This window comes from Bradyrhizobium sp., assembly GCF_047605465.1.
Classification (GTDB): domain Bacteria; phylum Pseudomonadota; class Alphaproteobacteria; order Rhizobiales; family Xanthobacteraceae; genus Bradyrhizobium.
This window is the reverse complement of the sequence record NZ_JASGFS010000031.1, coordinates 1-54,242: the sequence shown is the minus strand read 5'-3', so window position 1 is coordinate 54,242 and position 54,242 is coordinate 1. Positions and strand designations below refer to the sequence as shown.

At 65.6% G+C, this 54,242-nt stretch carries 61 protein-coding genes, 1 pseudogene and 1 riboswitch (1 of these 63 running past the window's edge); of the genes and pseudogenes, 26 read left to right on the top strand and 36 right to left on the bottom strand.

Translation table 11 applies throughout. From position 1 onward, the window contains the following. The 7 genes from QM712_RS21880 to uvrC form a co-directional block, all read right to left on the bottom strand. A protein-coding gene (locus QM712_RS21880) for a YihY/virulence factor BrkB family protein (RefSeq protein ID WP_415025216.1) crosses the window boundary here: on the bottom strand, nt 1–567 show its beginning. Its footprint begins 567 nt before the window's first position; 567 of the gene's 1,134 nt are visible here — the first part of the coding sequence; its start codon is at nt 565–567; the stop codon falls past the left edge of the window. Between the two features lies 1 nt (nt 568). Beyond that, on the bottom strand, nt 569–1,156 hold the full coding sequence (locus QM712_RS21875; protein ID WP_415025215.1) for a phage holin family protein: 588 nt from the start codon (nt 1,154–1,156) through the stop codon (nt 569–571). Between the two features lie 89 nt (nt 1,157–1,245). Continuing rightward, nucleotides 1,246–2,205, bottom strand: coding sequence for a 50S ribosomal protein L3 N(5)-glutamine methyltransferase (gene prmB / locus QM712_RS21870; protein WP_415025214.1), 960 nt, complete (start codon nt 2,203–2,205; stop codon nt 1,246–1,248). Then, nucleotides 2,205–2,672, bottom strand: a complete 468-nt coding sequence (locus QM712_RS21865; protein WP_415025213.1) for a molybdenum cofactor biosynthesis protein MoaE — start codon at nt 2,670–2,672, stop codon at nt 2,205–2,207. The genes prmB and QM712_RS21865 overlap by 1 nt, the downstream gene beginning before the upstream one ends. Nucleotides 2,673–2,675: 3 nt before the next feature. Continuing rightward, nucleotides 2,676–2,927: a molybdopterin converting factor subunit 1 gene (gene moaD / locus QM712_RS21860; RefSeq protein WP_415025212.1), complete on the bottom strand. Its 252-nt coding sequence runs from the start codon at nt 2,925–2,927 to the stop codon at nt 2,676–2,678. Beyond that, on the bottom strand, nt 2,924–3,541 hold the full coding sequence (gene pgsA, locus QM712_RS21855) for a CDP-diacylglycerol--glycerol-3-phosphate 3-phosphatidyltransferase (protein WP_415025211.1): 618 nt from the start codon (nt 3,539–3,541) through the stop codon (nt 2,924–2,926). Before pgsA ends, moaD begins: the two co-directional genes overlap by 4 nt. Before the next feature lie 95 nt (nt 3,542–3,636). Then, nucleotides 3,637–5,700: an excinuclease ABC subunit UvrC gene (gene uvrC, locus QM712_RS21850; RefSeq protein WP_415025210.1), complete on the bottom strand. Its 2,064-nt coding sequence runs from the start codon at nt 5,698–5,700 to the stop codon at nt 3,637–3,639. Nucleotides 5,701–5,954: 254 nt separating this feature from the next. On the opposite strand from uvrC, the gene QM712_RS21845 reads away from it, so the two are divergent. Next, on the top strand, nt 5,955–6,578 hold the full coding sequence (locus QM712_RS21845; RefSeq protein WP_415025209.1) for an outer membrane protein: 624 nt from the start codon (nt 5,955–5,957) through the stop codon (nt 6,576–6,578). A gap of 187 nt (nt 6,579–6,765) precedes the next feature. On the opposite strand, the gene QM712_RS21840 is transcribed toward QM712_RS21845, so the two are convergent. From QM712_RS21840 to QM712_RS21825, 4 genes are all read right to left on the bottom strand, one after another. Beyond that, the gene (locus QM712_RS21840) at nt 6,766–6,981 is read right to left on the bottom strand and encodes a cold-shock protein (RefSeq protein WP_008544396.1); all 216 of its coding nucleotides are present in this window, start codon (nt 6,979–6,981) and stop codon (nt 6,766–6,768) included. A gap of 250 nt (nt 6,982–7,231) precedes the next feature. Continuing rightward, on the bottom strand, nt 7,232–8,092 hold the full coding sequence (locus QM712_RS21835) for a 23S rRNA (adenine(2030)-N(6))-methyltransferase RlmJ (protein WP_415025208.1): 861 nt from the start codon (nt 8,090–8,092) through the stop codon (nt 7,232–7,234). A 213-nt stretch (nt 8,093–8,305) separates the two neighbouring features. After that, nucleotides 8,306–9,004, bottom strand: coding sequence for a ribonuclease T2 family protein (locus QM712_RS21830; RefSeq protein ID WP_415025207.1), 699 nt, complete (start codon nt 9,002–9,004; stop codon nt 8,306–8,308). Nucleotides 9,005–9,109: 105 nt separating this feature from the next. Then, on the bottom strand, nt 9,110–9,577 hold the full coding sequence (locus tag QM712_RS21825) for a hypothetical protein (RefSeq protein WP_415025234.1): 468 nt from the start codon (nt 9,575–9,577) through the stop codon (nt 9,110–9,112). A gap of 182 nt (nt 9,578–9,759) precedes the next feature. On the opposite strand from QM712_RS21825, the gene QM712_RS21820 reads away from it, so the two are divergent. Both QM712_RS21820 and QM712_RS21815 read left to right on the top strand, forming a co-directional pair. Beyond that, on the top strand, nt 9,760–10,053 hold the full coding sequence (locus tag QM712_RS21820; RefSeq protein WP_415025206.1) for a hypothetical protein: 294 nt from the start codon (nt 9,760–9,762) through the stop codon (nt 10,051–10,053). A 44-nt stretch (nt 10,054–10,097) separates the two neighbouring features. Next, entirely contained in the window at nt 10,098–10,631 is a 534-nt protein-coding gene (locus tag QM712_RS21815) for a DUF3617 domain-containing protein (RefSeq protein ID WP_415025205.1), read from the top strand. 47 nt (nt 10,632–10,678) lie between these two features. On the opposite strand, the pseudogene QM712_RS21810 reads toward QM712_RS21815, so the two are convergent. From QM712_RS21810 to QM712_RS21795, 4 genes and pseudogenes are all read right to left on the bottom strand, one after another. Further along, a pseudogene (locus tag QM712_RS21810) lies at nt 10,679–10,978 on the bottom strand (sensor histidine kinase); the annotation flags it as partial. A 20-nt stretch (nt 10,979–10,998) separates the two neighbouring features. After that, entirely contained in the window at nt 10,999–12,387 is a 1,389-nt protein-coding gene (locus tag QM712_RS21805) for an ATP-binding protein (protein WP_415025204.1), read from the bottom strand. A 19-nt stretch (nt 12,388–12,406) separates the two neighbouring features. Then, on the bottom strand, nt 12,407–13,138 hold the full coding sequence (locus QM712_RS21800; protein WP_415025203.1) for a response regulator: 732 nt from the start codon (nt 13,136–13,138) through the stop codon (nt 12,407–12,409). Continuing rightward, nucleotides 13,135–13,677, bottom strand: a complete 543-nt coding sequence (locus QM712_RS21795) for a MarR family winged helix-turn-helix transcriptional regulator (protein ID WP_415025202.1) — start codon at nt 13,675–13,677, stop codon at nt 13,135–13,137. The genes QM712_RS21800 and QM712_RS21795 overlap by 4 nt, the downstream gene beginning before the upstream one ends. A gap of 339 nt (nt 13,678–14,016) precedes the next feature. On the opposite strand from QM712_RS21795, the gene QM712_RS21790 reads away from it, so the two are divergent. The 5 genes from QM712_RS21790 (at nt 14,017) to QM712_RS21770 (ending at nt 18,313) form a co-directional block, all read left to right on the top strand. Next, nucleotides 14,017–15,099, top strand: a complete 1,083-nt coding sequence (locus QM712_RS21790) for a branched-chain amino acid aminotransferase (protein WP_415025201.1) — start codon at nt 14,017–14,019, stop codon at nt 15,097–15,099. Between the two features lie 211 nt (nt 15,100–15,310). Continuing rightward, nucleotides 15,311–15,829, top strand: coding sequence for a YegJ family protein (locus QM712_RS21785; RefSeq protein WP_415025200.1), 519 nt, complete (start codon nt 15,311–15,313; stop codon nt 15,827–15,829). Between the two features lie 48 nt (nt 15,830–15,877). Beyond that, nucleotides 15,878–17,392, top strand: a complete 1,515-nt coding sequence (gene hisS / locus QM712_RS21780; protein WP_415025199.1) for a histidine--tRNA ligase — start codon at nt 15,878–15,880, stop codon at nt 17,390–17,392. An 18-nt stretch (nt 17,393–17,410) separates the two neighbouring features. Continuing rightward, nucleotides 17,411–17,743, top strand: a complete 333-nt coding sequence (locus tag QM712_RS21775) for a tautomerase family protein (RefSeq protein ID WP_415025198.1) — start codon at nt 17,411–17,413, stop codon at nt 17,741–17,743. Nucleotides 17,744–17,917: 174 nt separating this feature from the next. Continuing rightward, on the top strand, nt 17,918–18,313 hold the full coding sequence (locus tag QM712_RS21770; RefSeq protein WP_415025197.1) for a thioesterase family protein: 396 nt from the start codon (nt 17,918–17,920) through the stop codon (nt 18,311–18,313). An 11-nt stretch (nt 18,314–18,324) separates the two neighbouring features. Here the strand turns inward: QM712_RS21770 and QM712_RS21765 are convergent, their stop codons facing one another. From QM712_RS21765 to QM712_RS21745, 5 genes are all read right to left on the bottom strand, one after another. After that, the gene (locus tag QM712_RS21765) at nt 18,325–20,421 is read right to left on the bottom strand and encodes an alpha/beta fold hydrolase (protein ID WP_415025196.1); all 2,097 of its coding nucleotides are present in this window, start codon (nt 20,419–20,421) and stop codon (nt 18,325–18,327) included. 2 nt (nt 20,422–20,423) lie between these two features. Further along, nucleotides 20,424–21,035, bottom strand: coding sequence for a TetR/AcrR family transcriptional regulator (locus QM712_RS21760; RefSeq protein WP_415025195.1), 612 nt, complete (start codon nt 21,033–21,035; stop codon nt 20,424–20,426). A 34-nt stretch (nt 21,036–21,069) separates the two neighbouring features. Continuing rightward, nucleotides 21,070–21,822 carry a methanethiol S-methyltransferase gene (gene mddA, locus QM712_RS21755; protein WP_415025194.1) on the bottom strand — a complete coding sequence of 251 codons (753 nt, stop codon included), beginning with the start codon at nt 21,820–21,822 and terminating at the stop codon, nt 21,070–21,072. Between the two features lie 300 nt (nt 21,823–22,122). Then, nucleotides 22,123–22,950, bottom strand: coding sequence for a pyrroline-5-carboxylate reductase (gene proC / locus QM712_RS21750; RefSeq protein WP_415025193.1), 828 nt, complete (start codon nt 22,948–22,950; stop codon nt 22,123–22,125). Between the two features lie 205 nt (nt 22,951–23,155). Then, the gene (locus tag QM712_RS21745; protein WP_415025192.1) at nt 23,156–23,656 is read right to left on the bottom strand and encodes a YbjN domain-containing protein; all 501 of its coding nucleotides are present in this window, start codon (nt 23,654–23,656) and stop codon (nt 23,156–23,158) included. A gap of 442 nt (nt 23,657–24,098) precedes the next feature. Continuing rightward, nucleotides 24,099–24,270, top strand: a riboswitch (FMN riboswitch). A gap of 75 nt (nt 24,271–24,345) precedes the next feature. Here QM712_RS21745 and QM712_RS21740 point away from each other — a divergent pair. From QM712_RS21740 to QM712_RS21700, 9 genes are all read left to right on the top strand, one after another. Next, a complete protein-coding gene (locus QM712_RS21740) occupies nt 24,346–24,939 on the top strand; it encodes a 6,7-dimethyl-8-ribityllumazine synthase (protein ID WP_415025191.1) in 594 nt (197 codons plus the stop codon). 267 nt (nt 24,940–25,206) lie between these two features. Further along, nucleotides 25,207–26,403: an MHYT domain-containing protein gene (locus tag QM712_RS21735; RefSeq protein WP_415025233.1), complete on the top strand. Its 1,197-nt coding sequence runs from the start codon at nt 25,207–25,209 to the stop codon at nt 26,401–26,403. A 387-nt stretch (nt 26,404–26,790) separates the two neighbouring features. Next, entirely contained in the window at nt 26,791–27,654 is an 864-nt protein-coding gene (locus QM712_RS21730) for an FAD binding domain-containing protein (RefSeq protein WP_415025190.1), read from the top strand. Between the two features lie 13 nt (nt 27,655–27,667). Beyond that, on the top strand, nt 27,668–28,168 hold the full coding sequence (locus QM712_RS21725) for a (2Fe-2S)-binding protein (protein ID WP_415025189.1): 501 nt from the start codon (nt 27,668–27,670) through the stop codon (nt 28,166–28,168). Then, a complete protein-coding gene (locus tag QM712_RS21720) occupies nt 28,165–30,585 on the top strand; it encodes an aerobic carbon-monoxide dehydrogenase large subunit (RefSeq protein WP_415025188.1) in 2,421 nt (806 codons plus the stop codon). Before QM712_RS21725 ends, QM712_RS21720 begins: the two co-directional genes overlap by 4 nt. A gap of 151 nt (nt 30,586–30,736) precedes the next feature. Next, nucleotides 30,737–31,603 carry an AAA family ATPase gene (locus tag QM712_RS21715; protein WP_415025187.1) on the top strand — a complete coding sequence of 289 codons (867 nt, stop codon included), beginning with the start codon at nt 30,737–30,739 and terminating at the stop codon, nt 31,601–31,603. Continuing rightward, entirely contained in the window at nt 31,600–32,808 is a 1,209-nt protein-coding gene (locus QM712_RS21710; protein WP_415025186.1) for a vWA domain-containing protein, read from the top strand. The genes QM712_RS21715 and QM712_RS21710 overlap by 4 nt, the downstream gene beginning before the upstream one ends. Before the next feature lie 11 nt (nt 32,809–32,819). Further along, nucleotides 32,820–33,656, top strand: a complete 837-nt coding sequence (locus QM712_RS21705; RefSeq protein WP_415025185.1) for an XdhC family protein — start codon at nt 32,820–32,822, stop codon at nt 33,654–33,656. Between the two features lie 10 nt (nt 33,657–33,666). After that, nucleotides 33,667–34,125, top strand: coding sequence for an SRPBCC family protein (locus QM712_RS21700; protein WP_415025184.1), 459 nt, complete (start codon nt 33,667–33,669; stop codon nt 34,123–34,125). Nucleotides 34,126–34,228: 103 nt separating this feature from the next. Here the strand turns inward: QM712_RS21700 and QM712_RS21695 are convergent, their stop codons facing one another. From QM712_RS21695 to QM712_RS21660, 8 genes are all read right to left on the bottom strand, one after another. Next, nucleotides 34,229–35,263, bottom strand: coding sequence for a D-alanine--D-alanine ligase family protein (locus tag QM712_RS21695; RefSeq protein WP_415025183.1), 1,035 nt, complete (start codon nt 35,261–35,263; stop codon nt 34,229–34,231). Then, nucleotides 35,260–36,288 (bottom strand): putative zinc-binding metallopeptidase, encoded by a 1,029-nt coding sequence (locus QM712_RS21690; RefSeq protein ID WP_415025182.1) that lies wholly within the window; start codon nt 36,286–36,288, stop codon nt 35,260–35,262. The genes QM712_RS21695 and QM712_RS21690 overlap by 4 nt, the downstream gene beginning before the upstream one ends. A 325-nt stretch (nt 36,289–36,613) precedes the next feature. After that, nucleotides 36,614–37,567 (bottom strand): ribose-phosphate pyrophosphokinase, encoded by a 954-nt coding sequence (locus tag QM712_RS21685; protein ID WP_211381483.1) that lies wholly within the window; start codon nt 37,565–37,567, stop codon nt 36,614–36,616. Between the two features lie 203 nt (nt 37,568–37,770). Beyond that, nucleotides 37,771–38,388 carry a hypothetical protein gene (locus QM712_RS21680; RefSeq protein ID WP_415025181.1) on the bottom strand — a complete coding sequence of 206 codons (618 nt, stop codon included), beginning with the start codon at nt 38,386–38,388 and terminating at the stop codon, nt 37,771–37,773. Nucleotides 38,389–38,509: 121 nt separating this feature from the next. Further along, on the bottom strand, nt 38,510–39,277 hold the full coding sequence (gene pgeF / locus QM712_RS21675; protein ID WP_415025180.1) for a peptidoglycan editing factor PgeF: 768 nt from the start codon (nt 39,275–39,277) through the stop codon (nt 38,510–38,512). Further along, entirely contained in the window at nt 39,274–40,392 is a 1,119-nt protein-coding gene (locus QM712_RS21670; RefSeq protein WP_415025179.1) for a class I SAM-dependent methyltransferase, read from the bottom strand. Before QM712_RS21670 ends, pgeF begins: the two co-directional genes overlap by 4 nt. A 21-nt stretch (nt 40,393–40,413) precedes the next feature. Then, nucleotides 40,414–41,259 (bottom strand): prolipoprotein diacylglyceryl transferase, encoded by an 846-nt coding sequence (gene lgt / locus QM712_RS21665; protein ID WP_415025178.1) that lies wholly within the window; start codon nt 41,257–41,259, stop codon nt 40,414–40,416. Nucleotides 41,260–41,267: 8 nt separating this feature from the next. Then, a complete protein-coding gene (locus tag QM712_RS21660; RefSeq protein WP_415025177.1) occupies nt 41,268–42,005 on the bottom strand; it encodes a dienelactone hydrolase family protein in 738 nt (245 codons plus the stop codon). A 166-nt stretch (nt 42,006–42,171) separates the two neighbouring features. Here QM712_RS21660 and QM712_RS21655 point away from each other — a divergent pair, with 166 nt between their 5' ends. From QM712_RS21655 to ychF, 4 genes are all read left to right on the top strand, one after another. Next, nucleotides 42,172–42,423, top strand: coding sequence for an accessory factor UbiK family protein (locus QM712_RS21655; RefSeq protein ID WP_129267743.1), 252 nt, complete (start codon nt 42,172–42,174; stop codon nt 42,421–42,423). A 275-nt stretch (nt 42,424–42,698) separates the two neighbouring features. Further along, the gene (locus tag QM712_RS21650; protein ID WP_415025176.1) at nt 42,699–43,421 is read left to right on the top strand and encodes a 50S ribosomal protein L25/general stress protein Ctc; all 723 of its coding nucleotides are present in this window, start codon (nt 42,699–42,701) and stop codon (nt 43,419–43,421) included. Between the two features lie 59 nt (nt 43,422–43,480). Next, complete coding sequence (gene pth / locus QM712_RS21645; protein WP_415025175.1) at nt 43,481–44,086, top strand: aminoacyl-tRNA hydrolase; 606 nt, start codon at nt 43,481–43,483, stop codon at nt 44,084–44,086. 123 nt (nt 44,087–44,209) lie between these two features. Continuing rightward, complete coding sequence (gene ychF, locus QM712_RS21640) at nt 44,210–45,307, top strand: redox-regulated ATPase YchF (RefSeq protein WP_415025174.1); 1,098 nt, start codon at nt 44,210–44,212, stop codon at nt 45,305–45,307. A gap of 137 nt (nt 45,308–45,444) precedes the next feature. Here ychF and QM712_RS21635 read toward each other — a convergent pair whose 3' ends face one another. Next, nucleotides 45,445–45,741 (bottom strand): DUF4282 domain-containing protein, encoded by a 297-nt coding sequence (locus QM712_RS21635; RefSeq protein ID WP_415025173.1) that lies wholly within the window; start codon nt 45,739–45,741, stop codon nt 45,445–45,447. Nucleotides 45,742–45,921: 180 nt separating this feature from the next. Here QM712_RS21635 and QM712_RS21630 point away from each other — a divergent pair, with 180 nt between their 5' ends. The 3 genes from QM712_RS21630 to QM712_RS21620 all read left to right on the top strand — a co-directional run bounded on the left by QM712_RS21630 (nt 45,922) and on the right by QM712_RS21620 (nt 47,197). Beyond that, the gene (locus QM712_RS21630) at nt 45,922–46,374 is read left to right on the top strand and encodes a MaoC family dehydratase (protein ID WP_415025172.1); all 453 of its coding nucleotides are present in this window, start codon (nt 45,922–45,924) and stop codon (nt 46,372–46,374) included. Continuing rightward, nucleotides 46,374–46,853, top strand: coding sequence for a MaoC family dehydratase (locus QM712_RS21625; RefSeq protein ID WP_415025171.1), 480 nt, complete (start codon nt 46,374–46,376; stop codon nt 46,851–46,853). Before QM712_RS21630 ends, QM712_RS21625 begins: the two co-directional genes overlap by 1 nt. A 197-nt stretch (nt 46,854–47,050) precedes the next feature. After that, nucleotides 47,051–47,197: a hypothetical protein gene (locus tag QM712_RS21620; protein ID WP_415025170.1), complete on the top strand. Its 147-nt coding sequence runs from the start codon at nt 47,051–47,053 to the stop codon at nt 47,195–47,197. A gap of 39 nt (nt 47,198–47,236) precedes the next feature. Here QM712_RS21620 and QM712_RS21615 read toward each other — a convergent pair whose 3' ends face one another. The 6 genes from QM712_RS21615 to QM712_RS21590 form a co-directional block, all read right to left on the bottom strand. After that, a complete protein-coding gene (locus QM712_RS21615) occupies nt 47,237–47,374 on the bottom strand; it encodes a hypothetical protein (protein ID WP_415025169.1) in 138 nt (45 codons plus the stop codon). 338 nt (nt 47,375–47,712) lie between these two features. Further along, nucleotides 47,713–48,135, bottom strand: a complete 423-nt coding sequence (locus tag QM712_RS21610; protein WP_415025168.1) for a hypothetical protein — start codon at nt 48,133–48,135, stop codon at nt 47,713–47,715. A 301-nt stretch (nt 48,136–48,436) separates the two neighbouring features. Then, a complete protein-coding gene (locus QM712_RS21605) occupies nt 48,437–49,342 on the bottom strand; it encodes a hypothetical protein (protein ID WP_415025232.1) in 906 nt (301 codons plus the stop codon). A gap of 236 nt (nt 49,343–49,578) precedes the next feature. Next, nucleotides 49,579–50,019, bottom strand: a complete 441-nt coding sequence (locus QM712_RS21600; protein WP_415025167.1) for a nuclear transport factor 2 family protein — start codon at nt 50,017–50,019, stop codon at nt 49,579–49,581. 185 nt (nt 50,020–50,204) lie between these two features. Then, the gene (locus tag QM712_RS21595) at nt 50,205–50,459 is read right to left on the bottom strand and encodes a hypothetical protein (protein ID WP_415025166.1); all 255 of its coding nucleotides are present in this window, start codon (nt 50,457–50,459) and stop codon (nt 50,205–50,207) included. A 175-nt stretch (nt 50,460–50,634) separates the two neighbouring features. After that, nucleotides 50,635–51,087, bottom strand: a complete 453-nt coding sequence (locus QM712_RS21590; RefSeq protein ID WP_415025165.1) for a nuclear transport factor 2 family protein — start codon at nt 51,085–51,087, stop codon at nt 50,635–50,637. 195 nt (nt 51,088–51,282) lie between these two features. Here QM712_RS21590 and QM712_RS21585 point away from each other — a divergent pair, with 195 nt between their 5' ends. Then, nucleotides 51,283–51,528, top strand: coding sequence for a hypothetical protein (locus QM712_RS21585; RefSeq protein ID WP_415025164.1), 246 nt, complete (start codon nt 51,283–51,285; stop codon nt 51,526–51,528). A 176-nt stretch (nt 51,529–51,704) separates the two neighbouring features. After that, nucleotides 51,705–52,091, top strand: coding sequence for a hypothetical protein (locus QM712_RS21580; RefSeq protein WP_415025163.1), 387 nt, complete (start codon nt 51,705–51,707; stop codon nt 52,089–52,091). 97 nt (nt 52,092–52,188) lie between these two features. On the opposite strand, the gene uvrB is transcribed toward QM712_RS21580, so the two are convergent. Further along, on the bottom strand, nt 52,189–54,242 hold a 2,054-nt coding region (uvrB, locus tag QM712_RS21575; protein WP_415025162.1), incomplete at its 5' end, for an excinuclease ABC subunit UvrB.

Genomic DNA, 54,242 nt, shown 5'->3' with positions numbered 1-54,242 from the left:
GGATTTGACGCCGGCGTTGGCGCTCCAGATGGCGAGCACGAGGCCGAACAGGAAGGTCGCGCCCAGCGCCGTATTGCCTTTCGAGACCACGCGCACGACCTGATCCTGCACGATCTGGAAGGTGCCCGCCGGCAGCATCATCGCAAGCGTCTGCAGGTTGTCGCTGATGGTCGAGGGATCGGCGAACAGACCGTAGGACGAGACGAGCGCGGTGACGGCGGGAAAGATCGCCAGCAGCCCGAAGAACACGACGCCGCCCGCCGTCGCGAGCAGGCGATCGTCGTCGATGCGGCGGTAGGTGCGCGCGAAGATCTCCTTCCAGCCCGCCCAGGGAATCGCGAAGGGGCTTTTCGCGTGATGACCATGGCCCGGCTGCATTGCCGCGAGCGCAGCGCTGGTCTCGGGTGGTGTGTCTTGGCTGTTGTCGTTCCTCCGCAGGGAGCCGGCTCCCATGAAGCCGGTCTCCCGGAACCGCTGCTGGAAGTAACGCTGCGCGGTCAGGACGAAGATCGCCGTGGCGGCAACCAGCAGCCAATTATTGAGCTGCTCCGGTCGCCGCGCCGCCATTTCAAGCGTCCAATTGGCGGCCGTTGCGTCTGCGGCGCGCAGCCGTGAAGCCGAGCACCCCCAGCGCTGCGAGCATCAACCCAAGCTGCACCGGTCGGCCGGCGCGGCCCGGTGGCGTCCTGCCGGCGTGGCTGCGTTCGCCCGGCGCGAGCGGCACCAGTGGAATCGTCGTCGCGACCTCCCTCACGGCCTGCTTGACCGTTCCGCGCGGGATCCGCGGCGTGGCGATCGCAACGCGCATGCGGCTTGCAAGCGGCACGACGGGCCGCGTCCGGCGCTTCATCTGGGCGGAGGCCATTCCGGCACAGGCAGCCGCCAGCACGAGAAGCACGGCCGCCACGGCGCCAAAGCCCCAGAACTGTCCGTAGGTGATCGCAACCCAGCGGTACAGGGCGACCAGACCGACGAAGAACGCCGCGATCAGGAACAGTCCCGCCGCCGCGAACAGTCCGGCCGCGACCGCGTAAGAGGTTGCGCGCCCCGTGGCCTGGCTGGTGCGGTCGCGCAGATACGACTGGGCGGCGCGCTTCAGATGGTTGAGTTTCAGCGCCATGCCGGCGCGCAGCAACTCGCCCGATGGCGCGAGCATGCGGACATCCTCCGAAAGCGAGACAGTCTTCGGGGATGAACGTGGCGGAAATTGACTTGTTCCGCCGAAGTGTGGTCGCGGATGACGGATCAGCCGAGATCGGCGGCCGCGACCCAGAATACCTCGCCTTCGGACTCCTCGGTGTCGAGCCAGAGCAGCGGCAGCTCCGGGAAGGCCTCGTCGATCAACTCGCGGCCGCGTCCGATCTCGCACAGCAGCCCGCCGCCCGGGGTGAGATGGCGCGGGGCGTCGAGCAGGATGCGACGCACCACGTCCAGGCCGTCGGGGCCGCCGTCGAAGGCGAGTTTCGGCTCGGCGCGGCATTCCGGCGGCAGGGCGGCCATGCCCTCGGCATCGACGTAGGGCGGGTTGGTGATGATGAGGTCGTAGCGCGCATTGCCGAGCGGCGCGAACAGATCGCCGCGGTGGAGCGTGACGCGGTCGTCTAGCCCGTGCTCGCCGACATTGCGCGCGGCAACCTCCAGCGCCCCCTTCGAGATGTCGACGGCATCGACCTCCGCGTTCGGGAAATGATAGGCGGCGAGGATCGCCAGGCATCCCGAGCCGGTGCAGAGATCGAGCACCCGCTCGACGGCCATGGGCTCGTCGATGAGCGAGCCGGCCTCGCCGTCGCCGCCGAAATGCGAATCCAGGAGCTCGCCGATGAAGGAGCGCGGAACGATGACGCGCTCGTCGACATAGAAGGGCAGCCCGCGCATGTAGATCTTGTTGACGAGATAGGCGGCCGGTTTGCGCGTCGTGACCCGCTGGTGGATCAGGTCGAGGATGGTCTTGCCTTCCGCGGCGGTGACGCGCGCGGTGGCGAAGGTCTCGAACTGCTCGGGATGCAGATGCAGGGCCTCGCAGACCAGGAACGCCGCTTCCGCGACCGGGTCGGTCGTGCCGTGGGCGAAGGCGAGCCTGGCCTCGACGAACCGGCTCACGGCATAGCGGACGAAATCCATGAGGGTGAGGAGCTCACCGGGGCCGACCTTGGCGAGTTTGGGGGCGGCGCGGCGGGGCGCGGTCTTCTTGGATGCTCTTGCCATCAGGATTTGGTCCAGCGTGCGGCGGCCTCGTCGTCGCGGGCATGGGCTTCGACCCAACCCGTGCCGGTGGCGCTCTCTTCCTTCTTCCAGAACGGTGCGCTGGTCTTGAGATAGTCCATCAGGAATTCCGCCGCCTCGAACGCCGCCTGGCGATGCTGCGAAGCGGTCAGGACCAGCACGATGTTCTGGCCGGGCGTGAACCGGCCGACGCGGTGGATGACCGTGACGCCGTTCAGCGGCCAGCGCGACACGGCTTCATCGACATGACGCCGGATCTCCTCTTCCGCCATGCCGGGATAGTGTTCGAGGGTGAGCGCCGCGATCTTCGCGCTGTCCTCGTCGCCGCGGCAGATGCCGGAAAAGCTCACGACCGCGCCGATGTCGGTGCGGTCCCTGGTCAGGTTCGCGATCTCGCGCGCGATGTCGAAATCGTCCGGCTGGATGCGGATGGTGACGGGGCCGGTCATGGCCTAGCCGCCGGTCATCGGCGGAAAGAACGCGATCTCGCGCGCGCCCGCGATCGCGGCATCGGGGCGGACATGGGCGTGGTCGATCGCGGCGCGGATGACCTTCGGCTTCTCGAACGCATAGGCATAGGCCTCTCCGCGGCCGGACAGCCAGGCGATCAGCTCCTCCACCGTACGCACGGCGGGCGGCGGTTCGACGGTTTCCTCCGCCTTGCCGACGCGCTCGCGCACCCAGGCGAAGTACTTCACCTTCATCCCTCATCCTCCCGGATGAGGTGATGGATGCCGGCGCGGAAATAATCGTAGCCGGTATACATGGTCAGCAGCGCCGAGGCCCACAGCAGCAGCAGGCCGATCTGCGTCACGACCGGCACCACCTGGTCGCCGGCCTCGCCCGCCAGCAGGAAGCCGATGGCCACGAGCTGAACCGTGGTCTTCCACTTGGCGAGCTTGGTGACGGGCACGCTGACGCGCAGCGCGGCGAGATATTCACGCAGGCCCGAGACCAGGATTTCGCGGCACAGGATCACGATGGCGGCCCACAGCGACCAGCCGTGGATGATGCCGTCGGCGGCCAGCATCAGCAGGCACGAGGCGACCAGCAGCTTGTCGGCGATCGGGTCGAGCATCCGGCCGAACGCCGATTGCTGATTCCAGATCCGCGCGTAATAGCCGTCGAGATAGTCCGTCACCGCGGCGGCGATGAAGATGGCGACCGCGACCCAGCGCAGCCACAACGGGCCGTCCATGATGGACTGGGCATAGATGCAGCCGACCACGACCGGGATCGCGGCGATCCGACCATAGGTCAGGATGTTCGGGAGGGACATCGCGCGGCTGGTCGTCCCTCGTGTCGTGGCGATGTTCATTCGTCCTACCAATACCGCTGCAGCCTGAAGGTCAACCGTCCCACCCCAATTGGGGTGCGGGATACGACGACCATATGACCACCGTCCCCTTTAATTCATCCCGGCTGGGGATGGAAATATTCGAAAATCCTGCGGGCGCTCTCGGCGCTCACCCCCGGAACCTTGCCGAGATCGGCGATCGAGGCCCGTTCGATCTCCTTCAGGGTTCCGAAATGATGCAGCAAGGCACGTTTGCGTGACGGGCCGATGCCCGGGATTTCCTGCAAACCGGCCTCGCGAATGTCCTTCTTCCGCAGTTTGCGGTGCGATCCGATCACGAAACGATGGGCCTCGTCCCGCAATCGCTGGATGAAATAGAGCACGGGGTCGCGCGGCTCCAGCTTGATCGCCTCCCGGCCCGGCATGAACAGGGTCTCACGGCCGGCATCCCGGTCGGGTCCCTTGGCGACCGACATCAGCGACACCTGGGTCAGGCCGAGGCCCTCGAAGATCTCGCCGACCGCGTTGAGCTGGCCACGGCCGCCGTCGATGACCACGAGGTCCGGCCATTGCGGGAAGTCGTCGTCCTTGGCCTTGGCGGCACCGTCCTCGGGCGGATTGATCAGGCGCTTGAAGCGGCGTTCGAGCACCTCGCGCATCATGGCGTAGTCGTCGCCGGGCGTGAGCCCTTCGGACTTGATGTTGAACTTGCGGTACTGGTTCTTCACGAAGCCGTCCGGGCCGGCGACGATCATGGCGCCGACCGCATTGGTGCCCTGGATGTGGCTGTTGTCGTAGACCTCGATGCGCTTGGGCGCATGCGGCAGGTTGAGCGTCGCGGCCATCGCCTCGAGCAGCCGGCCTTGCGTCGCGGTGTCCGCGAGCTTGCGGCCCAGCGCTTCGCGCGCGTTGGTCAGCGCATGGGCGACGAGCTCCTTCTTCTCGCCGCGCTTGGGAGCAGTGACCTCGACCTTGTGGCCGGCCTTGATCGCCAGCGCGTTGGCGAGCAGCTCGCTCTCCTCGACCTCGTGCGAGAGCAGGACGAGTTTCGGCGGCGGCTTGTCGTCGTAGAACTGCGCGAGGAACGAGCCCAGCACCTCTTCCGGGGTGAAGCTCTTCTCCGCCCGCGGAAAATAGGCGCGGTTGCCCCAGTTCTGCCCGGTGCGGAAGAAGAACACCTCGACGCAGGAGAAGCCGCCCTCCTGGTGGATGGCGAAGACGTCGGCCTCCTCCACCGTGCGCGGGTTGATGCCTTGCTGCGACTGGATCGCCGACAGCGCGGCGAGGCGGTCGCGGTAGAGCGCGGCGCGCTCGAATTCGAGCTCGCCGGAGGCCTTCTCCATCTCGCCCGCGAGCTCCTGCTTCACCGCATGGCTCTTGCCGGACAGGAAGTCGGTCGCCTCGCGCACCAGCGTCGCATAGCCTGGGAAATCGATCTCGCGGGTGCAGGGACCGGCGCAGCGTCGGATCTGGTAGAGCAGGCAGGGCCTGCTGCGGCTCTCGAAGAAGGAATCGGTGCAGGAGCGGATCAGGAACGCGCGCTGCAGGGCGGTGATGGTGCGGTTGACCGCGCCTGCGGAGGCGAACGGCCCGAAATAGCGTCCAGGCCGGGTCTGCGCACCGCGATGCTTCAGGATCTGCGGCGCCCAATGGTCGCCGGTGATCAGGATGTAGGGAAACGACTTGTCGTCGCGAAGCTGCACGTTGAAGCGCGGCCGCAGCTGCTTGATCAGGTTGGCTTCGAGCAGCAGTGCTTCGGTCTCGGTCGTAGTCGAGACGATCTCCACGGTGACCGTGGCCGCGATCATGCGCAGGATGCGCGCCGGTTGCGGTGCACTCTGGCGCGCGTAGTTCGACAGGCGCTTTTTGACGTTCTTGGCCTTGCCGACATAGAGCACGTCGGCATTCGCGTTGAGCATCCGGTAGACGCCGGGCGAGGTGGGGGCGAGCCGAACCGCGCGCTCGATCGCCTCGTGGCCGGTCGCCAGCGGCTCTTCGCCGACCGCGCCGCTCTCCTCCAGGATATCCGGCAGCCGCGCATCGTCCTCGTCGTCGCCGCCTGCGGTGGCGGGATCGAGATCGGGCGCCGCCAGTCCCCCGGGCGGGACGTCCTGGGCCGCGCCGCGCCGGGGTTTGCGCGCGCCTGCGTCGTCCGGGTTGTCGGGAGAATCGTGAACCATGGGGCGAATTTAGGCGCTGGGGATGCCGATTTGAAGTTCCGGCCGGCAGGGCCGCACCGGAGGGCGCGCGGGGTTCCCGGTAACGCTTCCTTAAGTCTGTTAACAGCGCGGTAACCCGACTTAACAGCCCTTTAACTTAAAACTCTCGATAAATCCTACGCGAAAAGTTCTTGGTTCCGTAACCATGCGACATCGCCCGGCGCGGCGGCGCGGGCATCGCTTTCGGTTGCGGCAGTTGCGTTGGGGAGTGTGTGATGAAGAGGTTCGTTGTGGGGGCAGCCGCGCTGGTTGCAGCCGGCTGGACAGCTTCGGCAGAGGCCGCCGATCTCGGTTACGGGCAGCGCGCGCCCTACACCGTCAACCAGCCGCTCAATGCGTATAGCTGGGCCGGTCCCTATCTCGGCGGCAACATCGGTTACGAATGGGGCTCGGTCGACAACAACCCGTCAAAGCCGTCCGGCTTCGTCGGCGGCGTTCAGGCCGGCTACAATTTCCAGAACGGTCCGTGGGTGTTCGGCGTCGAGGGCGACATCCAGGCAGCGGGTGCAGACGACACCTTCGCGCCGTGGAAGTTCTCCAATCCGTGGTTCGGCACCCTGCGCGGCCGCGCCGGCTACGCGTTCAGCAACGTGCTGTTCTACGGCACTGCCGGTCTCGCCTTCGGCGAACTGCGCGGGCAGACCTTCGGCTGGACCGAGTCGCACACCACCGCCGGCTGGACCATCGGTGCCGGCGTTGAAGTCGGCCTCGCGCCGAACTGGAGCGCCAAGCTCGAGTATCTCTACATCGACCTGTCGACGAGCCAGTTCGCCATTACGGGCGTGTCGAACGGCTACAGCGCCAGCGTTGTGCGCGCAGGCGTGAACTATCACTTCTGATAGCTGAAGAAGAAAATACCGGACCACTGCCTCCCGGCCGCTCGCGGCCGGGAATTTTTTTGCGCCAGGTGTTTTGCGTCGGGCCCGTCAGAGCCGCTTCCGCTCCGATGCGATCGGAACGGAGCTCCATTCAAGTCTTGACGCGTTTTCTTGACGCGAACCGGTATCGACTTCGCGCGAAAGCGCCCTAGGAGAGAATGACGAGATTGACCGCCTTCGGCCCCTTCCCCTTCTTGTCCGGTTCGACTTCGAATGTGATACGCTGTCCCTCGGCAAGGTCTTTCAATCCCGCCCGCTCGACTGCGGTGATGTGAACGAAGACATCGCGACCGCCGTCGTCCGGCTTGATGAAGCCGTAGCCGCGCTCGCCGTTAAAGAACTTGACCGTTCCCGTCATGGCCATCGGGAAACTCCCCCTCATTGCTCCTCCGTCGCGACGCAGACACACGTCACGACATGACCGGGCCTTACGAAGCCCGGGAGCTGGCCATCCTTGGGCGGACCTAACGGTCCGATCGGATCTTTCTTAGGGCCTTCACTCCGCCGCAACCATTCGCGGAAGCGGAACGCAAAGCCAGTCACGGAAACAGCATAATACGGTTCTTTGCAGATTGACTACCGCTCCTGCATATTTTTCCCAAGATGAGGGCGCGTTACGGCTTCGGCACTTCCAATCGGAATCTGGCAGCTCCGCCCTGGCCGAGCGGCATCTCCAGTTCGGGCAGGATCGTCTTGAGTTCACCGTGCAGCGTATAGGGCGGATTGACGATCAGGAGCCCTGCGGAGGTGAGGGCCCCGCCGTCGAGTTGCGGTGCGACGCTGAATTCCACGCGCAGGCATTTTCCGGGCGGCTTTGCTGCAGCCGCGAGCCGCGCCACGCGCTGTGCCAGCGCGTCGGTGGCGCGCCGGCTCTTGGCCGGATACCAGATTACATAGATACCGGTCGGCCATTTCGCGAAGGCGGCCGCGAAGGCTTCGCCCAGCGTCTCGAATTCGTCCTTTGCTTCGAACGGCGGGTCGATCAGCACGAGCCCGCGCCGTTCGTTCGGCGGCACGAACGCCGGCAGCGCGACCCAGCCGTCGAGATCGACCACGCGGGCCTGTTCGTCGCGGCGCAGCACGTCGATCAGCGCTTTGCGTGCCTTCGGCTCCAGCTCGCAGGCGACGAGGCGGTCCTGCGGCCGGAGCAGGCCGCGCGCGATCAGCGGTGAGCCGGGATAGGCCTTGAGCTCGCCCTTCGGATTGAAGGCGCGGACGATGTCGAGATAGGGCTTCGTCAGCGCCACGGCTTCGTTGGACAAGCGCGCCTGCAGCAGCCGTGCGATCCCCGTCAGCCACTCGCCGCCGCGGTGGGCCTCGTCGCTTTCGAGGTCATAGAGGCCGGCGCCTGCATGGGTGTCGATGACGCGGAATGCCCCCGGCTTCTCCTGCAGATAGGTCAGGATGCGCGCGAGCACGATGTGCTTGATGACATCGGCGAAGTTGCCGGCGTGAAAGGCGTGGCGGTAATTCATGGCGAAGAGTTACGACATCGCGCGATGAAAGTAACTGCCGTCATTCCGCGCGATGCGGCGCACCGAAGCCGTGATCCATTCGCCGTGGCGAGTAGGGGGCCCTGTGGATTTTCCGATCCGCAACGGCGCATCGGAGTTCGCGCGTCCGCATTCGCGCCCTGAGCTTCGGCGGACGGGTTGCGCGTCGCGGAACGATGAGGTGATGGTCTCGGGCTAACCGCCCCTGATCGGCGGCATCGTCACCTGGTCGCGGCGGCATGCACGGCGGTCGATCTCCTCGCAGGCCCGGAACTGCAGGTCCTTGCTGAGGCAGATGCGGACCTCGGACAGCCGCGTGCGGTTGCAGGTGACCGAGACGGCGGTGCTGCTGAGGCCCGGATTGGCCTTGATGAAGGCTTCTTCCACCTCGGCCGGCGCCACCGACTTGGCTTGCGACAGGTCGAGATATTCGGCCGGAATCTTGATCGCGGCCCGGGCCTTGCGGATCGTCTCGAAATAATTGCGATCGGTCAGGCCCGAGCAGGTGCCGTGCTTGTCCCATTCATTGAAGATCAGGCCCGGCGCCGGCATCAGGTCGAGCATCGAGGAGACGATGTTGCGGTTCAGCCGCGGGGCCGGCCGCTGGCAATATTCCGGAAAGCCCCGCTCATATTGCGGCCAAAGCCCGTGCACCACGAAGGCATAGGGGCGTCCGCCGCACTGCATCTGCGAGCGTCCGCCGCCGCGGCTGCGCTCCGCCGCCTCCTCGCAGAACGAGGGCGACCATGACAGCGACAGCACATAGAAATCGAACTCGCCGGGGGCATTCTGCCGGCTGTCCTGCGCCCGGGCACCGCCGAAGGAGAGCAGTCCCGCCGCGAGCGTCAGCGAGATCATCAGGCGGGAGAACGAACGCAATCCGGAATGAAACATGGCGACGCCCCTCAACTAGACCATGCATATGAGCCTAGCAGTCGACGAGAACATTTCAAGAACAAATTTTCGGCTATCGCGCGCGAGCCGCGCGATCGCTCCGAATCAGGGCTTGGCGGCCCGGCAGCGGGGATTGTAGGCCCAGTTGCGGTCGAGCCCGACCACGCACCATTCCACGCCCTGACCGACGCCGGCGAAGCCGCCGTCCTCGGTGATCGAGAAGTGCACCGTCCGCATCTTGCCGTCGCTCAGCATAGCCTCGCCGGTGCAATAGCGGCGCGGCATGTTGTCGGACTGCCAGGGCCGGAACGCGGTCTCGTGGACGGCGGCGAACCCCGTGATCTTCAACGAGGAATTCCAGAACGAGCTCTCCGTCTCCCAGAACTGGGTGGCGATCGTCGGAAGGGCCTTGTCGCAGTCGGCGACGCGGCCGTCATAGCGCGGGCCGCTCAGCCAGAAGTTCAGCTCGAGCGGATTGGCGGCCTTGGCCTCGCCGAGCGAGAGCGCTCCGAACAGGAGGCCGAGCACGGCGGCAAAGCGAAGCGGCTTCAGGGAGGTCGAGAGGGCGCGCATGGGCAATCCGGACAGCATGATCTGCGAAGCATGGACGGTGCCGTGAAGGCCGAAGCAGGTCAAGTGCAGCGCGGCAACACTCTCCGACGAGTTGACCTTCATACCGTGCCGGATGTGCCTTCCGTTCTTTTCAGGGACATCCGGGCACCGTAAACTGCGCCCAACCAATCGGAGTGACGCGAATGCGAATCATTGCGGCCGCAGGCCTTCTTGCCCTGGGAATGATGGCGAGCCAGTCGGCGCGCGCCGACATCCTCCCGGTGCCGCCGTTCAAGGGCAACGACACCGGCGGCATCATCGCCTATTCGATGGCGACCCAGGTCGATGCGCGCCAGGTCGCGGTCGACCACTGCGCGCAGTACGGCAAGGTGGCCAAGTTCCTCGCCGTGCAGCCCTATGAAGGCGGCTACATCTCGTTCTCCTGCCGCTGGGTGCCCTACGGCGCCGCCGATCGGCCGATCCGCACGCTCTACTGAGCGTCGCCCGTCACGCCTCGACAGTTCAGCCGGGAGTTTCTTGCATGACGCGCAAACTCGCTTTGCTCGGTTCGGCCGCGTGCCTTGTTTTGTCGGCCGGAGTGGCCTGCGCCGACGATCTGCCGGTGCGCAAGGCCGGTCTGTGGGAAATGAAGATGGTCAGGAGCGGCGGCTCGGCGATGCCCGAGATGACGATGCAGCACTGCACCGACGAGACCGTCGACAAGGAGATGAACAACAACGTCTCCCCGATGGCCAAGCAGATCTGCTCCAAGCAGGACATCAAGAAGACGGCTACCGGATATGTCAGCGATTCCGAGTGCACCGTCGCCGGCATGGCCACGACGTCGCACGCCGAGATCACCGGCGATTTCAACTCGGCCTATACGGTGAAGACCTCGTCGCATGTGCAGGGCGGTCCGGCCGGCGCGACCGGCCACGATTCCAGCATGACCCTCGAAGCCAAATGGCTCGGAGCCTGCAAGCCCGAGCAGAAGCCCGGCGACATCGTGATGCCCGGCGGCTTCAAGATGAACGTGCGCGACGTCGAGAAGCTGAAGAACCTGCTGCCGAAATAGACGGGACGGTCGTCCGGACGGCGCGAGGCGACATCCGGGGGCGATCGCTACACCGGTATGCGCACGCTCGCCCGCAATCCGCCCATCGGGCTGTCGCCGAGCGTGATGTCGCCGCCATGGGAGCGGGCGATGTCGCGGGCGATTGCGAGGCCGAGGCCGGTGCCGCCTTCATCCTGGTTGCGGGCGTTGTCGAGCCGCAGGAACGGCTTGAACACTTCTTCCCGCAGATGAGCCGGGATGCCGGGCCCGTCGTCGTCGATCGTGACGGTCAAATAACGGTGATCGCGCTGGCCGGTGATGGCGATGCTCTTGCCGTAGCGCGCGGCGTTGGTGACGAGGTTGGCGAGGCGACATCCGGGGGCGATCGCTACACCGGTATGCGCACGCTCGCCCGCAATCCGCCCATCGGGCTGTCGCCGAGCGTGATGTCGCCGCCATGGGAGCGGGCGATGTCGCGGGCGATTGCGAGGCCGAGGCCGGTGCCGCCTTCATCCTGGTTGCGGGCGTTGTCGAGCCGCAGGAACGGCTTGAACACTTCTTCCCGCAGATGAGCCGGGATGCCGGGCCCGTCGTCGTCGATCGTGACGGTCAAATAACGGTGATCGCGCTGGCCGGTGATGGCGATGCTCTTGCCGTAGCGCGCGGCGTTGGTGACGAGGTTGGCGAGGCAGCGCTTGAACGACGCGGGCTTCACCGTCACCACGGGCAGGCCGTTGAAGGTCACGGTGGCGGTGTGGCCGTGACGTTCGGCATCGCTCCTCAGTTCCTCGAGCGCCTGGGCCATGTCGGTCGGTTGCGACTGCTCGCCGGAATCGCCGCGGGCGAAGGCGAGATAGTCCTCCAGCATCATCGACATCTCGTCGACGTCCTTGCGCATGCCCTCGAGCTCGGGGTTGTCGCCGATCAGCGCGAGTTCGAGCTTGAAGCGGGTCAGGATGGTGCGCAGGTCGTGGCTGACGCCGGCGAGCATCGCGGTGCGCTGCTCCATCGCGCGTTCGATGCGCGATTTCATCTCGAGGAAGGCACCGGCCGCGCGCCGCACTTCGCGCGCGCCGCGCGGCCTGAAGTTCGGCGCCTCGCGGCCCTTGCCGAAGCTTTCGGCTGCGTCCGCCAGCCGCAGGATCGGCTTGATCTGGTTGCGCAGGAACAGCACCGCGACGATCAGCAGGATCGATGACGTTCCGACCATCCAGAACAGGAATATCTCCGAGTTCGAGGCGTAGGCGGCGCTGCGCTGTGCGAACACACGCATCACGGCGTCGTCGAGCTGGATGCGGATCTCCACGAGATTGGAGCGACCGACCGTGTCGATCCAGAAGGAGCGGCCGATCTGGCGGCCGAGTTGCACCGACAGCGTCTGGTCGAGCAGCGAGAAGAACGGCTTCGGCCCCGGCGGCGGCATGTCGCCTGCGGGCAGGAAATCCACCACCAGTCCCAGGCGCTGCTGCGCGATGCGGCGGATCTGGTCGCGGTCCTTGTCCTGCGGATAGCCCTTGTAGACGTCGATCAAGGCGGCGATGTCCTGCACCACCGCGGCGGACAACCGGCGCGTGACCGTGTTCCAGTGCCGCTCCATGAACACGAAGGCGACGACCGACTGCAGCACCACCATCGGCACGATCATGATGAGCAGCGCGCGCGCGTAGAGGCCGGTCGGCATCCAGCCCTTGAACGCGTTGCCCATCCAGCCATTGGCGGCGGAGACGCGCCCGGCGGCGCTTCGCAGCAGCGTCAGGCCGGTATCGATCGTGCTCATCGGTCGCGCTTCACTTGATCTATGGCGAGGCTACCAGCCGGTAGCCGATGCCGCGCACCGCCTGCAGGAACAGCGGATTGGCGGGATCGTTCTCGATCTTGCGCCGGAGGCGGTTGATCTGCACGTCGACGGCGCGCTCGTTGACGCTGCCATTGCCGGTGAGCGCGCTGCGCGGCACGGTCTCACCCGGCGTTTCCGAGAGGACGCGCAGCATCTCGCGCTCGCGATCGGTGAGGTGAATGACCTCGTCGCCCTGCCGCAACTCGCCGCGATCGAGATGGAAGAGGTAGGGGCCGAACGCGATCTTCTCCACTGCCGCGGCCTGCGGCGGCGGGGCGGCGCGCCTGAGGATGTTGTTGATGCGCAGCGCGAGCTCGCGCGGTTCGAACGGCTTTGCGACGTAGTCGTCGGCGCCGATCTGCAGCCCTTCGATGCGGGCTTCGGCCTCGTGCCGTGCCGTCAGCATCACGATCGGCACGGACGACGACGTCCGGATGAAACGGGCGAGGTCGAACCCGGTCTCGCCGGGCATCATGACGTCGAGGATCAGCAGGTCGAAATGCAGGCCCAGCAGCTTCGAACGCGCATCGCTCGCGCTCGCGGCGGTGGTGACGCGATAGCCTTCGCTGGCGAGGAAGCGCGAGAGCAGGTCGCGGATACGGCGGTCGTCGTCGACCAGCAGGAGATGCGGGGCGTCGTCGGCCGGGCGCGCCGGCGGGCGGGAGAGAGTGGCAGCGAGCGGCACGTTCACTCCTTGGCGTCGTGGTTGACGGAGGCGAAGATCGTCTCGAGCACCTTGTCCGGATCGTCGCGGTCGATCATCGCGCGCAGGAAGCGCTTGACGGTCTCGGCATCCTGCGGCGCCATCTCGGCGAGCGCCTTGGTGATCCGCGTGGTCTGGAGGCCGGCGAGCTTCTGCACCAGCGCCTCTCCCTTCGGCGTCGCGTAGAGCAGACGCTGGCGCCGATCGTTGTCACCGGTCTTCTGCACGATATAGCCCTCGTCCAGGAGCTGCTTGAGCACGCGGCCGAGCGATTGCTTGGTGATGCGAAGCACGTCGAGCAGGTCGGCGACCTTGAGGCCGGGGTAGCGGTAGACGAAGTGCATGACGCGGTGGTGGGCCCGGCCGAAGCCGAATGCCTCCAGCTCCTGGTCGGGATCGCCGACGAAGTCGCGGTAGGCGAAGAACAGCAGCTCGATGATATCCCAGCGCAAATTGCCTCCATCGCTCGCGGCCGGCCGAGGCTCGGCGGCATCATGAGAGGGAGTCACGAAATTTATGTCAGGCATATTGACGTATCTTGGGTTCAATGTTACAAAACGATTGTCCCGCACGAAATTTTAGATCGTTTCGCGGTCGGGTGGCTTCGTCGACGGCGGCCGGAAAGGGCCGGACAGACGGCGACGGCCGGAGCAGATCTACCGTGCGATTGTCGAGCGGCATTTCGGCAAAACATACTGGACTTCCGCCTTCCGCAAAAGCATGTCCTCGGAGGACATGCTGGCCACGGAAACCGGCCGTAACAAGGCTGGCGGTGGTCCGGCCAGAAACCCAATCAAGCCAGCCGGGCCCGGACCAGGGCAGGCGGCGCCAGAACAGCGCCGCTACCGGCAGCGGGAGGCAAGGAAATGAGCATGAAATTCGAGATCCAGCCCGCATCCCATCCGACCTCCGAGAAGGACCGCGTCGCCAAGCTGGTCGACCCCGGTTTCGGGCGGGTGTTCACCGATCACATGGCGGTCGTCCGCTACAACCAGGCCAAGGGCGGCTGGTACGAGGCGCGCATCGAGGCGCGCGCGAACTTCCAGCTCGATCCGGCCGGAGCCGTCCTGCACTACGCCCAGGAAATCTTCGAAGGCCTCAAGGCCTACAAGCGCGACGATGGCGGCGTGAACCTGTTCCGTCCCGACGCCAATGCGCGGCGCTTCAAGGACTCCGCCGACCGCATGGCGATGGCGCAGATTCCCGAAGACGTCTTCATCGAAGCGGTCGAGCAGGTCGTGCGCATCGACCGTGCCTGGATGCCCGGCGGCGAGGGCAGCCTCTATCTGCGGCCCTTCATGATCGCGAGCGAGACCTTCCTCGGCGTGAAGCCGTCCTCCGAATACATCTTCGCGGTGATTGCCTCGCCGGTCGGCTCCTATTTCAAGGGCGGCCCCGCGCCTGTCTCGATCTGGGTCTCCGAGAACTACACGCGCGCCGCGATCGGCGGCACCGGCGCGGTCAAATGCGGCGGCAATTATGCGGCGAGCCTGCGCGCGCAGGCGGAAGCCATCCAGCACGGCTGCGACCAGGTCGTCTTCCTCGACGCGGTCGAGCGCCGCTACATCGAGGAGCTCGGCGGCATGAACGTGTTCTTCGTGTTCGACGACGGCTCGCTCCTGACGCCGCCGCTCGGCACGATCCTGCCCGGCATCACCCGCGACTCCATCATCGCGCTCGCCCGCGATGCCGGCAAGACCGTGCGCGAGGAGCCGTACTCGCTCGACCAGTGGCGCAAGGATGCGGCCAGCGGCAAGCTCAAGGAGGCCTTCGCCTGCGGCACCGCCGCCGTCATCTCGCCGATCGGCAAGGTGCGCTCGGTGAACGGAGATTTCGAGATCAGCGGCGGCGCGGCAGGCCCGGTCGCCATGGGCCTGCGCAAGCAGCTCGTCGATATCCAGTACGGCCGCACCAACGATCCGCACAACTGGATCCGCAAGGTGCTTTGAGGTCTGGCGTCCCGGACGCGCTGCAGCCTGAACCGCTGCTGCGCGGCGCCGGGCCCGGTCGCGCAGCGAATGCATCGAGGGTCAGCAGCGCGCCTCACGCTTGTTATAGGGAGCCGCGCGGCAGCCGGGGAATCCCAACTATTGGTTGTTGAATTCCTCGCTGCAACTGTGCGACAAGTCCGCAGACGCTGAGGTCTCGGACATCCCGATCGTGACTCCCCCTCTTTCCCAGCCCTTGAAATGGGCCGTGCTCGCCGTTGTGTCCGGCGTCACGGTGATCGGTATTCTCACCATCGGCCCGCCGCCCCGGAGCCTGTCGGGATATCCCGTCATTGACGTCGATTCCGAGGACGCCGAGATGAATGCCGCGATCGCTCGCGCGCGTGGCACGCTCTCGACATTCTGGACCTCCTTCGGCGCGCCGACCCAGGCTGAGACCGGCCACTCCCTGAAGGTCAGCTTCCCCGCCGGCGATCGCGTCGAGCTCATCTGGGTCGCCGATATCAAGAAGCTCCCGAACGGGAGCTATCTCGGCCGCCTCGCCAACGATCCGCGCGATGTGAGGGGCAAACGCGCAGGCGACCCGGTCGAATTCACGCAAGCGGACATCTCGGACTGGATGTTCATGCGCAGAGGCAAGATCGTCGGCGGCGAAACCATCAAGCCGCTCCTCAAGTCCATCCCCAAGGCGGATGCGGACGCGCTCAGGGCGCGGATGGAGCAGCCTTAGAGCGAGCCGACGGTTGCCGCCTTGCGCCCCGGCTGGTAAACGCCGCGCATGGCCGAGAAATCCAAAAAACCCCAGAAACTGAAGGCGCGTCTGCCGCGCGGGCTCGAGGATCGCGATCCCGCCGCGATCCGGGCGACGCGCGAGATGGTCGAGAAGATCCGCGCCGTCTACGAGCTCTACGGGTTCGAACCCGTCGAAACGCCGGCGATGGAGTACACCGACGCGCTCGGCAAGTTCCTGCCCGACCAGGATCGTCCGAACGAGGGCGTGTTCTCGTTCCAGGACGACGACGAGCAGTGGATCAGCCTGCGCTACGACCTGACCGCGCCGCTCGCCCGCTACGTCGCCGAGAATTTCGACGCGCTGCCGAAGCCGTATCGCAGCTACCGGTTCGGCTGGGTGTTCCGCAACGAGAAGCCCGGCCCCGGCCGCTTCCGCCAGTTCATGCAGTTCGACGCCGATACGGTCGGCTCGGCGACGCCGGCTGCCGATGCGGAGATCTGCATGATGGCGGCCGACACGATGGAGGCGCTCGGCGTCCAGCGCGGCCAGTACGTCGTGAAGGTGAACAACCGCAAGGTGCTCGACGGCGTTCTGGAAGCGATCGGGCTCGGCGGCGAGGAGAACGCGGCGCGCCGGCTGACCGTGCTGCGCGCGATCGACAAGCTCGACAAGTTTCCCGCGGAGGAAGTGCGCAAGCTGCTCGGTCCCGGACGATGGGACGGCGGCGAAGAGGGCAAGGGCGACTTCACCAAGGGCGCCAATCTCAGCGCGGCGGATGCCGACGTCGTTCTCGCCATCACCAGGCCGCGTGACGATTGGAAAGAGGCCATCGCCGCGGCGGAAGCCTATCTGGCCAAGAGCGAGATCGGCCGGGCCGGCGTCAGCGAGCTGGAAGAGATCGCCAAGCTCGTGACCGCATCGGGCTACGGTGCGGATCGCATCCGCATCGACCCCTCCGTCGTCCGCGGACTAGAATATTACACCGGCCCCGTCTACGAGGTCGAACTGCTGCTCGACACCAAGGACGAGAAGGGCCGTCCCGTGCGCTTCGGTTCGGTCGGCGGCGGCGGACGTTATGACGGTCTCGTCTCGCGCTTCCGCGGCGAGCCGGTGCCGGCGACCGGTTTCTCGATCGGCGTGTCGCGGCTCCAGGCGGCGCTGACGCTGCTCGGCAAGCTCGATACGCGGCCTGAATTCGGACCCGTCGTCGTCACGGTGTTCGACCGCGACCGCGTCGCCGACTACCAGAAGATGGTGGCGAGCCTTCGCACCGCAGGCATTCGCGCCGAACTCTATCTCGGCAATCCCAAGAACATGGGCAACCAGCTCAAATATGCCGACCGCCGCAACAGCCCCTGCGTCATCATCCAAGGCTCGGATGAGAAGGCACGCGGCGAACTACAGATCAAGGATCTGGTCGAGGGCGCCAAGGCGGCCGCCGCGATCGCCTCCAATCAGGAATGGCGCGAGAGCCGCCCGGCGCAGTTCTCGTGCAGTGAAGCCGATCTCGTCGCGAAGGTGCGCGAGGTCCTCGGCCGCCATGACGTAAAGTGGGGATAGCCATTCCGGCAAGCCGTCATGGCCGGGCTTGTCCCGGGCATCCACGTCTTGTTTGATGGAGACGAATTCGGAGGGCCGGGGATCCGGCTGACCAAGGTTTCGCCGGACAGGCAAGTTCGGCCGTTGCAGAAGAAGAGGGAGACGACGATGCCTGAGATCACCATCAGCATGGCCGAAGGCCGCACCGACGAACAGAAGGCCGGCATGATGCGCGACATCACCCAGGCGCTGGTGAAGAATCTCGGCGTCGATGCCGACGCCGTCGTCATCCAGATCAACGAGGCTCCGCTCCGTCACAAGATGAAGGGCGGCAAGACCTTCGTGGAGCGCGCGGCGGCCGCGAAGAAGTAGTTTCTGCCGGCTCGGTATCCACCGCCGTCGTCCCGGCGAAAGCCGGGACCCATCGCCTCAGGGCGTGGTTGTTTTGGCGAGGGCAATCTCTCCGGGTCGTTGCCGAATTCGATCCTGTCGTCATGAGTCCCGGATCTGCGCTTCGCGGGTCCGGGACGACATCGGGCAAGAGTCATGGACGCACGCGATTTCATCACGATCGGCATGAGCGCCGAGCGCACGCTGGTGGTGCCGGCGGAGCGTACGGTCGGGCATTTCGTGCCGGGCATGCCGATGGTCTACGCGACGCCGATGATGATCCTGGAAATGGAAATGACATCGGGCGATGCGATCCGCTCCGCGCTGCAGGCGGGCTGGGTCACCGTGGGCACCGAGGTCGACATCCGCCACCTCGCCGCTGCTCTCGTCGGCGCGACGGTGCGGACCACGGCGAAGGTCGTGGCGGTCGAACGCCGCGTCATCCGCTTCGAGGTCGAGGCCTTCGAGGGCACGCGCAAGCTCGGCGAGGGTCGCCACGCGCGCGGGCTCATCAATGTCGAGCAATTCAACAAGCGGCTCGGTGCGGCCTAGCCGCGATCAACTCAAAGCAGCTCGGCCAGCATTTTGGCGGCGCGCGCGGCGCCGTTGGCCTCGACGAGACCGGATTGCCGCGGTGTCGTGAGCTCCTCGACCATAGCCCCGGCGATCGTCTCCGGCGTGCTCGACGCGAACTCCATGCGTCGGCCCGCGCGATAGCGGTCCAGCCGGTGCGCGACGTGAAAGTTCTGCTCGAAATGGTTCCTGAGCGGAAAATAGAGGAAGGGTGTGCTCGCCGCCGCGAGCTCCATGCAGGTGGTCAGGCCGCCCTGCACGAGGGCGAGATCGCAGGCCGCGAGATGGCGGTCGAGATCCGGCACGAACGACCGAAGCTCGACCCCTGCCGGCGCGGCAAATGCGCTTTGGGCGATGCGCGGTCCCGCAACCACGATCATCCGCAACCCCGGCATTTTTTCCGCGGCGAGCGGATAGCTCTGCAGGATGCGTTCGATCAGGTGAGCACCGACGCCTGATCCGCCCACGGTGACGATGCAGACGCGTTCGCCATCGCGGTAGCCGAGGCGACGACGAAGCGCTGCGCGATCGCCGAAGCTGTCCGGGTGTTCGCCGATGATGTAGCCGGAGAAGTCGAAATGCCGGGGAACCCAGTCCCGCATGTCCGGCAGTCCGTCTCCGAAAGAACGCGGGATAACGTCCTCCGGCGATCCCACGAAGATCGCGCGGTCGCGCAGCCCGGGATGCCGCTCGACATGTTCGATCATCTCCGCGTTGTAGTCCGATGTCAGATGAGCCTCACGCTCGCCGCCCGCGGGCATCGGCAGGTAGCCGACGAAATCGGTGAACCAGGCGAGTTTCGCCCGCTTCAGCTCGGGATGCTCGTGCCAGTAATGATCGATGTCCCAGGCTTCGTCGGCGATGACGAGATCGTATCGGGTCTCTTCCACGGCCTGCTGAAAATGCATGAAGTTCTTGATCAGGACTTCGTCCATCCGGCGGAGCGCTTCGAAGCAATTCAGTTCGTGATGCCCGGCCTCCTGCTCGATGTGCCGCGTTTCGCTCGCCAGGTAGCGGCTCATTGGATGGATCGTCTCGCGATGGCTTTCGAGCAGACGCGTCACCGGATCCTGCGCCAGCCAGTGGATCTCGATATCGGGATGCAACTGGCGCAGTTCGCGCGCGATCGCGAGATCGCGTCGCGCATGGCCAAGGCCGATCGGCGACGACAGATAGAGCGCGGTCTTGGGCCTGCGAGCCTTCGGCTTTGTCCGCGGCATCAGGCCCTGCTTTTGCAGGAATTCGATGATCAGAGCGTTGCATTTCGCCGGAAACCGACCCGAAGGGTTATGGCCGCCGCCGGGAATGGTCTTTAGCTCGACACCGAGAATTTCGGCCACCTTCTGTCCGCGTCCATGCGGCTGGATGCGATCGTCGTCGCCGTGGATGACGAGAGTGGGGCAGGTGATCGCCCGATACATGGCTTCGCCGACATCGACGGACGGAGGAATCGTGCGCGCTTCGACGGTCTTGCCGAGCACGCGGCCGTCGGTCTCGCTCGCCCAGCCAATGGAATCTTCGATCTGCTTGGTGGAATGAGGTTCGGAAAACATGGTACCGATGAAGAAGTCGGCGAAATCGGGATAGTCGGTCAGCCAATAGTCGCGATTGTACTTGTTCCAGCCGGTGAATTGCTGCTGCGGCGTCTGGAAGTGCTGGGGCATCATGTAGGGATTGCCGGGCCCGACAGCCGCTGCGGTCCCGATCAGGATGGCGGCCTTCACGCGTGCGGGGTGGTAGGCGGCCATCAGGCTCGCGAGCATGCCTCCGAAGGAGAGGCCGATCAGGATCGCCCGGCCGGCGCCGACGGCGTCGAGCACCGCGACACCATCCGCCAGATATTGGTCCAGCGCATAGGCCGCGACATCATCCGGCCGATCGGACTTCCCGTTCCCGCGCGGATCGAAGGTCACGCAACGAAAATGCTCGGCGAAGAACGGCACCTGGGCCTTGTAGACCCGGGCGTGCACGATGCTCCAGGGCGGCATGAAAAGCAGTGTCTCCGGCCCGCTGCCATAGACCTCGAAATGAATCTTCACGCCGTCGCGGTCGACGAAGCCTTCGTGGTCGGGAAGCCTGGCGCGCATCTTCACCCCCTTGCTTTGGATTCCGCCATCCGAATGAGATCGCCCACGCGCCGCAGGGCGCGGCGCACGGGCGCTCCCTTTTTCTCGAAACCGATCAGGAAGAGACTCTCGGCGCCCATGAAGGCGTTCGAGACCAGGGCCGCGACGTCTTCCGGCGTGAACGGGCCGAGCCCGCCGATGTCGTCAGCGGCTTCCTGCACCACGTCGCGAATGAGCGCGTACCAGGACAGCACGCCGGCACGAACGACCTTGGCGACCTCGGGATCGGACCAGCCTGCCGCCAACAATTCCTGCAGCACGTGGACGTAGCCGGAGGCGATGTCGTCGTCGAGATAATCGCAGGCGCGGTCCCAGCGTGCCGAAAGTTTCAGCGTCGAGTCCGCGAACATGGTGCTCTGCCGGTCGAGCAGTTGTGCGTTGAGATACTCGAACAGCGCCAACATCATGCCCTGCTTGGATCCGAAGTGATAATGAATCTGGCTCAAGGGCACGCCGGCCTCCGCCGCGACGTCCCGTGTCGAAAGACCGGCATAGCCGTTTCTTCGCAGGATCGTCTTGGCGGCCTCGAGCAGCGTCACGCTGGTGTCGGCCTTCTTCGCAGCAGTCCGTCTCATCCGATCTCCCAGCCTGTGGTCCGGCGGCGTCCCGTCAGGAGGTGCGCGCCGGCACCTTTGTTTCTTTTCTGGGAAGGGGAATCAGCATCGAGACCCGCTCCCGGTAGCGGCGATACCGGTCACCGAAGACAGCGACGAGGTCGCGTTCCTCGAACCAGATGCCGATCAGGATGTAGCCCGTCGTGGCGAGCGCGAACAGCAGATGACCGAACGTCATCGCTGGTGTCGCCCAGAACGCCAGAAGGAAGCCGAGATAGATGGGATGGCGAACCCATTTGTACATCAGCGGCGTCTTGAACGTCGGCGGCGGGAGCGGTTCGCCGCGCAGGCGCGCATACACCTGCTGCAATCCGAACAGCTCGAAATGATTGATCAGGAAGGTGCTGATCAACACGATGCCCCATCCGATCCAGAAAACGGCATGCAGGGCCAGCCTCGCGGCCGGGCCGTCGACCGTCCAGACGAGCGCGGGCAGGGGGCGCCACTGCCAGTACAAGAGGATAAGCGCCGCGCTGGAGAGCAGGACGTAGGTTGAGCGCTCGATCGCCTTGGGGATGAGTCTCGTCCATGCGCGCTTGAATGCAGGACGTGCCATGACGCTGTGCTGGACGGCGAACAGGCCCAGCAACAGCACGTCGATCATGATCGATGCGGCCAGCGATCCCGGCTCTCCGCTGTCGATGGTCTTCGGAGCAGGAAGGTTTCCGACGAAGGCGATCGCGTAGAGGAAGGTGACAAGAAAAACGAGGTAAGCGGCAATTCCATAGAGCAGCGAAGCGACGGCCATAGTGAGTCTCCGTTGCAATTCGTTTCCGGCACTTCAATATATAATTCGGTCGACCGACCGAAGTCAAACGATTATGTCCGCCTCGGCTCGTGGAAGGGGAAATGGCGGGCGCGGGCGCGCGCACCGGCACGCGTCAGCTCACGGCTTTCGGATTTCAGATTTCGTATGGCAAAAAGAGCAGGAGGGGGCGTGTTCGATTGGCGAAGAACAGAGACGGTGGCAAAGGCGCTCTGTGCGCCCGAGCGGTCATCTCTCCCCAAGGCGGCGGGTACGCGAGGCTTGCCCGCCTGTTGGATATGGCTACTTCGCCAATTCCCTCGATCGCTTCGTCGCGGCCGCGATCGCGCGGATCATCAGGTCGCGCAGGCCGGGCTCGCCCATCAGCACGCCGAGCGCCGCGGCAGTGGTGCCGCCGGGCGAGGTGACGTTCTGGCGCAGCGTGCCGGAGGGCAGCTCCGACTGGTGCAGCAGCTCGCCGGAGCCGGCGACCGTCTCGCGCGCGAGCCTGGTGGCGAGCGCCTCGGGCAATCCCGCTTCGACGCCGGCGCGGGCGAGCTCTTCGGCGAGCAGGAAGACATAGGCCGGGCCCGAACCGGAGACGGCGGTCACCGCATCCATCAGGTCCTCATCCTCGACCCATTCGACCGAACCGGTCGCGCGCAGCAGCGCATCGGCTACCGCACGCTGTGCGGCGCTGACGTTCGTCGCGGCCACCGCCACCGTGATGCCGCGGCCGATTGCGGCCGGCGTGTTCGGCATCGCGCGCACCACCGCGCCGCCGCAGACCTCTGCCAGCGAGGCGATCGTGGTCCCCGCCATGATCGAGACCACCGACGTCGTCTCCGAGACGAATGCCTTCAAGGCGGCACCGGCCTCGCGGAACATCTGCGGCTTCACCGCGACCACCATGGTCTCGACCGTGCCGGCGGTCTTCACGTCGGGATTGAGCACGATGCCCTTGGCCGCAAGCGCGGTGATCTCCGGCGAAATGTGCGGATCGACCACCGCGACGCGGCGCGGATCGAGCCCGCCCGCGAGCCACCCGGTCAGCATCGCGCCGCCCATCTTGCCGGCGCCGGCGAGAATGATGGTGCCGGTGATGTTTTGAAGAGTGCTGTTGTTACCCACTGTGACCACCACAAATCCGTCGTCCCGGCGAAGGCCGGGACCCCCGCGCGAGCGCGTGCGCCCGTCGCGTGTTCACATGGGGTTCTAGTGGATGGTGGGCTGAGCAACAAGCGGCGCGCGATACGGCGAAATCACGCGGTCCGGGTCCCGGCCTTCGCCGGGGCGACTGGGGAGAGGAAGCCGGCTCCCCGCTTCGAGAGCGGCCTTACGCCTCTCCGACCGTATCGAACATCGCGGCGTCCATGGCCTGCGTGGTCGTCTTGCCGGCCCACACCACGAACTGGAATGCGGGGAAGTAGCGCTCGCAGGCATGGATCGCACCGGCGAGCATCGCTTCGCATTGCGCGGCCGAAGCGGTGAGCCCGCCCGGTAGCACCAGGGCCTGCCGGTGCATGATCATGCCGGTGTTGGTCCACAGATCGAAATGCCCGATCCACAATTGCTCGTTGACCGCGGCGACGAGCCGCTGGACCTCGGGCCGTCGCGCGACCGGAATCTTCATGTCGAATGCGCAAGCCAGATGCAGCGCCTCGATCTCGCCCATCCAGGTGAAGGAGAGCTGATAGTCGGTCCATCGTCCCTTGGAGGCGATGGTGAGTTCGTCTTCGCCGGAGCGTTCGAACGGCCAGTTGTTGCTGGCAGCGATATCCTCGACCACCGCGAGCGGATGGTTTCGGGAATCGATTGTGCCTTCGAGCAGGGACATGCCGTCTCGACCTCTTGCCTTCCTTGTTGTCTTGATACGCACGCAGTGGCCCGGCGCGCGCTCCCTAACGTCGCTGTGGCGATCCCCTCGGAGTCGGTTCTGCGATCCCTCGGAGTCGCTCTTGCGATCCTTCGGATCAGCACGGGCCTGTTGCGGATCAACTGATGTGATTTGCGGAATCTGCGCAACTGGCTGCCGAGTCCGTCCACAAGCCATGACTCGTTCGTCCACAGCTCATCTCTCGGCCACAATCGTTAACGAATGAGAACAAACCGGAATCGGATTCGCGCATGCGCGCCCCGTGAATTCCGCCACGCGAGCGCCGGACCGCGGTGAGGACCTTCACCTCGGCATGGGACCATGCGGTTTTTCATGCCGAACGCGCTTGCTGCGGCCGCGAACCGGCGTCATATTTCGTTCCAGGCCGTTCATTCCGGACGGCCGATGTTCTCAGGGCGGGGTGAAAGTCCCCACCGGCGGTAAGGGCCGAAAGGCCTAAGCCCGCGAGCGCCTTCTCCAAGGAGTTCCCCAAGCGGGACGTCCCGAAGGAAGGGTCAGCAGATTCGGTGCAACTCCGAAGCCGACGGTTAAAGTCCGGATGAAAGAGAACGGTCGGTGGCAGACGCATCGGAAGATGCGGCTGTTTGTCGTTCCGTGTGCCCTGATTCTGGTCCTCGAGAAGGAAAGCCATGAATCAGATGTTGCAAGATCCCCAAGTCCAAAACTCCCAAACCTCCGAAATCCAGACTTCCCCAGCCGAAACCCAGGCTCCGCCGGTTCCCGTGGATCCGCCGCCGGGGATCGAGCATCCGCGCTTCGCCAAGCCGCAGCGGGTGGCCTTCGTGCAGGCCTGCTGGCATCGCGACGTGGTCGAGGAGGCCCGCATCGCCTTCGTCAGGGAAGCCGAAGCGCGCCATCTCACCCATGTCGACGTGTTCGAAGTGCCGGGCTCGTTCGAGATCCCGTTGCACGCGCAGATCCTCGCCAAGACGCGGCGCTACACTGCGATCGTCGCGGCGGGCCTCGTCGTCGATGGCGGCATCTACCGGCACGAGTTCGTCGCCGACACCGTGATCAAGGCGCTGATGGATGTGCAGCTCCGCACCGAGGTGCCGGTGTTCTCAGCCGTGCTGACGCCGCAGCAATTCCACGAGACCGAAGTGCATTACGATTTCTTCCGCAGGCATTTCGCGATCAAGGGCGTCGAGGTCGCAGCCGCCTGCGCGGAGACGTTGCTCGGCCTGGAGCGTCTGCGCGGGCAGGTCGCGGCGGGAATTGTGTAGGAAGCAGCATCCACAGTTGCCCCTCATCCCGAGGAGCGCGCCTGCGCGTCTCGAAGGATGAAGCCACGGCAAGATCCGTGTCGTTCTCCCGGCGATGCGAAACATCGTCCGGGAGACGGCGCCTGCCTGTCTCCTCGCCGAGAGGGGGCGGCGGCGTCGAACCTGCCGTCCCCCTTCACACGCCGCTGATTGTCATTTCCGCCGCCGTCCCTATAAAGTCGGCGGCGGGAGGAGGCCGTGCCGTGGAGACGGGCGGCCGACAAGATCATGTTCGAAGGACACGATCCCTATCTCGTCGCGCTCTCTGTGGCGATCGCGAGCCTGGGTGGCTATACCGGCTTTGCGCTTGCGGCTCGCATCCGCAACACGCCTGGCGTCAGCAACCGCTTGCTGCTCGCGGGTGCTGCGGCGTTTCTCGCCGTCGGCATCTGGACCATGCATTTCGTCGGCATGCTGGCTGCGCCGCTGCCGCCCGACACCGTCTATCTCGTCCTGCCCACCATCATCTCGTTCCTGATCTGCGCGCTGGTTGTCGGCATTTCCCTCTTCTTCGTTTCGATCGGCGAGCCCAGCCTGAAGCGGGTGGCCTCGTCGGCCGTCCTGCTGGGCGTCGGCATCGCCAGCATGCATTATGTCGGAATCCACGGGCTGGCCGGCCCCTTTGGCATCGTGCATGACCGCTCGATGGTGCTGCTGTCGTTCGTTGTCGCGGTCGTCACCGCCTATGGCGGCCTGCGCGCCTTCCTCGCGCAGCAGGAAGGTGTTCGCCTGATCGTCAGCTCGATCGCTTTCGGTGTCGCGGTCTCCGGGATGCATTACACCGCGATGCTCGGCATGCATTTCGAGCCGTTGACCGGCGAGGTGCATCATCATCTCGGTGGTGGCCTTGCCGCATCGCAGCAGATCCTGTCGATCATCGTGGCGGTGCTGTGCTTCGTGATCGCGGCCGGCTTCCTGCTCTCGCTGGTGCCGGATCCGCGGCGGCAGGCCGCGGCCGTTCCGGCGAGCGATCCCGCTTCGCAGCCCGACGCGCCCGAGCCGGCCGTTCAGGCTGCTGCGGTGCCGCGGCCGATGGCCGCGCCGCTCGGAGGTCTCGGCCAACCGCCCCGCGCACCCGCTCCCCGGCTTCCCGTCGAAGGCGCCGACGGCACGCATTTCATCGAAACGGCCAATGTGCGCAGCGTTCGGGCGGACGCGCACTACACCCGCGTCCATGACGGCACGCGCGAGCGGATGTGCCCCTGGTCGATTTCGGAGGCCGAGGCGCAGCTCGATCCCTCGCTGTTCCTGCGCGTGCACCGCAGCCACATCGTTGCGATCCCGCATGTCGCCCTGGTCCGGAAAGAGGGCGACGGCGCGGTCCTCGAGCTCGACGGCCCGTCGCCGCACATGGTGCCGGTCAGCCGGGCCAAGATCGCCGAGGTGAAGGCGAGGCTGGGGCTGGCGAACCGCCGGCAGGCGTAAATCTCCACGCGCTCCTTTCTCCGCTCGCGGGATGATGGGCGGGAAGTTCGCTTGCCGCCATCCTTCGAGACGCCCGCCTGTGGCGGGCCCTCAGGATGAGGTCTCGTTTCGCGGCGCGACATCAAACCCTCATGGTGAGGAGCCCGCCGCAGGTGGGCGTCTCGAACCATGCAGGCCCGGCACGTCTGGCAAACCACCCTGTGCGGTTAACATTCCGGAGTTCGCCGACATACGTCGCCAAACCTGACGCAATTCGTGCGTCTGCATCCGCAATTCGTGCAAAAACCCCGCCTTTGTGCTCGAACGATTGCGGGCCGCCCCGCCGGGAGAGACCGTCCGACCCAACGTCCGCGCCGTCAGCGCCAAGGACGATTGTGGGAGGAGATGATGATCCCGGGCTCATTCAGCTATTACCGGCCGGCGAGCGTCGCCGACGCCGTCAAACTCTTGTCCGATCTTGGCGAGGATGCGCGGCCATTGGCCGGCGGGCACAGTCTGGTGCCCATGATGAAGCTCCGCCTCGCAACCCCTTCCCATCTGATCGACCTGCACGGCATCGCAGACCTGAAGGGCATCCGCCGCGACGGCGGCAATCTGATCATCGGTGCGATGACCACCCAGCACGATCTGCTGGCGTCGGACGATGTCGCCGACGCGATGCCGATCCTGCACGAGGCGGCGCTTCTGATCGCTGATCCGCAGGTGCGCTATCGCGGCACGATCGGCGGCAATGTCGCCAATGGCGATCCCGGCAACGACATGCCGGCGCTGATGATGACGCTGGGTGCGACCTATCGCCTCGAAGGCGCGGGCGGCGCTCGCGATGTGGCGGCGGTCGACTTCTACCAGGGCGCCTATTTCACCTCGCTCGAGCCCGGCGAGATCCTCACCTCCGTCTCGGTCCCCGTCCCCGCGACCGGCCACGGCTACGCCTATGAGAAGCTCAAGCGCAAGGTCGGCGATTACGCCACCGCCGCTGCCGCCGTCGTGCTGACCATGGCCGGCGGCAAGGTCGCCACCTGTTCGATCGGGCTCACCAACGTCCACGAGACGCCGCTGCTCGCCATCGACGCGGCCAAGGCCGTGATCGGGACGAGCCTCGATGCCGCGGCCTTGAAGACGGCGGCGGCCGCCGCCGAGGCGATCATGGCGCCGGCCGCGGATGCCCGCGGTCCGGTCGAATACCGCAAGCATGTTGGCGGCATCATGGTGACGCGGGCGCTGCAGCGCGCCGCCGCCAAGGCGAAATAGAGGGAGGGGATCGATGGCAAAGACACACGTCACCATGAAGGTGAACGGCGCCGAGGTCGAAGGCCTCGTCGAGCCGCGCACGCTGCTGGTGCATTTCATCCGCGAGAATCTGCAGATGACCGGCACCCATATCGGCTGCGAGACCACGCATTGCGGCGCCTGCACCGTCGACATCGACGGCATGTCGGTGAAGTCCTGCACGATGTTCGCTGTGCAGGCGCAGGGCAGCGACATCACGACGGTCGAGGGCATGGCCAATGCCGACGGCACGCTGTCCGCGCTGCAGGAAGGCTTCCGCATGATGCACGGACTGCAATGCGGCTTCTGCACGCCCGGCATGATCATGCGCGCGCATCGTCTTCTGAAGGAGAATCCCTCGCCGAGCGAGCAGGAAATCCGGATGGGCATCTCCGGCAACATCTGCCGCTGCACCGGCTACCAGAACATCGTCAAAGCCATTCAATACGCGAGCGCCAAGATCAACGGCGTGGAATTCCGGGAGGCCGCAGAATGAACGACATGACTCCCACGCGGGAACAACGCGAAGCCGCGCTCGAAGGCATGGGCTGCAAGCGCAAGCGCGTCGAGGACATCCGCTTCACGCAAGGCAAGGGCAATTACGTCGACGACGTCAAGCTGCCGGGCATGCTGCATGGCGATTTCGTACGCTCGCCCCATCCGCATGCCCGCGTCACGAAGATCGACGACAGCGAGGCGCTGAAGGTGCCCGGCGTGCTCGCGGTCATCACGGCGGAAACGCTCAAGACCGTCAATCTCGCCTGGATGCCGACGCTCGCCGGCGACGTGCAGATGGTCCTGGCTGACGGCAAGGTGCTGTTCCAGAACCAGGAGGTCGCCTTCGTGGTCGCGACCGACCGCTACGCGGCCGATGACGGCATCAACAAGGTGATCGTCGAATACGAGCCGCTGCCGCCGCTGGTCGATCCCTTCAAGGCGATGGATCAGGACGCGCCGGTGTTGCGCGAGGATCTCGCCGGCAAGACGTCCGGCGCGCACGGCCCGCGCAAGCACCACAACCACATCTTCGAGTGGACGGTGGGCGACAAGGAGCTGACCGACGCGGCCTTCAACAAGGCCGAGGTCAAGATCAAGGAGATGATCTCCTATCACCGCACCCATCCGTCGCCGCTCGAGACCTGCCAGTGCGTCTGCTCCTTCGACAAGATCAAGGGTGAGCTGACGATCTACGGCACGTTCCAGGCCCCGCATGTCATCCGCACCGTGGTGGCGCTGATCGCGAAGCTGCCCGAGCAGAAGATCCACGTCATCGCCCCCGACATCGGCGGCGGGTTCGGCAACAAGGTCGGCGCCTATCCCGGCTATATCTGCGCGGCGGTCGCCTCCATCGTCACCGGCAAGCCGGTCAAATGGGTCGAGGATCGCATCGAGAACCTCACCGCGACCTCGTTCGCGCGCGATTATCACATGACGACGGAGATCGCGGCGACAAAGGACGGCAAGGTCACGGGCCTGCGCGTGCATGTGCTCGCCGACCACGGTGCGTTCGACGCCTGCGCCGATCCGTCGAAATGGCCGGCCGGCTTCTTCAACATCGTCACCGGGTCCTACGACTTCCCGACCGCCCATCTGGCGGTGGACGGCGTCTACACCAATAAGGCACCCGGCGGCGTCGCCTACCGTTGCTCGTTCCGCGTCACGGAGGCGGCCTATTGCATCGAGCGCGCCATGGATATCCTGGCGCAGAAGCTCAACATGGATCCGGCCGAGCTGCGCTTGAAGAACTTCATCAAGCCGGAACAGTTTCCCTATCACTCGGCGCTGGGCTGGGAATACGATTCCGGCGATTACCACACCGCCATGCGCAAGATGATGGAGACCACCGGCTACGCCGCGCTCCGGAAAGAGCAGGCGGAGAAGCGCGCCGCGTTCGCGCGGGGCGAGACCCGCGAGATCATGGGCCTCGGCATCTCCTTCTTCACCGAGATCGTCGGCGCCGGCCCGTCGAAGAATTGCGACATCCTGGGCATCGCGATGTTCGACTCCTGCGAAATCCGCATGCATCCGACCGGTGCGGGCATCGCGCGCATGGGCACCAAGAGCCAGGGTCAGGGCCACGAGACCACCTGGGCCCAGATCATCGCGACCGAGATCGGCATTCCCGCCGACAACATCATGGTGGAGGAGGGCAACACCGACACCGCGCCATACGGGCTCGGCACCTACGGTTCGCGTTCCACGCCCGTCGCAGGCGCCGCGATTGCGATGGCCGCGCGAAAGATCAAGGCCAAGGCGCAGATGATCGCGGCCTACAAGCTCGAGGTCCACGAGGATGATCTCGAATTCGACATCGACGGCTTCCGGGTGAAGGGCCTGCCGGAGAAGTTCATGTCGATGAAGGACATCTGCTGGGCGGCCTACAATTCGGTGCCGCCGGGCATGGAGCCCGGGCTCGAAGCGGTCAGCTATTACGATCCGCCCAACATGACCTATCCGTTCGGCGCCTATCTCTGCGTGATGGACATCGACGTCGACACCGGGGTGTACAAGGTCCGGCGCTTCTATGCGCTCGACGATTGCGGCACCCGCATCAACCCGATGATCATCGAGGGACAGGTGCATGGCGGCCTCACCGAGGCCTTCGCCATCGCGATGGGCCAGGAGATCCGTTACGACGAGGTCGGCAACGTCGTCACCGGCTCGTTCATGGATTTCTTCATGCCGACCGCAGTGGAGACGCCGCATTGGGAAACCGACTTCACCGTCACCCCGTCGCCGCATCATCCGATCGGCGCCAAGGGCGTCGGCGAAAGCCCGAATGTCGGCGGCGTGCCGGCCTTCTCCAACGCCGTCAACGACGCGTTCGCGTTCCTGGGCGCGACGCACATCCAGATGCCGCACGATTTCTGGCGCAACTGGAAGGCGGCCAAGGAGCTGGGCGCGGTGGCGTAGTGCAATAGGCGAGAGCCGGGCCTTCATCCTTCGAGACGCGGCGCACGCGCCGCTCCTCAGGATGAGGTCTATCTCCTCATGGTGAGGAGCGCGTCTTCGCGCCTCTCGAACCATAGAGGCCATGGAACTTGCGGCATTCAGTTGAGGGACGATGAAGAACCGCGAAGAGATCGCGAAAGCTCTGGCCGCATCGGGCTATATCGCCGATGTGGACCTGGCGACCGCGATCTCGCTGATGCAATTGCTGCGGCGGCCGCTGCTGCTGGAAGGCGAGGCCGGCGTCGGCAAGACGGAGGTGGCCAAGGCGCTCGCCAAGGTGCACGCCACCGAGTTGATCCGGCTGCAATGCTACGAGGGCCTCGACCAGTCGGCCGCGCTCTACGAGTGGAACTATCAACGACAGCTGCTCGCGATCCAGGCGCATCGCGGCACTGACAGTATCGAGGACCAGGTATTCTCCGAAAAATACCTGTTGGAGCGCCCCCTGCTGGCGGCGATCCGCCGCCCGCAGGCGCCGGTGCTGCTGATCGACGAGATCGACCGGGCCGACGACGAGTTCGAGGCGTTCCTGCTCGAACTGCTGTCCGACTTCCAGGTCTCGATTCCCGAGCTCGGCACCATTCCCGCCGTCACCATCCCGCATGTGGTGCTGACCTCGAACGGCACGCGCGAGCTGTCCGACGCGCTGCGCCGGCGCTGCCTCTATCACTATGTCGACTATCCCGATGTCGATCGCGAGGCCCGCATCATCCTGGCGCGCGTCACGGGCGCGAGCCCGTCATTGTCGCTTCAGATCGCGCGCATGGTCGAGGGCGTGCGCAAGGAGGAGCTGCGCAAGGTGCCGGGCGTCGCCGAGACGCTGGACTGGGCGGCGGCGCTGGTCGGCCTGGACATCGGCGATCTCCACGATGCGCCCGAGACGGTGCACGACACGCTGATCTGCCTTTTGAAGACCCACGAGGACCGTGCCCGCGTCACGCCCGAGGTGACGCAGCGCCTGCTGGGGAAGGTCGCATGAGCTGCTGCGGCTCCAGTCCCGGCTATGACGATCTCGACGAGGTGTCCCGTCTCGTCTCCGCAAGGCTTGCGGCCTTCCTGCGCACGCTGCGCGATGCCGGCTTCCGTGTCGGATTGGCCGAGGGGCAGGATGCGGCGACGCTGATGTCGGCCGGTTACGCGGCGCGGCCGGGCCTGCTGCGTGCGGCGTTCAGGCACCTGTTCTCGGCGCGCAAATCCGACTGGGACAAGTTCGACGGCCTGTTCGATGCGTTCTGGCTGGGAAAGCGCGTGCGCTCGCGCTCCCGCACGGTCGGCTCGAGTCCGGGCGCAAGCAACCCGTCGCTCAAGGGGCTGCGGGACATGACTGCGGAGCAGGGCGCCGGTGCGCCCGTCACCGATCAGTTGCCGTCGTCCGAGGATGCTCCGGAAGGCTGCTCCGGCGAGGGCCGCATGGAGGGGGCCTCGCGCGCTGACAATCTCGCCGAGGTGGATTTCAGGAAACTCAGCGATCCCGATCAGGTCGCGCAGGCGCATGACGCGGCGGCGCGGCTCGCGCGTGCGATGCGCACGCGGCTGACCCGGCGCGATCTCGCGCGGCGGCGCGGCTACCGGCTGGATCTCCGGCGCACCATCCATCGCAACATCAGCCATGGCGGCGTGCCGATCGCCCTGGTGAAGCGGCAGCGCAAGGACAAGCCGCTGCGGCTGATCGTGCTGCTCGATGCCTCCGGATCGATGAGCATGTACACCTCCGTGTTCCTGCGCTTCATCCATGGCGTGCTCGACCAGTTTCGCGAGGCCGAGGCATTCCTGTTCCACACCCGGCTTGCCTATGTCTCCGACGCGATGAAGGAGCGGGATGCCGGACGCGCGCTCGACCGTCTCTCGATCATGGCGCAGGGCGCGGGCGGCGGCACGAAGATCGGCGAGAGCCTGCAGACCTTCAACCGCTGGCACGCCGCGCGCGTGATCCATTCGCGCAGTTGCGTGATGATCGTGTCCGACGGCTACGAGACCGGCGATGCCGCCCTGCTCGGGCGCGAGATGGCGGCGCTGCACCGGCGCTGCCGGCGCATCGTCTGGCTCAATCCGATGATGGCCTGGGAAGGTTACACGCCGGAGGCGCAGGGCATCAGGGCGGCGCTGCCGCACGTCGATCTCTATGCGCCCGCCAACACGCTGCAAAGCCTGCGCGCGCTCGAACCCTATCTGGCGAAGCTCTGAGGAACGTTCCGATGACCGCTCATGTCGAGGTGCTGGATCTGGTGGCGCAGATGAAGGCGGCCGATCGCGCCTTCGTGCTCGCCACCGTGGTCCGGACCGTGTCGGTGACGGCCGCGAAGGCGGGCGCCAAGGCGATCATCGCCGCCGACGGCACCATCGTCGCGGGGTGGATCGGCGGCGGCTGTGCGAAGGGGGCGGTGCTGAAAGCGGCGCGCGAGGCGCTGGCCGACGGCGAGCCGCGCATGGTCTCGGTGCAGCCGGAGAATTTGCTCGCCGAGCTCGGCGTCAGCGCGGGCGAGAGCCGCGACGGCATCCGGTTTGCCAGCAACATGTGCCCGAGCAAGGGCACCATGGACATCTTCGTCGAACCCGTGCTGCCGCATCCCGCGCTGGTCATTCTCGGCGCGAGCCCGGTGGCGCTGTCGCTCGCGGCACAGGCGCGCACGCTCGGCTACCACGTCACGCTCGCCGCTCCCGCCGCCGATCTCACGGCACGGCCGGATGCCGACGCGATCATCGACGGCTACCAGCTCGGCGAACTCAACGAGGCGAGGCGCTTCGTCGTGGTTTCGACGCAAGGCAAGGGCGACGAAGCGGCCCTGCGGGCGGCGGTCGCGACCACAGCAGATTATCACGCCTTCGTCGGCAGCCGCCGCAAGATGGCCTCGCTCCGCGCCAAGCTGATCGCGGAGGGCGCGAGCAGCGCCGCGATCGACGATTTCAAGGCGCCGGCCGGGCTCGATCTCGGCGCCATCACGCCGGAAGAGATCGCGATGTCGATCCTCGCCGAGATCACCCGCGAGCGGCGGCGCGGCCAGCGCGCCGGTCAGACAACCAGCAGAGAGTGAGAGACCGATCATGCAGATGAACGACAGCCAGTCCATCCCCGCCTCGCGCGAGCAGGTCTGGGCGGCGCTGAACGATCCCGCCGTGCTGAAGCAGTGCATCCCCGGCTGCCAGTCGCTCGAGGTGACGGCGCCGAACGAGATGACCGCGACGGTGGTCTTCAGGGTCGGACCGGTGAAGGCGACCTTCAGCGGCAAGGTGACGCTGTCCGACCTCGATCCGCCCAACAGCTATCGCATCTCCGGCGAAGGTTCGGGCGGCGTCGCGGGCTTTGCCAAGGGCGGCGCGCTGGTGCGGCTGGAATCCGGGAGCGCCGACGTCACAGTGCTGCATTACGAGGTCGACGCGCAGATCGGCGGCAAGCTCGCCCAGCTCGGCGCCCGCCTGATCAACTCGACCGCGACGAAGCTCGCGGGAGAATTCTTCAAGTCGTTTGCCGATGTGGTCAGCGCGAAGGCCGAGGCGAGCTGATCGTCGCAGGGTGGTCAAAGCGAGGCGTACCCGCCATCTTCATCGCAAAATGCCGCGGGCACCGTGCTTCGCGCCTTTGTCCACCCTACGATCGCCGCCCATCTCACCCCAGCGATACGCCCGCCTTGGCGCGGCTGATCCCGAGGGTCAGGATGCGATGCAGGAGATCTGGATATTTGATCCCGTCATGCTGGGCCGCCGTGGCGAACTCCTGGCTCTTGGCGATTTCGGGATTGGGGTTGGCTTCGATGAAATAGGGCGTGCCGTCGGCGGCAAGGCGAAAGTCGATGCGCGCATAACCGTCGAGGCCCAGCGCGCGGTAGATGCGTTTCGCGGCGCGCTGGATGCGCGCGGTGACTTCGGGCGCCAGATCCTTCGCCGGCCCGTCGACGATTCCGACGCGCTCCTGGTAGTCGGTGTCGTGCTTGGCCTTCTCGGTGGCGATATGCCGTGACCTGCGCCCGCCCATGCTGCCGAACTTCAGTTCCCAGATCGGCAGGACGCGCAGGCGGTTGTTGCCGAGCACGCCGACATAGAGCTCGCGCCCCTCGATGAACTGCTCGGCGATCGCCGCGGTCTCGACCCGTTCGTGGATGAATGCGACCCGTTCGGCGAGCTTCTCGTCGGTGTCGACGATCGAGGCCTGCGAGATGCCGAAGGACCCATCCATGTTGAGCGCCTTGACGATCAGCGGCAGCGCGAGATGCTTGGGCCGCTTGACCTTGCGGCGCATCGGGAACACGGCGAAGGCCGGCGCGGCGATGCGGCGGTGATGCACCAGCGTCTTCGACAGGTCCTTGCCGCGCGCCAGGATCAGGCCGCGCGGATTGCAGCCGGTATAAGGCACCTTCATCAGTTCGAGATAGCTGGCGATGTGCTGGTCGTAGGCGACGTTGTAGTGGAATTCCTCCAGCAGCGTGAACACCACGTGCGGCTTGAACTCCTCGATCGCCTCGCGGACCGGCCTGATCTCCTCCTGCGCGCCGAGGGCGCGGACCTCGTGGCCCGCTGCGCGCAGCGTGCTCACGACGTCGTATTCCGTCTTCCAGTTGTTGATCTCCTGCGGCGTGTATCCGTCGGAGGAATCCGGGGGCAGGAAATCGGGATGCATCAGCACGAGAATCCGCAGGCGTCTCATAGCGCGATCCATTTTCGCCGAGACGGGCCGAACAGCGCGTGCATCGTCTTGGCGGTCACGAGGACGGTGAAATCGAGAACGAGCTTCTGTTCGGGCCCGACGGCGCGCAGGTCGAGTTCGCGGCAGCGGGAGATCATGTCGTCGAGCACGGCGTCGAGCGTGAGCTGGTTCTCGCCCGTCCACCGCGCCACCAATTGCCTGATCTGGGCGCGGTGCCGGCGGATCAGGCTCGAAGCGGGTTTGGACCGGTAATGCCGTGGATCGGCGGAAAACAGCCGGGAGAGGTCGCGGTCGTAGGTCTTCGGCGGCGTGAAGGCGTAGAACGCCTGCTTCTTCTTGTAGTGGTCTTCGAGCGTCTGGCTGAGCCTGCTCAGCGGATCGATGCGCTCCCGCGTCGTGATCACCGGCTTCTTCCCCGCGATCTCGGCCATCAGCTCGTCGACATATTCGAGCTTCTTCAGCGCCGGCCAGCCCGCATAGCGCGTCCGCCAGTTCGAGCGCGGCCGCAGCCACACCGCAAAGGTCTCGGCGAAATCCTCGTCGGGATGGCTCTGCGCATACCAGAGCCGGAGATGCTGGACGTAACGCCTGCTGGCCGGATTGGGCCGGTAGTAGCGCGGATAGTGTTTCGACGACGGGCCGAACAATTGCTGCCAGCGCCGGCGGCGCTGGAGCTGGTAGCCGTGCTGCAAGGCATGGCCCGCCTCGTGACGGAGGATGGCCATGCATTCGCGCCAGGTTCCGCCCTCGACGTCGAACATCATCTTCTTCTCGAGCTTCATCAGGCGGGGATGCGCCAGATAGAAGGGGATGGCGATGCCGGGCACGTCGCCCGGGCTGAACCATTCGCTCGAGATCCAGGTGTGCGGCCGCAGCCGGATGCCGCGCTCCTCGAGCTCCTCGTGCAGCGTGCCGACGCAATCCTCGAGCCAGGTGCCTTCGACGGTGACCCTCAGGCTGGAGAGGCGCTGCTTGAGCAACTGCTCGTCCGTCAGCTTTTCCCAAGCAAATTTCCGGCGTGGCATCAGGTATCCAGAGGGCAGGGATGGCAAGGTATCCGGATGATGTCATGGGCGGCCGCCGGCAACAACCCGTGGGGGCTGCGGGCCGGGGTGCGGCGCATCAGGGCGAGGGGCGGAAAAGGCTCACCCCGCCTGCGGGCAGCGCCATCGCAGGGAGGCGAGCGTCGGGCACATTGAAGCTTCGGTCCGCGTCTTGGCCGCGCTCGTCCCGGCGGTCGACGCCCTGATCGCGGCACGAGAACGTGGATGCCCGGGACGAGCCCGGGCATGACGATCTGATCTTCGAATGCGATTGCCTGCCCGCACGCGGGCAGATGCGAAGAGGAAACTAGTCGAACAGGCTCGACACCGACTCTTCGGCGGCGGTGCGCGCGATTGCGTCGGAGATCAGGCTGGCGATCGGCAGGGTGCGGATGTTCGGCGCCTTGGTCACCGCATCGGTCGGCAGGATCGAGTCGGTGATGACGAGCTCTTTCAGCTTCGAGCCGGCGATGCGGGCGGCCGCGCCGCCGGAGAGAACGCCGTGGGTGATGTAGGCGTAGACGTCCTTGGCACCCTTGGCGATCAGCGCGTCGGCCGCGTTCACCAGCGTGCCGCCGGAGTCCACGATATCGTCGATCAGGATGCAGGTGTATCCGGCGACGTCGCCGATCACGTTCATGACCTCGGATTCGCCGGCACGCTCGCGGCGCTTGTCGACGATCGCGAGCGGGGTGTTGATGCGCTTGGCAAGGCCACGCGCGCGCGCCACGCCGCCGACGTCGGGCGAGATCACCATCGTCTTGGAGAGGTCGAACTTGTCCTTGATGTCGCGCACCATCAGCGGCGCCGCGTAGAGATTGTCGGTCGGAATGTCGAAGAAGCCCTGGATCTGGCCGGCGTGCAGGTCGAGCGTCATGACGCGGTCGACACCGGCCTGCGTGATCAGGTTGGCAACGAGCTTGGCCGAGATCGGCGTCCGCGAACCCGACTTACGATCCTGCCGGGCGTAGCCGAAATAGGGCAGCACCGCCGTGATGCGGCGCGCCGAGGAGCGGCGCAGCGCGTCGGTGATGATCAGGAGTTCCATCAGATGGTCGTTCGCTGGGAACGAGGTCGACTGGATGATGAAGGCATCCGAGCCGCGGACGTTCTCCTGGATTTCGACGAAGATCTCCATGTCGGCGAAGCGCCGTACCACCGCCTTGGTCAGCGGCAGGTCGAGGCCTTGCGCGATGGCCTGCGCCAAAGCCGGATTGGAGTTGCCGGCGACGAGCTTGATGGAGCCGTTCTTGGCCGACATGGATGCTTCCTCCCGCGCTTTGCTGGATACGACGTTCAACATCTCTGATACCCACCGGGAGCACGGTTACGACGGGCGAGGAAATATCAGGCCGAAGGCCGCGATGGCAACCCGGGATGCTACGTTTTCCCTGCGAAAATCCCGAGTCTCACCAAAGGTTTGGCAGTCCCCCGGGCATTCCTGCGACGGTGGTTTCGCGGTGGTTATCGCTCGGCATAGCCGAGCGCCGCGGCCGGCATGTCGGATGCGGGAGCCGCCGGCATCACGCTCGCGACCGCGGGGCCCCGCAAGCCCGGAACGGGACCCGGCGCATCCGGCGTTCCGTTGATCATGTTGGAAAGTCCGCTGAATCCGGCCTGGGCGATCCTGCGCAGCACGAGGTCGTCGGCGGCGGCCCAGGCATCGCCGCGGCCGCCCTTGGCCGTGGTCGGTTCCTCGCCGGACAGGCGTATCGCCCGTTGCTGGTTGGCGTCGTAGACATCCCAGACCCAGGCGATCACGGTCTTGCCGCGCACGATCTGGGCGGAGAGGTAGCTGCGCACGCGATAGGCAGCCGTTCCCTCGCGGGAGACGATGGACAGGCTGCGCAGCTTGGATTCGCTGTCGAGCACGCCGACCATGCGGTCGAACACCTGGGGCGGCGGTCCGTCGATCGATTCAAAGGCCACCGTCGCGCCCGAGCCGGCGCTCGGCGCCATCGCATAGGAATTGCTCGGCGCATTGCCGCCAGCGCAGCCGGCCAGCGCGGTCGCCGCCGCCAAGAGCATGGCCGCCAGCAGGCGCGAGCCCGTGCGGCGCAAGATGGATGACGCTTCCCTCATTATGGAGGGCAGCGATATCGTTAAAACGCATTAACGTCTAGGGCGGAGGCGCCACAGCCGGCCTTCATTCCGGGCCGCCGGGCGTGTTCGGGAACGACGATGGTTAATGTTGCCCGTGTGTTCACGCTTCCAATGCGATCGCGTGGATGTGCCGGCCGTAATCCGGCTCCTTGCGATGCACCGAGCGGCGATAGCTGAAGAAGCGTTCGTCGGCATAGGTGTCCAGGCCGAGATCGTCGATCATCAGGATGCCGGCGGCCTCCAGCCGCTTGCGGATGAAGCCGGCGAGGTCGAACATCGCATGGCCTTCGCGCACCGACGGGATGAAGAACATGGCGTTCTCCGCATCCGCTTCGATGAAGCGCGCGACGAACTCGTTGCCGACCTCGTAGCTGTCCTGGCGGATCAGGGGACCGATGGCGGCGATGATGCCGCTGCGCGATGCGCCGAGTTTCTCCATCGCCGATATCGTGGACTCCAGCACGCCGGTCAGTGCGCCTTTCCAGCCGGCATGCGCGCCGCCGATCACGCGCGCGTTGGGATCGACGAACAGCACCGGTCCGCAATCGGCGGTGGAGACGCCGAGCGCGATGCCGGGCGTCCGCGTCACCAGCGCATCGCCCTTCGGCCGTGGTCCGCTCGGCCATGGCGTTTCGGCGACGAGCACGTCGGGCGAATGGATCTGGTGCAGGCTGAGGAAACGCTCGGGCGCGACGCCGACATGCTCGGCCATGCGGCGACGGTTCTCCGCGACATGATCGGGATCGTCGTTCGAGCCGAGCCCGCCGTTCAGCGCCGCATAGATCCCGCTGGAGACGCCGCCCTCGCGGGTGAAGAAGGAATGGCGCAGGCCGGGCACGGCCGACAGCAGCGACGATGCGAGCGTCATGATGCGTCTCCGGCGTGTTCGAGGTCGCTGAGGCCCGCAAGGCCGGTCAATCGCGGCTCGGAGATGCCGAGCACCTTGAACATCGAGCCCATGCCGCTGCGTCCCGTATCGGTCAGGCGCTTGAGCGCCACCGAGATGTCGGTCGCGACCTCCGGCGTCGCCTTCTGCATCAGTGCGGCCGCGCGGGTGTCGATGCCGACGCGCTTGAGGAAATCGCCCTGCGTCACCGGGCCGTGCACGCGCGCGCCGACATCCTCCGCCGCGCGCGCCAGCGCCTGGAAATCGACATGGGCGGTGACGTCGGCCTGGCCCGGCGCCTTCAGGGGATCGGCGAAGGAGTGACGCGCGATCGCCTGGAACGTGTCGCCGGCATCGCTGCGCAAGTGGCCGTAGTCGATGATCAGCGCCGCGCCATCCTGGTCGCGCACGCGCGTGGCGAGCTTCATGATCTCGCCGTCGGGGCGCCATTCGAACACGGCGCCGACGGGCGCGGCGCGAACCAGCGACGGCAGCAGCACGTCGAAGCGCGGCGTCGGTTCGGCCGCCGAGCCGAATTGCAGCTGCCCGTTGGCGTCGAGCTCGATCACGCGTTCGTGCCAGCCGTTCTCGTGCTTCACCATCTGATGGATCGGCAGCACGTCGAAATATTCGTTGGCGAGGATGATGCTCGGACCTTCCGGCACGTCGTCGATGCCGTCGTGCCAGCTGACGTTGCGCACGTTGGCCAGCGTGGCATTCTGCCGGTCGCGCAGGACGGGATTGACCTCGACCAGATGGATGTGGAGCGCCTGGTAGAGCGGCGGCAGCACGCGCAAGGCGCGCAGCGCGTCGGCCATCATGGTGCCGCGGCCGGGGCCGAGTTCGATCAGCCGCAGGAATTGCGGCGAGCCCATCTGCTTCCACACCGATGCGGTCCACAAGCCGAGCAGTTCGCCGAACATCTGGCTGACTTCGGGCGCGGTGGTGAAATCGCCTTCGCGCCCGAGCGGATCGCGCGAGACGTAGTAGCCGTAGCGCGGATGCATCAGGCACAATTCCATGTACCGCCAGACCGGCATGGGACCGGAGGATTTGATCAGGGCCTTGATCTCGTTGAACAGCGGCGAGTCGGTCACGGTCTGTCTTCTCGAAAGAAACTAACGGATGGTCGCGGCGGATTTCGGCTCACCGCGCCTGATAGCCCATACAATAAGTATGCCGCCGACGATAAGCATCGGGATCGACAACAGCATGCCCATGGTTAATCCGCCCCAGAGGAAGCCGAGCTGCACGTCGGGTTCGCGGAAATGCTCGCCGGCGATCCGGGTCAGGCCGTAGATCAGGATGAAGGCGCCGAGGATCATGCCCGGCCGTTTCAGGGCGCCGAGGCGGATCATCACCGCGAGCACGGTGAAGAGCAGGATGCCTTCCATGCCGGCTTCATAGAGCTGGCTCGGATGACGGGACAGGTGGGTGGGATCGTTGGGGAAGATCATCGCCCAGGGCAGGCTCGCGTCGGTGGCACGGCCCCACAATTCGCCGTTGATGAAGTTGGCGATGCGCCCGAGCAGCAGCCCGACCGGGGCGACCGCGGTGGTGATGTCCCCGAGCGACAGGATCGAGATGCGGTTGCGGTGGGCAAACCACATCACCGCGACGACGCAGCCGAGGAAGCCGCCATGGAACGACATGCCGCCTTCCCAAAGCCGGAAGATCGCGGTGGGATGCTCGATGAAGAACGGCAGGTTGTAGAACAGCACATAGCCGGTGCGGCCGCCCAGGATGATGCCGAGCGTCACCCAGAGGATGAAGTCGTCGATCTGCACCAGCGACATCGGCGCGGGGCCAGCCCACAGGCGCTCGTTCTTCAGCAGCGAGCGCGCATAGAGCCAGCCGAACACGATGCCGCAGATATAGGCCAGCGCATACCAGCGGATCGCGAACGGACCGATCGCGATGGCGATCGGGTCGAAGGACGGAAAGTCGATGAGCAGAAAGGGCATCGCGCCTTCTATTGCTGGACGAGGTTGCGGCGATAGAGCGCCAGCAGGCGCTCCCAGTGCCGCTCGGCGGAGTCGCGGTGATAGACCGGACGCTTGGGGAAGGCGAAACCGTGATGGGTGCCGGGATAGATCTCGACTTCCGCCTTGGCGCCGCTCATGGCCTGCTTCACCTTCTCGATGATCTCGGTCGGCGCGTAGATGTCGGTCTCGGCGCAGGCGAAATAGAGTTCGGCCTTGGTCTTGCCGGCGGCGAGATGCGGGCTGTCGTCCTGGTCGGTCGCAAGCTGCGTCCCGTAGATCGAGGCGGCGGCCTTGACGCGATCTGGAAAATGCGTGGCGGCATTGACGGCGTAACGCCCGCTCATGCAGTAGCCGACGGTGCCGACGACCTTCGTGTTCGCGGCGGCCTGGCCCTCGGCATAGGCGAGCAGCGCCTTGGTGTCCTCCATGATCATGGGAATGCTGAGCGATCCCATCAGCTCGAACATGCGCTTGCGCTCAGGCGCGTTCGGATCGGCCGGCAGCACGCCGAGCTCCATCACGCCGGAGCGGTAGTAGAGGTTCGGCAGCATCACGTAATAGCCCGATGTCGCGAGCCGGCGCGCCATGTCGCGCAGCTCTTCGCGGATCGCCGGCGCATCCATGTAGAACAGGACGACCGGGAACGGTCCGCCGCGCTCGGGATGGGTGATGAAGGTTGCGGTGTGGCCGTCCTTGGTGGGGATCGCGATCTGCTGGTCGATCATGTCTTGCGCCTTGTGATTCTTGTTATGCAGGGACGTTGAGTACGATTGCAAGGAAACCAGAGCATGACAAGGATTGCGCCGATCGGCCCTTGAACCGGTTCGCGTGGATTGCCATTGTCATTCGAGCAGTTCGCGCAAAGTTTATCGGAGCCGCCAGGAGACCGACATGACCCAGACCAACAACCGGTTTTTCGACGAGATCGGCCGCCTGATGAACGATGCTGCCGGCGCCGCCCAGGGCGTCAAGCGCGAGGTCGACACCGTGCTGCGCACCCAGGCTGAGAAATTCCTGCGCGACATGGATTTGGTCAAGCGCGAGGAGTTCGAGGCGGTCAAGGACATGGCGCGCCTCGCCCGCGAGGAGAACGAGGCCCTCAAGGCGCGGATCGCGGCGCTGGAGGCCAAGCTCGGCGGGTAGGCGGATCGAGGCCGTCATGTCCGGGCTCGCCCCGGGCAGCGACGCCCATCCCACAGGGCGATAATACATGGATGGCCGGGACAAGCCCGGCCATGACTGTGTTCCGGGCAGCGTCGCCCGTCCGTAAATAATCCCCGCATTTCCTTGTCATTTCCGCGTCTTCCGGGTAAAAGCCCGCCAGTTCGTGGCCCCCGCACCCCTGGAGGCTTGCTGCGAACTGCACCATGGGCCGCGCTGCGGCCCATTAACTTTTGCAAAAACAAGGACTTAACGTTATGGCGACGACCGTCAAGGAATTGAAGGCGACCGCACGTCCGAGCAGCGGCAAGGGGGCCGCCCGGGCTGAGCGTCGCGCCGGGCGCGTGCCCGGAGTGATCTATGGCAACAACCAGCCCCCGGTAACGATCTCGATCGAAGATCGCGAACTGCGCCAGCGCATCCTCGCCGGCCGGTTCCTGACCACGCTGGTCGACATCTCCCTCGACGGCAAGAAGCACCGCGTGATTCCGCGCGACTACCACCTCGATCCGGTCAAGGATTTCCCGATCCACGTCGACTTCATGCGGCTCGGCGAAGGCGCCACCATCCGCATCAGCGTTCCGCTGCATGTCGTGAAGGCGGAAGCGTCCCCGGGCGTGAAGCGCGGCGGCACCGTCAACATCGTCGCCCATGCGATCGAACTCGAGTGCGGTGTCGAGAGCATCCCGCAGTACATCGAGGCCGATGTCGGCTCGCTGGAAATCGGTCACTCGCTGCATCTGTCCGACGTCAAGCTGCCGTCCGGCGTGAAGGCGCTGACGCGTGAGGACGCCACCCTCGTCACCATCGTGCCGCCGTCCGGCTACGCCGAAGAGCAGAAGGCCGCGGCTGCGGCTGCTGCCGGTGGCGCGGCTCCGGGTGCTGCGGCTGCTCCGGCGGCTGGTGCGGCTGCTCCGGCGGCGGGCGCTGCTGCTCCGGCGGCGGCCAAGGCTCCGGCCGGCGGCGACAAGAAGAAGTAAATCTCTCAAGGCCGGCGCGCGGTCCCTGATCGCGCGCCGAGCGAGGGGCGCGCCGCGTCATGCGACTCTTTGTTGGGCTCGGCAATCCCGGCGCGAAATACGCACGTAACCGGCACAATATCGGCTTCATGGCCGTGGACGAGATCGCGCGGCGTCATGGTTTCTCGCCATGGCGCCGTCGCTTTCAGGGCGAGACCTCGGAGGGCACGCTCGGACCGGAGCGTGTCATCCTGCTCAAGCCCACGACCTACATGAACGATTCCGGCCGGAGCGTTCAGGAGGCGGCGAGCTTCTTCAAGATCGCCCCGGGCGATGTCACCGTGTTCCATGACGAACTCGAACTGCCGCCGGGCAAGGTGCGGGTGAAGGTCGGCGGCGGCATCGCCGGACACAACGGCCTGCGCTCGATCTCGGCCCATATCGGCAACGACTACCGCCGTGTGCGGCTCGGCATCGGTCATCCCGGCGTCAAGGAGCTGGTGCATGGCCACGTGCTGTCGGACTTCGCCAAGGCCGACGGCGAGTGGGTGGCGACGCTGTGCGAGGCGGTTGCCGAGCACGCCGCGCTGATCGCCAAGGGCACGGACGCGACCTTCGCCAACAGGGTGCATCTCGCCATGCAGGCGAAGGGATTTCTGACGAAGGACGAGAACGGCAAGGATTAACGTCGTCATCGCCGGACTTGGTCCGGCGATCCATCTCTCGAAGACGACGGATGCGCGGGCCAAGGCCGCGCATGACGAGATCGGAAGACATTTACGCGCGCGGCGCGAAGACTGGAAAAGACCATGGGATTCAAATGCGGGATCGTCGGGTTGCCCAATGTCGGCAAATCGACCTTGTTCAATGCGCTGACCGAGACGGCCGCGGCGCAGGCCGCGAACTACCCGTTCTGCACCATCGAGCCGAATGTCGGCGAGGTCGCGGTGCCCGATCCGCGGCTGGACAAGCTCTCGGCCATCGCCAAGTCGGCGCAGATCATCCCGACCCGGCTGACCTTCGTCGACATCGCCGGCCTCGTGCGCGGCGCCTCCAAGGGTGAAGGCCTCGGCAACCAGTTCCTGGCCAACATCCGCGAGGTCGACGCGATCGCGCATGTCGTGCGCTGCTTCGAGGATTCCGACATCACCCATGTCGAGGGCAAGATCGCGCCGCTCGCGGACATCGAGACCATCGAGACCGAGCTGATGCTCGCGGACCTCGACAGCCTCGAGAAGCGCGTCGACAACCTCACCAAGAAGGCCAAGGGCAACGACAAGGAGGCCAAGGAGCAGCTCGACCTCGTCAACCGCACTTTGGTGCTGCTGCGCGACGGCAAGCCGGCGCGGCTGGTCGAGCGCAAGGCCGAGGAGGAGCGCGCCTTCTCGATGCTCGGCCTGCTGTCGTCGAAGCCGGTGCTCTATGTCTGCAACGTCGAGGAAGGCTCGGCCGCGGCGGGCAATTCGTTCTCCAAGGCGGTGCAGGACCAGGCGGCCAGGGAAGGCGCCGTCGCCGTCGTCATCTCCGCCAAGATCGAATCCGAGATCGCGACACTGTCGCGCGAGGAGCGCACCGACTTCCTGGAGACGCTGGGTCTCGAAGAGGCGGGCCTGGATCGCCTGATCCGTGCCGGCTACACGCTGCTCGACCTCATCACCTATTTCACCGTGGGACCGAAGGAAGCGCGCGCCTGGACCATCCATCGCGGCACCAAGGCCCCGGCGGCGGCCGGCGTGATCCACACGGATTTCGAGAAGGGCTTCATTCGCGCCGAGACCATCGCCTATGACGATTATGTCGCACTGGGCGGTGAAGCCGGTGCCCGCGATGCCGGCAAGCTTCGCCTCGAAGGCAAGGAATATGTCGTCGCGGACGGCGACGTCATGCATTTCCGGTTCAATACGTAAGGCGCTCTGGCGCCCCGGACACGGTGCCGCGCTTCTTCAGCGTTGCGGGGCCGGGGCCCGGAATTTCGACTGCGGACGCAGGGGTCCCGGCTCTGCGCCGCGGCATTTCATGCCGCGCCGCGTCCGGGACGAGAGTCTCACTTCATTCCGCCGCCCTGGTCCCGGATCGCGCCGAGATGCTCGTTGATGCGGAAGACGATCAGGATCAATTCCGCGGCGATGCGCGAGAATATGACGCCGACCACGACGCTGGCGATCGACGACAGCAGCACCAGGAAGCCGCCGAACGGGCTGATCGCCATCGTGGAGAGACCGGTGAAGATGCCTGAGAGGCCGAACAAGCAGATCAGCGCGATCACCAGCCAGTAGAATGTCTTGATGATCGTCGGCGTGATGAAGCGGTCCCACTGAAACAGATCGCTGAATGACAACATTGCTCTCCCCAGGGCAAATCGAGCCTTCAAATGAACCTTGGTCGTTGGTGAATCCGGCTGAGGCTGAACGACTCAGGCCAAGGCCGCCGCATCGAATGTAGCACGAGCCATGCGGGCTGGCGGGTTGAGATTGCCGCAAAGTGCGGCCACAATCTGTCCTTCCCGCAAAGCTTTGCCAAGATGACCCTGACCTTTGAAGATTTCCCGCCCGGCCGTTACGGCAGTTTCGGCCCGCGCCATGTCACCCGCGACGAGATCCTGGCCTTTGCCGCCGAGTTCGATCCGCAACCGATGCACCTCGAGGAGGAAGCGGCCAGCAAGAACATGCTGCGCGGCCTGTCCGGCTCCGGCTGGCACCTCTGCTCGCTGATGATGCGGATGATGGCCGACGGCTTCATCACCCGTGCCGCCTCGCTCGGCTCGCCCGGCGTCGACGAGGTGCGCTGGCTGTCGCCGCTCAGACCCGGCGACGATCTCACGCTCGATGTCGACGTCGTGGAGGCGCGGACCTCGAAGAGCCGGCCGGGGCTCGGCATCGTCAAATTCAAATGCACCGTGCGCAACGCGTCGGGGCAGACGCTGTGCGAGATGACCTCGCCGATCTTGATCGAGCGGCGCGAGGGAGCGGTCTGATGCGGTTCTTCGAAGAGATCGAGATCGGTCTTCGCCGCGAGATCGGCGCCTATACGTTCACGGCCGAGTCCATCAAGACGTTCGCCGCGAAGTTCGACCCGCAGCGGTTCCACCTCGACGAGGAGGAAGGCAAGAACTCGCTGTTCGGCGGGCTCGCCGCCTCGGGTTGGCATGTCGGCTCGGCCTGCATGAGCCTGCTTGTCGCGGATGGCCAGCGCCTGGCACGGGAGGCCACCGCGCGCGGCGAGGAGGTCGCGATATGGGGCCCGTCGCCTGGCTTCCGCGATCTGCGCTGGATCAAGCCGGTGCTCGCCGGCGACATCGTCACTTATGTCAATGTTGTGATCGACAAGCGCGCCTCCGGCTCGCGTCCGGGCTGGGGCATCCTGACGGCCCGCACCACCGGCACCAACCAGCGCGGCGAGGACGTTTATTCCATCACCGCGAGCGCTTTCGTGCCGATGCGGGCGAAGGGTTAGATCAGTTCCAGTATGAACGGCCAAATGAGTGCGCGAGTGTTGCCCGCGCGCTATGGACGCGATTCAGGGCGACTGCCATAAGCCTCACCAAGATGGCTGGCCGCGAAGCAGTCGCCGGAACCATCGAGTTGCTAACCAATTATGAACCTGTCGCTGTCTATTTGAACGAAGTGGGCAGACTACAGGGGACGAGAACCATGGCAGACCGCGGCGCGCTCAAGCTGGTCGGATTCATCTTCGCTACCGCGACACTGGCTGTGATGCTGGTCGCCGGCATGGTGGTGAAGGGCTATGCCGATGGCGGCTACACCCTCGAAGCCTCGACCTTCGACGTCGCTCGGTAACACTTCGTTAAGGCTTCGGGGCCGCGCTGCGGCCTCGGCTCAGCGGCTGTAGACGAACGCCAGCACCGCGATCGCGACCACCAGCAATCCGACGAAACGCAGCATGATCGTGCCGAACTGGTTCGGCGCGGGCCGCAGCGGTATCGGGTCCGAATTGTCGGGCCGGATGCTTTCCATGACATGTCCCCCGAGCCCGGCCGTCGACGGCTGCGGGCGCTTGGCATTGGTCGTCGGGGTGGCGCGGAAAGTTCAAGGCGGGATGCTTGTGCGGCGCTGAATGCGTGGCGGCAGGCGCTTTGCGCTGTCATCTCTTCACGCGCACACCACAAGCGCTGTCATGATCCGGCTCGACCGGCATCCAGCACGACGCGGCGTCCCGGTCCTCGTGTCATGTCTCTGCAATATTGGATCGCGCGATCACGCCGGGCGATGACATCGGGAGAGTAGCGCCGGAATCAAAACCGCCGCGCTCCTGTGCGGGAACGCGGCGGCCGGTGATGCGTGCTGCGGAAAGATCAGCTGTTGCGCAGGCCGTCGGCGGCGCGCTTCCACTGCGCGACGTTGTCGGCGATCATGCGGGTCGACTTCATCGCGGCCTGGCTGAGCTGGGCATAGCCCGAGATCTCGCGCTGGACGCGCTGTCCTTCGGCGTGCAGCAGGTCGCGCAGGCTCTCGAGCTCCGAGATCAGGTTCTCGATCTCGGCGAGCGAAGTGCCGGCGACGCGCTGGATCAGCGAGTTGACGTTGGTGACGGTGGCTTCCGCGGACGGATCGAGCGGCGGCGCGTCGGTCGTCGTGGTCGACGGCCGGCGCAGATAGGCGATGTCGTTGCGGACGAAATCGCGGATGCCGGCCTCGACCTCGGTCACGGCGGCGAGGTTGCTGTCGACCGTTTCGGTCTCGGTTGATTCAACTTTTTCCGGACGAGTGGCGTTCATCGTTGTTCCCCTGTTCGCGTTGGGCGCAGCGCGAGTGTCCCCCGCACGACGACGTCTGTAAGGCGACCCGCATCAGGGCGCCGGATTTTGGCCGCAAATGGGCCGAGATGCGGCAAGGGCGGACCATTCGGGGGCTTTGCCGTGGCGCATACCGCGGTACGTCCCTCCGCAATCCCCCAACAAACCCTATCTCTCATGATCGCGCGTGCACCCTGCGCGCGTCGTGAAGCAGGCAGGCCGGCTATCGCGGCTGAGTTATCCATCGCTTCGACGGATACGCGGATCCGGCAGGCTTGGACGACTACCAGCTCTTCTTGAAGCCGGCCGTCAGGCTCTTGTTGATCGCGCCCTGCGATGTCTCGCCGACCGAGCCCGATACGGTGACGTTGTCGAACAACTTCTGCTCGGCGCCGACCTTGCGCAGCCATCTGTCGTCGGCGGTCGAGAGGGTCTGGCCCGCGGTGATGCTGGTGCCGGTGTCGGTGACCGTGACCTTGGCAGACTGGTCTGTCTCGTAGTTGCGCGTGGTGCGTCCTGCGATGCCGGAGAGAGCCGACGTGCCCTGCTGGTTGACGCTGTAGCCGTTCTGGATCGTCAGCGAATAGTCGGACGACAATGGCACCGACTTGGTGAGCGAGGCGCCGATCCGGCTCTGCTCCGCGCCGGGATCGATGCGGGCTTCCACCGCGGTCTTGTCCCAGATCGCGCCTGCGCCCGGCGCGGTCGCCGCTGCCCACGCGCTGCCGGAGGATTGCGGCAGGCTGCCGCCATTGGCCGCCTTCTGCGCCAGCAGTTCGGACATCGTGGTCGGCTCGCTCGCGACCGTCATGTCGGCGCCGATCCGCGTATCCCAGAACGAGAACACCGATTGCTTGACCGTGACCGCCGACGAGCCGTTCGCGTTGGGATTCGACGACCAGTTCAGCCCGCCCTGCGCCGCGGCCTGCGCACGCTTCTTGGCGGCAATGATGTCGTTGAGCGTGCCGGCGTCGATGGCGAGCTGGCTCCAGTCGAGCTTGTCGACGTCGATCCCCTTGAGCACATCGACGTCATTGACGTCGGGCGCGTCGGCGGCCTCGGCCTCGTCGTCGGGCACCGCTGCTGCGGGCGGAATGATCTGCGCCGAGACCGTCAGCACCGAGCCCAGAACGAACGCGGCCGCCAACACCGGCAGCCTGGTCCAGCCAAAACCTGTCGAGAATTCCATCGTCCTGCCCGCGAGCCCGGTCCGCGCCGAAGATAGCGGCGTCATCGTTGCGAAATTGTGGCGGCGCGTTGCGACAGTTTGGACGCGTCCATTGCGGACTACGAACCAACGGGCCGCGCGGAAGGCGCGCGCCCGATGACGATCTTCTCCGCGACGGCATCCGGCGGGGCTGGAGGCCAGGACGTCGCGTGTGCATCGTCATTGGTCCCGAACTGCGGGGCCCGTTGGTATCCCTCTCACACCACGCCGGTCAGTTTCGGCAGGTGAATGGAGCGGCCGAGCGCCTGCTCGACCAGGTCGAAAGTATCGATCAGGACGCGCATGTTGATGAGACGGTCCGCCCTGAACTGGGCGAACTGCGCCACGCGCAGCGAGATCGGCTTGTCCGAATCCAGTGCCGTGAGCGAATAGCGCAGCATCGAGGCGGCGGAATCGACGCCGAGCATGATGTTCTCGCGGTCGAAGCGGTGAACCCTGAAATTGTCGGCGACCTGGCGGATGACGTCGATCACCGCGCGCCTGCCCTGGCGCGCGCCGAGGAACGGAAACATGTCGATCGGCCCATAGACCGCCCAATCGACGTCCTCGTCGATCAGGCTCTCGATGTCCTGGAAATGCCGGTCGTTGATCGCGCGGTGCAACGCGCGCGAGAAACGCCAGAGGCTGTGCTCTGTCATCTGGGGGCGTCCTGAAGCTGGCTTGCAGAAGAACGGGAAACAACCCCACGCGCCGGAAGCGCGAAGAGCGGCCGCTCAATTCATTTGTATGCAAACAAATATGCCGTTTCGGGCAAAACGCAATTCACATTTCTGCAATGCACAATTGAGCGCGTTTTGTGAGATTTACAATAGAACCCCGTATTTTACCGGTCCCGGCCGCGCACCGGTTCCCGTTCGAGCGCGATCGCATCGTCGCGCATCGTCAGCAGGGCGAACAGCAGCGCACCGCCGATTCCGCCGATCGTCGCGCCGAGCGGCATGAAGGTGAAGAACATCAGCACGTCGCTATAGCCTTCAAAATTCGAGGTTTGTGCAAGCTCGACCCAGGCAAGTCCGGCGCTGATGCCGAGCGCGGCCCCGCGGAGCGTGCCCAGCAGCAGCCCCAGGAAGGCAAGCATCACGATTTTCATCGGTGAGGATCCAGCCGGCGTGCGATACGCCCCTGGGCAATGGGTCTGACTAGAGGCGGCGGAGGTTCAAAACGAGGTGCCGGGGCCGCGCCACGCATGCGATGCCGTGCGAGGTTGCGCGATGCGCTATGATGGGGCCAGAACCATCGCAAATGGCGGGTCCCTAGGTTCCCCGGACTTTGTCGCCGACGATCAGCGGGCCGATCTCGCGCTCCAGCACCTGCTGCACGAGATCGTAGGAATCGATGATCTCGCGGATCTGTGCGATCAGGCCGTTGCGGAAGCCGTAGAACACGGCCATGTCGAACTGCACGATGCGATCGTTGCCGCGTTTCTTGAAGTATGCATGCAGGTAGGCGGCCACATCGTCGCCCTCCGCGACGATGTGCGGCGTCTTGTAGCGGATCTCGGAATAGCGCGACCAGACGATCTCCCAGAGCTCCCGCAACGCGGCCCGGCCACGCCGCGGCATCATGTGCGGCAGCACGTCGATCGGCGCGTGGCTGAGGAAGTCGACGTCGTCGGTGCAGCATGAGAGCGCGGTGTCGAGGTCGCCGCGTGCGAATGCGTCGAGCAGATGCAGCACGCGTTGCCTGTTCAACGATTCAACCGTCATGCGGCGTCCGTTCTCCTGGGCCATGGATCGAAAACGCCATGGCGCGGTTCGCTTGCCCATCAATCCGCAAAAACACAACGCATGCCGTATTGGTCTTGTTTCGATCGGCGGTGGTTCACATCGTGCGGCGATCGATGGAACTCCGCCCGGCCCATGCTCGTTGAGATGTCGATAACGCATCGGAGACATCGATCCATGAAATCCCCGCTCATTGCCGTTGCCGCCGCGCTTCTCGTGCTTGGCGCGACATCCGCTGCTGACGCCAAGGGTTGCATCAAGGGCGCCATTGTCGGCGGTGTTGCCGGCCATTATGCCGGTCATCACGGCGTCCTCGGGGCTGCCGCAGGCTGCCTCTACGGCCGCCATCACGCCAAGGAGCAGCAACAGCAGCAGGACAAGCAGCAACAGCAGTCCCAAGTGAACGGGCAGGACAAGCTGTAGAGCCAAACTGCAGGCGGAACGCCCGACTCGCCAACGTTATTCCGGGGCGCCGCACGGCGGTGCGCCCGGAGCGACTTGGCTCGGTATTCCCGTGCTGAAAAGGCACGTGATCTATCTCACGTCGAACCTGTTTCGCTGCGGTTATTTTCTTGGGCATGTCATCAGGAAGACGTGCCATGGCCGCCACCGCCGCCGCGAGAAAGTCCCGCCTGCACAACGCGCTCGAAGGTCTCGTGCTGACCGCGACGCTGCAGAGCTTCCCGACCTTCGCCGTTGCTGCGCTCCTCCTCAAGTTGTTCGGCAACCACGACCTCTCCGGCGATCCCGGTGTGGCCATCTTCGTCGTCGCCGCCTCGTTCGCTCACGCGCTGCTCGCGCCGACGCTCGGTCCAAGCTTTCCCGGCTTCTTCAAGACCACCTACGAACCCGCATTGTTCGACCGCGAACTCTCGCTCGCCGGCAAGATCGCGCAATGGCGCAGCCAGCCAGTCGCCTCGTTCCAGCTCGTCACCGTCGTGCTGATGTTGTCGGTGCTGGCCGTGGTGACGGCGAGCGTGGGGTGAGCCCACGGGATACGCCGCGTGGGCCAGGGTGACGTAAAGCGGCGAGCCCGGTAGCATAGCCAGGTTCGCGATCGGCGCGAGTGATAGCGCGCTGCCTCTACCTCTTCTTCCACCCGCCGCGTCGTCCCGGAGCGCCGCCCGTCGATTTCGGTGCGGGGCCGAACTCCGGGCCCGACTGCCGCGAATCCGTCGGCTGGATGATCCGGCTGGTGCCGCCGAACGGCTTTGAGGGCAGTGCGCGGCTCTCGCGATAGGGCAGCGATTCCGGGCCGTGCATCTCGTCGAGATGCGGCTTGTGGACCTTCGAGCCGCCACCCACGCCGCCGCCGCTCGCCTTCAGCGCCGAGGTGACGGTCTTCTTCTTCATGGCGCTGACGGGCAGGTTCGCGGCGTCGCCGTATTTTTTGGTGCCCGCATAGGCACCGGCCTTGCCCTGCACGGTGCGCTGCTTGGCGGTGGGGTCGTCGACGACGGCGAGCTCGGTGGCGCGCAGGCGCTTGACCTCGTCGCGCAGGCGCGCGGCCTCCTCGAAGTTCAGATCGGCAGCGGCTTCGCGCATCCGCGTTTCGAGATCGGCGAGCACGGCTTCGAAATTGTGGCCGATCGAAATGACGTCGTCGGTCATGTCGTGGCCGCCGACTTCGACCAGCACGTGATCGCGTTCGTAGACGGAGTTGAGGATGTCGCCGATCTGCTTTTTCACGCTCTCCGGCGTGATGCCGTTGGCGTTGTTGTACTCGACCTGCTTCTCGCGGCGGCGGTTGGTCTCGGCGATCGCGCGCTCCATCGAGCCGGTCATGCTGTCGGCATAGAGGATCACCTTGCCGTCGACGTTGCGCGCGGCGCGGCCGATGGTCTGGATCAGCGAGGTCTCGCTGCGCAGGAAGCCTTCCTTGTCGGCGTCGAGGATCGCGACCAGCGCGCATTCGGGAATATCGAGGCCCTCGCGCAGGAGGTTGATGCCGACCAGCGCGTCGAAGGCGCCGAGGCGCAGGTCGCGGATGATCTCGATGCGCTCGATGGTGTCGATGTCGGAATGCATGTAGCGCACGCGAATGCCCTGCTCGTGCAGGTATTCGGTGAGGTCCTCCGCCATGCGCTTGGTCAGCACCGTGATCAGCGAACGATAGCCGGCCTGCGCGGTGGCGCGCACCTCGCCGACGAGGTCGTCGACCTGGGTGCGGGCGGGGCGGATGTCGACGGGCGGATCGATCAGTCCGGTGGGTCGGATCACCTGCTCGACGAACACGCCGCCGCTCTCGTTGAGCTCCCAGCCGCTGGGCGTCGCCGACACCGCGACGGTCTGCGGCCGCATCATGTCCCACTCCTCGAAGCGTAGCGGGCGGTTGTCCATGCAGGAGGGCAGGCGGAAGCCGTATTCGGCGAGCGTCGCCTTGCGCCGGAAGTCGCCGCGGAACATGGCGCCGATCTGCGGGATGGTGACGTGGCTCTCGTCGGCGAAGATCAGCGCGTTGTCGGGCACGTATTCGAACAGCGTCGGCGGCGGTTCGCCGGGGCGGCGCCCGGTGAGATAGCGTGAATAGTTCTCGATGCCGGCGCAGCTTCCCGTCGCCTCCATCATCTCGAGGTCGAACATGGTGCGTTGCTCCAGCCGCTGCGCCTCCAGCAGGCGTCCCTGGTCGTGGAGCTGGTCGAGCCGCTGCTTGAGCTCGAACTTGATCGACTTGACCGCCTGCACCAGCGTCGGTCGCGGCGTCACATAGTGCGAGTTGGCGTACATCTTGATGAATTCGAGCTCGTCCTGCTTGTGGCCGGTGAGCGGGTCGAACTCCTCGATGGTCTCGATGGTGTCGCCGAACAGGTTCACGCGCCAGGCGCGGTCCTCATAGTGCGCCGGGAAGATGTCGATGACGTCGCCGCGCACGCGGAAGGTGCCGCGGGTGAAATCGGCCTGCGTGCGCTTGTATTGCAGAGCGACGAGGTCGGCGATGAGCTGGCGCTGGTCGATGCGCTCGCCCTTCTTCAGCGCGAAGGTCATCGCGGTGTACGTCTCGACCGAGCCGATACCGTAGATGCAGGACACCGAGGCGACGATGATGACGTCGTCGCGCTCGAGCAGCGCGCGTGTCGCCGAATGGCGCATGCGGTCGATCTGCTCGTTGATCGAGGATTCCTTCTCGATATAGGTGT

Bases quoted from the DNA above. Each gene is read 5' to 3' on its own strand.
- QM712_RS21875 (WP_415025215.1), bottom strand. From the start codon at position 1,156: ATGCTCGCGCCATCGGGCGAGTTGCTGCGCGCCGGCATGGCGCTGAAA.
- prmB (WP_415025214.1), bottom strand. From the start codon at position 2,205: ATGGCAAGAGCATCCAAGAAGACCGCGCCCCGCCGCGCCGCCCCCAAA.
- QM712_RS21865 (WP_415025213.1), bottom strand. From the start codon at position 2,672: ATGACCGGCCCCGTCACCATCCGCATCCAGCCGGACGATTTCGACATC.
- moaD (WP_415025212.1), bottom strand. From the start codon at position 2,927: ATGAAGGTGAAGTACTTCGCCTGGGTGCGCGAGCGCGTCGGCAAGGCG.
- pgsA (WP_415025211.1), bottom strand. From the start codon at position 3,541: ATGAACATCGCCACGACACGAGGGACGACCAGCCGCGCGATGTCCCTC.
- uvrC (WP_415025210.1), bottom strand. From the start codon at position 5,700: ATGGTTCACGATTCTCCCGACAACCCGGACGACGCAGGCGCGCGCAAA.
- QM712_RS21845 (WP_415025209.1), top strand. From the start codon at position 5,955: ATGAAGAGGTTCGTTGTGGGGGCAGCCGCGCTGGTTGCAGCCGGCTGG.
- QM712_RS21840 (WP_008544396.1), bottom strand. From the start codon at position 6,981: ATGGCCATGACGGGAACGGTCAAGTTCTTTAACGGCGAGCGCGGCTAC.
- QM712_RS21835 (WP_415025208.1), bottom strand. From the start codon at position 8,092: ATGAATTACCGCCACGCCTTTCACGCCGGCAACTTCGCCGATGTCATC.
- QM712_RS21830 (WP_415025207.1), bottom strand. From the start codon at position 9,004: ATGTTTCATTCCGGATTGCGTTCGTTCTCCCGCCTGATGATCTCGCTG.
- QM712_RS21825 (WP_415025234.1), bottom strand. From the start codon at position 9,577: ATGCGCGCCCTCTCGACCTCCCTGAAGCCGCTTCGCTTTGCCGCCGTG.
- QM712_RS21820 (WP_415025206.1), top strand. From the start codon at position 9,760: ATGCGAATCATTGCGGCCGCAGGCCTTCTTGCCCTGGGAATGATGGCG.
- QM712_RS21815 (WP_415025205.1), top strand. From the start codon at position 10,098: ATGACGCGCAAACTCGCTTTGCTCGGTTCGGCCGCGTGCCTTGTTTTG.
- QM712_RS21805 (WP_415025204.1), bottom strand. From the start codon at position 12,387: ATGAGCACGATCGATACCGGCCTGACGCTGCTGCGAAGCGCCGCCGGG.
- QM712_RS21795 (WP_415025202.1), bottom strand. From the start codon at position 13,677: ATGCCTGACATAAATTTCGTGACTCCCTCTCATGATGCCGCCGAGCCT.
- QM712_RS21790 (WP_415025201.1), top strand. From the start codon at position 14,017: ATGAGCATGAAATTCGAGATCCAGCCCGCATCCCATCCGACCTCCGAG.
- hisS (WP_415025199.1), top strand. From the start codon at position 15,878: ATGGCCGAGAAATCCAAAAAACCCCAGAAACTGAAGGCGCGTCTGCCG.
- QM712_RS21775 (WP_415025198.1), top strand. From the start codon at position 17,411: ATGGCCGGGCTTGTCCCGGGCATCCACGTCTTGTTTGATGGAGACGAA.
- QM712_RS21770 (WP_415025197.1), top strand. From the start codon at position 17,918: ATGGACGCACGCGATTTCATCACGATCGGCATGAGCGCCGAGCGCACG.
- QM712_RS21765 (WP_415025196.1), bottom strand. From the start codon at position 20,421: ATGCGCGCCAGGCTTCCCGACCACGAAGGCTTCGTCGACCGCGACGGC.
- QM712_RS21760 (WP_415025195.1), bottom strand. From the start codon at position 21,035: ATGAGACGGACTGCTGCGAAGAAGGCCGACACCAGCGTGACGCTGCTC.
- mddA (WP_415025194.1), bottom strand. From the start codon at position 21,822: ATGGCCGTCGCTTCGCTGCTCTATGGAATTGCCGCTTACCTCGTTTTT.
- QM712_RS21745 (WP_415025192.1), bottom strand. From the start codon at position 23,656: ATGTCCCTGCTCGAAGGCACAATCGATTCCCGAAACCATCCGCTCGCG.
- QM712_RS21740 (WP_415025191.1), top strand. From the start codon at position 24,346: ATGAATCAGATGTTGCAAGATCCCCAAGTCCAAAACTCCCAAACCTCC.
- QM712_RS21735 (WP_415025233.1), top strand. From the start codon at position 25,207: ATGTTCGAAGGACACGATCCCTATCTCGTCGCGCTCTCTGTGGCGATC.
- QM712_RS21730 (WP_415025190.1), top strand. From the start codon at position 26,791: ATGATCCCGGGCTCATTCAGCTATTACCGGCCGGCGAGCGTCGCCGAC.
- QM712_RS21725 (WP_415025189.1), top strand. From the start codon at position 27,668: ATGGCAAAGACACACGTCACCATGAAGGTGAACGGCGCCGAGGTCGAA.
- QM712_RS21720 (WP_415025188.1), top strand. From the start codon at position 28,165: ATGAACGACATGACTCCCACGCGGGAACAACGCGAAGCCGCGCTCGAA.
- QM712_RS21715 (WP_415025187.1), top strand. From the start codon at position 30,737: ATGAAGAACCGCGAAGAGATCGCGAAAGCTCTGGCCGCATCGGGCTAT.
- QM712_RS21710 (WP_415025186.1), top strand. From the start codon at position 31,600: ATGAGCTGCTGCGGCTCCAGTCCCGGCTATGACGATCTCGACGAGGTG.
- QM712_RS21705 (WP_415025185.1), top strand. From the start codon at position 32,820: ATGACCGCTCATGTCGAGGTGCTGGATCTGGTGGCGCAGATGAAGGCG.
- QM712_RS21700 (WP_415025184.1), top strand. From the start codon at position 33,667: ATGCAGATGAACGACAGCCAGTCCATCCCCGCCTCGCGCGAGCAGGTC.
- QM712_RS21695 (WP_415025183.1), bottom strand. From the start codon at position 35,263: ATGAGACGCCTGCGGATTCTCGTGCTGATGCATCCCGATTTCCTGCCC.
- QM712_RS21690 (WP_415025182.1), bottom strand. From the start codon at position 36,288: ATGCCACGCCGGAAATTTGCTTGGGAAAAGCTGACGGACGAGCAGTTG.
- QM712_RS21685 (WP_211381483.1), bottom strand. From the start codon at position 37,567: ATGTCGGCCAAGAACGGCTCCATCAAGCTCGTCGCCGGCAACTCCAAT.
- QM712_RS21680 (WP_415025181.1), bottom strand. From the start codon at position 38,388: ATGAGGGAAGCGTCATCCATCTTGCGCCGCACGGGCTCGCGCCTGCTG.
- pgeF (WP_415025180.1), bottom strand. From the start codon at position 39,277: ATGACGCTCGCATCGTCGCTGCTGTCGGCCGTGCCCGGCCTGCGCCAT.
- lgt (WP_415025178.1), bottom strand. From the start codon at position 41,259: ATGCCCTTTCTGCTCATCGACTTTCCGTCCTTCGACCCGATCGCCATC.
- QM712_RS21660 (WP_415025177.1), bottom strand. From the start codon at position 42,005: ATGATCGACCAGCAGATCGCGATCCCCACCAAGGACGGCCACACCGCA.
- QM712_RS21655 (WP_129267743.1), top strand. From the start codon at position 42,172: ATGACCCAGACCAACAACCGGTTTTTCGACGAGATCGGCCGCCTGATG.
- QM712_RS21650 (WP_415025176.1), top strand. From the start codon at position 42,699: ATGGCGACGACCGTCAAGGAATTGAAGGCGACCGCACGTCCGAGCAGC.
- pth (WP_415025175.1), top strand. From the start codon at position 43,481: ATGCGACTCTTTGTTGGGCTCGGCAATCCCGGCGCGAAATACGCACGT.
- ychF (WP_415025174.1), top strand. From the start codon at position 44,210: ATGGGATTCAAATGCGGGATCGTCGGGTTGCCCAATGTCGGCAAATCG.
- QM712_RS21635 (WP_415025173.1), bottom strand. From the start codon at position 45,741: ATGTTGTCATTCAGCGATCTGTTTCAGTGGGACCGCTTCATCACGCCG.
- QM712_RS21630 (WP_415025172.1), top strand. From the start codon at position 45,922: ATGACCCTGACCTTTGAAGATTTCCCGCCCGGCCGTTACGGCAGTTTC.
- QM712_RS21625 (WP_415025171.1), top strand. From the start codon at position 46,374: ATGCGGTTCTTCGAAGAGATCGAGATCGGTCTTCGCCGCGAGATCGGC.
- QM712_RS21620 (WP_415025170.1), top strand. From the start codon at position 47,051: ATGGCAGACCGCGGCGCGCTCAAGCTGGTCGGATTCATCTTCGCTACC.
- QM712_RS21615 (WP_415025169.1), bottom strand. From the start codon at position 47,374: ATGGAAAGCATCCGGCCCGACAATTCGGACCCGATACCGCTGCGGCCC.
- QM712_RS21610 (WP_415025168.1), bottom strand. From the start codon at position 48,135: ATGAACGCCACTCGTCCGGAAAAAGTTGAATCAACCGAGACCGAAACG.
- QM712_RS21605 (WP_415025232.1), bottom strand. From the start codon at position 49,342: ATGGAATTCTCGACAGGTTTTGGCTGGACCAGGCTGCCGGTGTTGGCG.
- QM712_RS21600 (WP_415025167.1), bottom strand. From the start codon at position 50,019: ATGACAGAGCACAGCCTCTGGCGTTTCTCGCGCGCGTTGCACCGCGCG.
- QM712_RS21595 (WP_415025166.1), bottom strand. From the start codon at position 50,459: ATGCTTGCCTTCCTGGGGCTGCTGCTGGGCACGCTCCGCGGGGCCGCG.
- QM712_RS21590 (WP_415025165.1), bottom strand. From the start codon at position 51,087: ATGACGGTTGAATCGTTGAACAGGCAACGCGTGCTGCATCTGCTCGAC.
- QM712_RS21585 (WP_415025164.1), top strand. From the start codon at position 51,283: ATGAAATCCCCGCTCATTGCCGTTGCCGCCGCGCTTCTCGTGCTTGGC.
- QM712_RS21580 (WP_415025163.1), top strand. From the start codon at position 51,705: ATGGCCGCCACCGCCGCCGCGAGAAAGTCCCGCCTGCACAACGCGCTC.